Genomic DNA, 55,330 nt, shown 5'->3' with positions numbered 1-55,330 from the left:
GCCTGGGCTGCCGTGCGCTTCATTGCGCCTCCAAGCGTGCCGCGCCGTGCAAGGCATGTGTGGGCGGCGTGCGCTAAGACAGCCATCGACGTGCCTGCCCATCGACTCCCACGACTGACTTCGCTGCGCCCGTTCGACTACCCCGGTTATTTCGCGGTGTGGGTGGGCGCGCTCATCTCCAACATCGGCACCTGGATGGAGACGGTGGCGATGGGCGTGTACGTCACGCAGACCACCGGCCGCGCGGAGTGGACGGGCGCCATCGTCGCGCTGTCGTTCCTGCCCGCGGTGGTGCTGGCGCCGGTGGGCGGTGCGCTGGCGGACCGCTTCGACCGGCGCGCGTACGCGGCGCTGGGCTCGCTGCTGCAGGCGGTGCTCGCGGCCGTGCTGACGGTGCTGGCTTTCCGCGGGCAGCTGTCGGTGTCCGTCATCGGTGTCATCTCGTTCCTCAACGGGTGCGTGAGCACGCTCACCTATCCGGCCTTCTCCGCGCTGCTGGCGGAGCTGGTGCCGCCGGAAGACCTGCACCTGTCCACCAGCCTCAACTCCGCGCAGTTCAACCTGGGCCGCATCCTGGGGCCCACGCTGGCCGCGGTGGTGTTGCAGGCGGGCGGGCCCGCGTGGGCGCTGCTCGCGAACACGCTGTCCTTCTTCGCGGTGCTGGTGGCGCTGTGGCGCGTGGTGCCGCCCGCGCGGGACCCGGCCGCGAAGCGTGAACCGCTCTGGGATGGCATCCGGCGCGGCATCACCGTGGCGCGCGACGACGAGGACATCTCGCTGGTGCTGGTGGCCACCTTCTTCGTGGCCGCGCTGGTGGCGCCCTTCATCGGGCTGGTGCCGGTGTTCGCCATCCGCGAGCTGGGCCAGGGCGCGGCGGCCACGTCGCTGTTGGTGACGTGCCAGGGCGCGGGCGCGGTGACGGCGGCGCTGTGCGTGGGCACGCTCGCGGAGCTCTTCGGGCAGCGCAAGCTGCGCGGCTACTCGGCGACGACCATCGCGGTGCTGTCGGGCGTGTACTGGCTGGCGCCCACGCTCCAGGTGGCGGCGGTGTGCATCTTCTTCCTCGGCGCCAACTACCTCATCCTGATGAGCAGCCTGAGCGCGTCCTGCCAGGGCCGCGTGCCGCGTGAGCTGCAGGCGCGCATGGGCAGCCTCTACAGCATGGTGCTGGGCGCGGGTTATTCGCTGGGCGTCTGGTTCCAGGGCGCGCTGGCGGACCGCATGAACCTGCGCTTCGTGACCATCGGCTCCAGCGCCATCTTCCTCGCGCTGGTGCTCACCACGCGCCTGCTCAAGCCCGCGCGCTTCGAGAACGAGCCCCTGGCCCTGGCCGAAGTGCAGCCGTTCTCCGACAGCGCGCACTGACCCATGGGGTCGTCGTCCGGCCGGGCCGTCTGCGTTTAGACTGGCCGGAAGCCATGTACCTGCACGACTTCCAGTGCCCCAGCTGCCTCTCCTATTTCAATGAAATCACCGAGTCGCCCTATCCCTCCGGGGACAAGTGGTGCTCGGGATGTGGCGTCTCCGCTCCACATGATTCGACGTATCTCCTGGTGTCGCGTGTGCCGGATACACCCCAGGTGCAGCAGCCCTTCGGCTTCACGCCTCCGCAGCAACAGCCGACGCAGCAGGTGCTTGCGCCGGTGAGCCGCTACGACCGGCAGCTCGTGGTGAAGCTCACCAATACGAGCAACTACAAGCCGGTGGACGACGCGGGAACGGCGCTCCACAACAAGGCCCAAAGCAAGGGCCTGCCTTCGGACATCATCGAGCTGGACCCCCAGGCAGGCAGCATCTCGCAGGAGCTCAAGCAGAAGTTCGGAGCGCTGACGAACAAGAGCCGCCTGTACCTCGTCGGTCACGGGCAGGGCACCACCGTCCAGGGCGTGAATGCCTTCAACCTCGCCTACGCGGTCGTCCATACCTGGGGCGCCAAGGCCGCCCTGCGCGTCACCCTGGTGTCCTGCAAGGCGGGAGAGAAGGTGGATACCGAGTCCGTCAACTTCGCCAAGGACTTCCATAATTACCTGTGGAAGCCCTGCCGGCTGGCCACGGAGGTGGCTGCCTATACGCGCTCCGTGAGCGTGGCCACCGCCGAATTCGCGAAACACAAAGGGATGCCCCATCTGGAAGGCCGCAAGGCGTTCTACCTGGACAACGACAACATCGACTGGATGGTGAACGACGCGGATCAGGTGAAGGTCGTCTGGTATTGGAACTCCAACCGCACCCAGCAGCTGTCCAGGAACCGCTCGCAGGACCGCGCCGGCCGCAAGGATTGAGCGTCCATCCGCCTTTCCCCTTCACGAGGAGCCGTCCATGCCGCCAGTCAACCCGCACTTCCCCGTCCCCAACGCCGTGGCCGTGGGGGACTTCCTCCTGGACTCCTGGAGCAACGTCGCTCAGGACAACAACATCCGGTTCCTCCTGGTCCAGGTCACCAATGCCCAGGAGAACCGCTGCATCAAGCACCTGGACTCCTATAACGAGTACCAGCTCTGCATCCTGGCCCTGCTGAATGCCTTCAACACCGGGGCCGCGCCGACGAACGTGGCCAACAACCACCGGTACGAGCACGTGGTGCTGAATGGGACGCGCTACGAGTTCGTCTACCGGGTGGACGGCCAATACATCCCGCCGCCCGACAACGTGAACATCCGGGTGGCCAACCTGTGGGCCATCCACCGCTACGCGCCCGGCAAGAACAAGGCGGGGGCCGGGAGCAAGAACCTGCACCACCAGAAGATGATGGAGCGCTTCTTCCGCGACGGAGGCGGTGGCGGGGGCTCCACCGTGAAGTAGCCCGGGCCCGCCGTCAGTCCTCCTCCAGGTCCCGCTTCAGCTTCGTCAGCAGCTTCACCGCGTGGGTGGCGTAGGAGCTGATCCACCGCGCGTGGATGTCCTGGATGGGCGCCGCGTTGAGGTGGTTCCACCGCGTGCGCCCATCCTTGTGGGACAGCACCAGCTCCGCCTTCTCCAGGACCTTCAGGTGCTGCATCACGGTGCAGCGGTCCAGGGTCTTCTCGAAGTGCTCGCACAGCTCCCCGGTCGTCCGGGGCGCGTCCTTCAACAGGTCCAGGATGGCCCGCCGGCGCGAGTCCGCCAGCGCCTTGAAGAGGACGTCGTCCTGGTCGCTCCTTGACATGTTATATTTCTATAACCTATTTGCGGGCAGGACCAGTTCACGACCAGGGGTGCCACATGGAGCCGAAGTTCCAGGTGCAGTTGAAGATCCGCAAGCCGGTGGCGCAGGTGTTCGAGGCGGTGGTGAACCCCGCGAAGCTGAGCGGCTACTTCGTGAAGACGAGCAGCGGTCCGCTGGCGGCGGGCGCGACGGTGAAGTGGAGCTTCGCGGAGGCGCCGGGCGAGTTCGACGTCATCACGCGCGAGGTGATTCCCAACGAGCGCATCGTCTTCGAGTGGCCCGCGGACGACAGCTACAACACGCGCGTGGAGATGCGCTTCGTGCCGTTGGACGCAAGCAACACGATGGTGAAGATCAGCGAGTCCGGATGGAAGCCGGATGAGAAGGGCATCAAGGCGTCCTACGACAACGCGGGTGGCTGGATGCACATGATGCTCTGCCTCAAGGGCTACCTGGAGTTCGGCATCAACCTTCGGGAGGGCGGGGCGTTCTGAAATCCGCGACGCGGGGGAATGTCCCGGCCAGACTGCCGTTCCCTCGCGTCCCGTTCGCAAAGGAGCCCCATGTCGTCCATCCGCGTGCCCGCCCTGCTCCTGTCCGCCCTGCTGCTCTCCGCGCCCGCCGCGAACGCGCAGGAGTCCAAGCGCGCCCCGGAGGCGCTGGGCCTGGGCATGGAGGGCTACCCCTACCCTGCTCCCGTGCAGTTCCTGTCCGTGAAGCTGGAGGGCCAGGACCTGCGCATGGCGTACATGGACGTGAAGCCCACGGGCAACGCCAACGGGCGCACGGTGGTGCTGCTGCACGGCAAGAACTTCTTCGGCGCGTACTGGAAGGACACGATTCGCGTCCTCACCGGCGCGGGCTACCGGGTCGTGGTGCCGGATCAGATTGGCTTCGGCAAGTCGTCCAAGCCGGCCATCGCGTACAGCTTCCACACGCTGGCGTCGCTGACGAAGCAGGTGCTGGACGAAGTGGGCGTGAAGCAGGCCGTGGTGGTGGGTCACAGCATGGGCGGCATGCTCGCGACGCGCTTCGCGCTGATGTACCCGGAGGTGACGACGCAGCTGGTGCTGGAGAACCCCATTGGCCTGGAGGACTACCGCGAGTCCGTCCCCTGGAAGTCCACCGAGGACCTCTACCAGGAGAACCTGAAGGCCACGGAGGAGGGGCTGCGCAAGTACCAGCGCGGCTACTACGTGAAGTGGAAGCCCGAGTACGACGAATACGTCCAGGTCCTCTACCGCCAGACGCTCAGCGGTGAGTACCCGCGCCTGGCCTGGGTGTCCGCGGCCACGCAGACGATGATCTACGAGCAGCCGGTGGTGCACGAGTTCCCGTTCGTGAAGGTGCCCACGCTGGTGGTGATTGGTCAGGAGGACCGCACGGTGGTGGGCAAGGGCAGCGTGCCGCCCGCGCTCTTGCCGAAGCTGGGGCAGTACCCGGCGCTGGGGAAGAAGACCGCCGCGGCCATCCCGGGCGCCACGCTGGTGGAGATCCCGAACGTGGGCCACATCCCCCACTTCGAGTCGCCGGAGAAGTGGCACTCGGCCTTGCTGGACTTCCTGCGCAAGGTTTCGAAGTAGCCTTCCGCGCCATGCATCGCATCCGCGTGGTGCGCCACGCGTCCGAGCGGGGCGGCTGGGAGATGGCGCTGGCCACGCCGCCACCGGCGCTGGCGCCGCTCATCCGGGACTACTGCGGCTTTCGCGAGGCCATGCCCCAGCCCATGCGCCGGCAGGAGCTGCCCGGCGTGCAGGTGGTGCTCATCCTGGAGTTCGGCCCGCTGCTGAAGCACCTGGACGACGCGGGCCGGGTGACGCGGCATCGCTCCGGCTTCGTCGCGGGGCTGGATGAGCGCTGGAGCACCACCGAGCACAACGGCGAGTCCCACGGGCTCCAGGTGAACCTGACGCCGCTGGGGGCAAGGCGCCTCTTCGGTCTGCCCATGCACGAGCTGGCTCACCGGGTGACGGGCCTGGAGGACCTGTGGGGCGGCGAGGCACGGCGGCTGGTGGAGTCCCTTGCGGAGGCGCGGGACTGGGCGGCGCGCTTCGCCCTCGCGGACGCGTTCCTGCTCCAGCGAGCGGAGCGGGGGCCCGCGGTGGATGCGGGCGTGAAGTGGGCGGTGGAGCGCATCCAGAGGACAGGAGGCCAGGTGGACATCGCCACGCTGGCGAGAGAGCTGGGCCACAGCCACAAGCACCTCATCCACCAGTTCCATGAACAGGTGGGGCTGCCGCCACGCAGGCTTGCGCGCCTGTTGCGCTTCGACCGGGCGGTGGAGCGCATCAAGTCCGGAGGCCCGGTGCGCTGGGCGGAGCTCGCGCTGGAGCTGGGCTATTTCGACCAGGCGCACCTGAACCGGGACTTCCGCCAGTTCACCGGCGGGCCTCCGTCCGCCCTCCTGCGGCGTGCGCTACCTGACGCGGGCGGGTTCGAATCCGGCGCGTAGGTAAAATCCGTCCAAGAAGAACCGTGAGCGGATGGGCAGGATGCGCGGTGAAAGGAAGACACACCATGTCCCTGCCCAGCCTGTATCCCTTCGTCCACTACGCCGACCCCGAAGCGGCCCTGCGTTTCCTGAAGCAGGCCTTCGGCTGCGAGGAGCGGGTCGTCTACCGCAAGCCTGACGGCGCCATCGCCCATGTCGAGCTGACGCTGGGCCACGGCCTGGTCATGTTCGGCGGCGCGGAGGGCGGCCGGCTGAAGATGGCCGCGTCGAAGGACGTGCCCCTGAAGAACCAGGGCATCTACGTGGTGGTGACGGACCCGGATGCGCTGTACGCGCGAGCGAAGGCGGCGGGCGCGAGCATCGTCATGGAGCTGCACGACACGGACTACGGCTCGCGAGACTTCAGCGCGCTGGACCCCGAGGGGAACGTCTGGAGCTTCGGCACGTACCAGCCGCTCGCGGTGGCTCCGCCGAAGGGGTAAGGCGCCTTCGTCGACGGGAGGGGGTGTCCATGCAAGGCTTTCCCCATGAAGCTCTTGCTGGGACCCATCCTGTACGCCCGGGCGCAGGCCACGCCGGACCCGAAGTCCCACGACGTGTGGAGCTTCTTCGTCAACGTGTTCCTGGACAGCACGTCAGCGAAGAAGCCTCCGGCGTTGAGGCTGTGTTTCCGGGATGCGAAGGGCAAGCGGGTCGCCGTCTTCGACGAGGCGAAGCCCGCCGCGGACCTCACCGCCCTGCCCAAGGACACCCGGGGCGTGGTGTGGCGCTGGGAGGTCATCCTGCCGCGCACGGACGTGGCCCAGCGTCTGTCCTATCACTTTGAATCGCCAGACACGCCCGGCGTGCCGGTGACCTTCGAGCGTCCGACGCCGCGAGACAACCGGCCGTGGTCCTCGAAGGTCATCCCGCCGGAGCCGTTGGTGGTGTCCGACGTGGTCGTCCCCGCGAAGGGCGTGTCGCCAAACATCGCGTTCTTCTCCTGCAACGGCGCCAGCCGTGCGAGTGATTGGAGCAATCTGGCGCAGCCCTTTGCATTGTGGGAGCGGATGCTGCAACAGCATCAGAGGGACCCGGTGGATCCGGCGAAGACGCCGGGCTTCCAGCTGCTGATCGGGGGTGGGGATCAGCTCTACGCGGACTCGCTGCACAACACGTTGGATGTGTTGAACGCGTTCATGAAGCTGCCCCGGTCGGAGCGGTTGAAGCTGCCGGTGCCGGACGGACTTTCGGAGAAGCTGTTCGCGGAATACGTCTGGCTCTACCGGGAGCGGTGGGGCGGGAGCCAGGGCATCGCGCCGTTGCTGCGGAGGGTGCCGGGCCTGTTCATGTGGGACGACCACGACATCTTCGACGGATGGGGTTCGCACGAGGATCTCCAGCAGGCGCCCTGGTACCGGGCGCTCTACAGCGCGGCGGCGCGAGCGTTCGAAACCTTCCAGCGGGGTTTCTTGGAGCAGCCGGCGAAGGCACGCGAGCCGGACGACCGGGGCGTGGTGAAGCCCGCGCAGCACTATCTCCAGACGTTCTGTTTCTCCACGGCGGACTGTGACCTGGACGTGGTGTTGCTGGACCTGAGGAGCGGCCGGACCAGCCGGGTGATGGACACCGGGGACGCGCATCCGCAGACCGAGTTCACGGTGATGAGCCGGTCACAGTGGGACGCCTTCGACGCGTGGCGCGAGGAGCACCGCCAGCGGCCGGAGAACGGCAAGAAGGCGCGGCACGTGCTGGTGGTGTCGTCGGTGCCGCTGGTGCACTTGCGCTTCGGTCCGGCGATGGAGCGGATGAGCGGAGGTGGCGTCGAGCTGCGCGACGACCTGTTGGACCAGTGGGAGTCCTCGGTGCACCGGGGCGAGCGCACGCGGTTGTTGATGAACCTGTTCTCGCTGGCGAAGAAGTCCTACTGCGCGGTGACGGTGTTGTCCGGGGACGTGCACGTGGGGGCGAGGGCGCGCGTGCGTTCACGCAATCCGGACCACCTGGTGCCCGCGTTGGGAACGGTGGGGGAGGTGTTCATCGAACAGGTGACGTCCTCGCCCATCGTGCATCCGCCGCCGGGATGGCTCTCGTTCAAGGGGATGCTGGCGTTGTCGGAGGATTCCCGAGAGGACCTGCCAGGGTTCCTGCAGACGGAGCTGTTGCCGGTGGGCAAGGAGCTGTACCTGCGGGACCGCAACTGGCTGTCCATCCGGCTGGAGCGGCCCAAGCACCGCGACACGACCGCGCGTCCGAAGCTGTGGGTGAAGTGGATCGCGGAGAAGGAGAACCTGCCCATGGAGGTGGTGGTGGAGCCACCTCCCTTCCCCGCCGCGGGCTGAGGGTTTCAGCGGACTGGGAGCTCACGGAAGGAGATACCGGCCCAACCGCCCTGCTCCACCGCGTCCTTGAAGCGGTCCGTGCCGATGATCATGGTGCTGAAGTTGTCCAAGCGGAACAGGTCCCTGTCCGTGGGCAACGAAGCACCGTCGAGGATGGGGTCGTCCGGACGTCGGAAGCCTTGTCGTCCGCAGGTGGGACAGGGCGGCTCCAGGTCGGGAGGAAGGCAGTCGCGGTGCAGGAGGCCGCGCGGTTCGATCTGGAGTTCGAGGATGTCCGGAGCCGTCTTCTGTCGGAACCGCAGCTCCGTCTTGCACCCCAGCAGCCCACGAACGCCCGCGGCCTGGAGGCCATCGAGTGCGTCGCGGCGGATGAGCATCAGCGAGGTCCCCTGCCAGGTGAACGGCCCGAACTGACCGGACGCAGTGCCCGTGAGCGGACCGAAGCTTGTGCCGGGAGGAAGAGATGCATTGGGTGGCATCAGCGGGCGCACCAATTCTTGGAGACGGACGAGCTCGTGAAACGGCTCGGGTCGGGGCTCTTCAAATTCCCGATGCTCGGGGATGAGCGAAAGGTCCACGGCGGGGTACTGATCTCCCCATCCACCCCACGTTACACCGCAGCCTGGGCACTCCTTGATGCCGGGCAGGATCCATTTGTGTGCGGCATCGAAGTCTCCGCTGTAACGGGAGGTGGCTGCTTCGTCGTCGCGGAGCCAGAAGAAGGGGGGCATGGACCGTCAGGCCTCAGATGGATGAAGGCTCAGTTGTACCGCTGGATGGGACCACCCAGGAGTTGGAATCGATAGATCAGCTCCCCGGCATGCTTGAAGATTTCCTCTGGGGGAGCGCCTCCGTTCGTATCCCTGAACTCACGCCAGGCCTTGTTCCACAAACCTCCCTTGGGACCATCGCTGTGGATACGCCGGTGGACATGCACGGGAATGGGGATCGTGAACTGGTGGATGTTGATGCCCTTGATCTTGAACCACGCGGCAAGGTCCGGGGCCTGCGGGAAGATGTGGTGCTTCTCGAACTTGCCCGCCGGCAGCTGACGCTGAGGAGGCACGGGCTTGGGGTTCCCGTACCAGGGGAACACCATCACGGGTTCCGCATCACCCGGCAGGCCCATGCTGGCGCCCCAGTTGCGCCGGGGCCCGCTTCCTGGAGCGGGAGCCACGGCCACGGGTGGCGGCCGGGGTGGCAGTCCCCGCGCTAGCACCACCTCCCCGGGCACATCCTCGCACCGGAAGAAGCCGCAGGTCGTGTCCCCACAGACCAGGGTCACACAGGCGTCCGCGCTGGCGTCACCGCACTCCGCCTCGGCTTCATCCCAGCGCTGCTGGAGCGGCGTGCTGGACGCGCACGCCGCCATCCACAGCGCCAGGAACATCAGCATCTTTCGCATGGCGGCAAAACCTACTCATATCCGGCGTCTCTGTTTCCGTCAGGCCGTGGAAGCCGCACGTGCCGGTCAGTCGCTGTTCCTTCACGGGGTCGAGGAGCGCTTTCCCCAGCGGTTGTCTTCACGAAAGACAGTCTGAACTTCAGGAACGCACGGGCAGTTCGCGGAAGGAGATGCCGGTCCATCCGCCCTGCTCCACCGCGTCCTTGAAGCGGTCCGTGCCGATGATCATGGTGCTGAAGTTGTCCAAGCGGAACAGGTCCCTGTCCGTGGGCAACGAAGCACCGTCGAGGATGGGGTCGTCCGGACGTCGGAAGCCTTGTCGTCCGCAGGTGGGACAGGGCGGCTCCAGGTCGGGAGGAAGGCAGTCGCGGTGCAGGAGGCCGCGCGGTTCGATCTGGAGTTCGAGGATGTCCGGAGCCGTCTTCTGTCGGAACCGCAGCTCCGTCTTGCACCCCAGCAGCCCACGAACGCCCGCGGCCTGGAGGCCATCGAGTGCGTCGCGGCGGATGAGCATCAGCGAGGTCCCCTGCCAGGTGAACGGCCCGAACTGACCGGACGCAGTGCCCGTGAGCGGACCGAAGCTTGTGCCGGGAGGAAGAGATGCATTGGGTGGCATCAGCGGGCGCACCAATTCTTGGAGACGGACGAGCTCGTGAAACGGCTCGGGTCGGGGCTCTTCAAATTCCCGATGCTCGGGGATGAGCGAAAGGTCCACGGCGGGGTATTGCCGCCCTGATCCGCTCCACGTCAGGCCGCACCCCGGACAATCTTTGAGGCCAGGAAGTCCCCACCTGTGTGCAGCATCGAAGTCTCCGCTGTAACGGGAGGTGGCTGCCTCGTCGTCGCGCAGCCAGAAGAAGTGGATCATGGACTGTCAGGCCTCGGATGGATGAAGAATCAGTTGTACCGCTGGATGGGGCCACCCAGGAGCTGGAATCGATAGATCAGTTCCCCGGCATGCTTGAAGATTTCTAGAGGAGGAGCGAGGTCGTTCGCGTTCTTGAACTCGCGCCAGGCTTCATTCCACATGCCCCCGCTGGGCCCATCGCTGTGAATGCGTCGGTGGACATGCACGGGAATGGGGATCGTGTACTGGTGGATGTCGATGCCCTTCTCCTTGAACCACCGGGCCAGGTCTTGCGCTTGCGGGAAGATGTGGTGCTTCTCGAACTTGCCCGCTGGCAGCTGCCGCTGAGGAGGCACGGGCTTGGGGTTCCCGTACCAGGGGAACACCATGACGGGTTCCGCATCACCCGGCAGGCCCATGCTGCCGCCCCAGTTGCGCCGAGGGCCGCTTCCCGGTGCGGGAGCCACGGCCACGGGTGGCGGCCGGGGCGGCAGTCCCCGGGCCAGCACCACCTCCCCCGGTACGTCCTCGCACCGGAAGAAGCCGCACACTGTGTCCCCACAGACCAGGGTCACACAGGCGTCCGCGCTGGCGTCACCGCACTCCGCCTCGGCTTCATCCCAGCGCTGCTGGAGCGGCGTGCTGGACGCGCACGCCGCCATCCATAGCGCCAGGATCATCAGCATCTTTCGCATGGCTGAAAAACCTACTCATATCCGGCGTCCCTGTGACCAACGTCAGACTTGAAGACCTGGGCAACGCAACGACCCTCGACTCCCTTCGCGATTCCCAGTGGGAAGCGGAACTCCGTGCTTTTGACGGACTCAATCCCTGCATCCTCCGGAGCATCGACACAGGCGTGGATGTCCCTGGAGGCATCGACACGGGCGACGGTCCCTACGTCATCCAGACGGCCGGTACGGAGACCGCAACGCGGTGCTCAGCGCCAAGGGAGAGCTCCAGGCACGGGCTGTCTTCCTCGCGAACAGCGCCCGTGTCTACGCGGATGGAGGCGTACGGGCCCTGATCTACGCGCCGCAAGGAGCTGGGAGTCCCTGACACCTGACATCGAGAATGAAGGGAATGGAGACGGAGCTGAGTACTTCGACCCCTCGGTACTCGACCGCTACGGCGACCTCCACTTCCGTCAGGCCGTGGAAGCCGCACGTGCCGGTCAGTCGCTGTTCCTTCCCGGGGTCGAAGAGCGCTTTCCCCAGCGACTGTCTTCACGAAGGGCAGCGTAGGGCTTCAGGAACGCACGGGCAGTTCGCGGAAGGAGATGCCGGTCCATCCGCCCTGCTCCACCGCGTCCTTGAAGCGGTCCGTGCCGATGATCATGGTGCTGAAGTTGCCGACGCGGAACAGGTCCCTGTCCGTGGGCAACGAAGCACCGTCGAGGATGGGATCGTCCGGACGGCGGAAGGCCTGCCGCCCGCAGGTGGGACAGGGCTGCGCCAGGTCGGGAGGAAGGCAGTCGCGGTGCAGGAGGCCACGCGGTTCGATTTGAAGCTCGAGGATGTCCGGAGCCGTCTTCTGCCGGAACCGCAGCTCCGTCTTGCAGCCCAGCAGCCCACGAATGCCCGCGGCCTGGAGACCATCGAGTGCGTCGCGGCGGATGATCATCAGCGCATTCCCCAACCACGTGAAGGGACCGAACTGACCGGAGGCGCTTCCTACGAGGGGGCCGAAGTCCGTTCCGGGAGGGAGCTCGGCATGGGACGGGGCCAGTGGACGCACCAGGGCTTGAAGACGCAGGAACTCGTGAAGGGGTTCAGGTCGAGGCTCTTCAAACTCCTGATGCTCGGGGATGATCGAAAGATCCACGGCTGGATACTCGTGTCCCGCCTCAGACCAGGTAGCGCCACACTCCGGGCAGTTCTTGAGACCCGGCAGTCCCCACTTATGTCCTGCGTCGAAGTCCGCGCTATAGCGCGCTGTCGCCACCTTGTCGTTGCGCATCCAGTAGAAGAGGGACATGTGCTGGTGGGTTCGCTCGAAGTTCAGTGGTACTGCTGGATGGGTCCGCCCAGAAGCTGGAAGCGATAAATGAGTTCCCCGGCGTGCCGGAAGATTTCTTGCGGCGAAGCGCCTCGATTCTGTTCCTTGAAGTCGCGCCAGGCTTCATTCCACATGCCTCCGCTGGGCCCATTGCTGTGAATACGACGGTGGACGTGCACGGGAATGGGGATCGTGTACTGGTGGATGTCGACGCCTCGTTCCTTGAACCACCGGGCAAGGTCCGGGGCCTGCGGGAAGATGTGGTGCTTCTCGAACTTGCCCGCCGGCAACTGCCGCTGAGGAGGCACGGGCTTGGGGCTCCCGTACCAGGGGAACACCATCACCGGTTCCACATCACCCGGCAGGCCCATGCTGGCGCCCCAGTTGCGCCGGGGCCCGATTCCCGGAGCGGGAGCCACGGCCACGGGTGGCGGCCGGGGCGGTAATCCCCGCGCCAGCACCACCTCCCCCGGTACGTCCTCGCACCGGAAGAAGCCGCACACTGTGTCCCCACAGACCAGGGTCACACAGGCGTCCGCACTGGCGTCACCGCACTCCGCTTCAGCTTCATCCCAGCGCTGCTGGAGCGGCGTGCTGGACGCGCACGCCGCCATCCACAGCACCAGCGCACAGAACGCCAGGCTTTTCCTCATGGCGGAAAAGCCTAACACCCGCGCTCAGGGCAACGGCCCCTCCACCAATCGCAACACATCCGCGAGCACCCCCGCCGCGGTCACCGCCGCGCCCGCGCCGTACCCACGAATCACCAGCGGCGTGGGGCTGTACCGCTCCGACAGGAAGCTCAACGCGTTCTCGCCGCCCTTCACCGCCGCCAGCGGATGCTCCAGTGGCACCGGCACCAGGCCCACGCGCACGCCCTCCGGTCCCACGCTGCCCACGTAGCGCAGCACCTTGCCTTCCTTCCGGTGCGCGTCCACCCGCCTCTGGAAGATCTCATCCGCCTGAGGCAGCCGCGCCAGGAACTCCGGCAGCGGCCCCTTCGCGTCGAACTCCTCCGGCAACAGCGACGCCAGCGCCACCTCCTCCAACTCCAGCGACCGCCCCAGCTCTCGCGCGAGGATGAGCACCTTGCGCGCCACGTCCGTGCCCTCCAGGTCGTCTCGCGGATCCGGCTCCGTGAAGCCCTTCTCCATCGCCGTGCCCACCGCCTTCGACAGCGGCACCCCGGCCTCCGTCAGCCCCAGGATGAATGACAGCGACCCCGACAGGATGCCCTCCACCCGGTGCACCGTGTCTCCCGTGCGCAGCATGTTCTTCAACGTGTCGATGACCGGCAGCCCCGCCCCCACGTTCGTCTCGTAGAGGAACTTCCGCTGGTGCCGCACCGCCGTCTCCCGCAGCGCCTTCCAGTGCTCCTGCCGCCCCGCATTGGCCTTCTTGTTCGCCGTCACCACGTGCAGCCCGGACGCCATCAACGCCGGATACCCCAACGCCACGTCCTCGCTGCTCGTGCAGTCCACGAAGATGGGCCGGCCCGGCCGCCTCGCCTTCGCCCACGCTCGGAACGTGTCCAGCGTGAAACCAGACTCACTTGCGTCCAGCCGCGCCTTCCATCCGTCCAGCGCCACGCCCTCCGGCGCCACCAGGCTGTGTCTGCTATTCGCAATGGCACACACCCGCAAATCCAACCCGTGTGCCCGCAGCTTCGGCGCTTGCTGATGAATCTGCCGCAGCAGCTCCCCGCCCACCGTGCCCACGCCCGCAACCAACAGCTCCACCACCTCCGTGGTGCCAAAGGCCTTGCGGTGCACGTGTGCCATGGCACGCGGCCCGTCCTCCCGCGAAATCACCGCGGAGATGCTCCGCTCACTGGACCCCTGCGCGATGGCAGCGATGCTGCAATCCACGTCCGCCAGCGCGCTGAAGAACGTCCCCGCCACGCCCACCCGGTGCCGCATCCCGTCTCCCACGATGCTCAACACCGCGAGCCCCGGCTGGTGCTCGATGGGGTCCACCTTCCCCGCCTCGCGCTCCACCTCGAACTCGTCCTCCAGCGCCAGCACCGCCCGCGTGGCCTCCGCCTCCCCCACGCAGAAGCTGATGGAGGACTCGCTGGAGCCCTGGGTGATCAACACCACGGAGATGGACGCCAGCGCCATCGCCTCGAAGACGCGCGCGGCCGTGCCCGGCACACCCTTCAACCCCGCGCCCGCGATGTTGATGAGCGCGATGTCCGGCAGGAACGACAACCCCCGCACCGGGTGCCGCGAAGCCGGCGCCGTGGCCGTCACCCGCGTGCCCGGATGCTCCGGCCGGAAGCTGTTGCACACCCGCACCGGGATGCCTCGCTCCCTCGCGGGCGCAATCGTCTTCGGATGCAGCACCTTCGCGCCGAAGTAGGCCAGCTCCATCGCCTCCTCGAAGCTCACCTCCTCCAGCGCGAACGCCTCCGGCACCAGCCGCGGGTCCGCGCTGAAGATGCCGTCCACGTCCGTCCAGATCTCCAACAGCCGCGCATCCAGCGCCACCGCCGCCAACGCCGCCGAGTAGTCCGACCCTCCCCGCCCCAGTGACATCGTCTTGCCGCGCGCATCCCCCCCAAAGAAGCCCGGCATCAACATCAGCCCCGGCCCGTCCTCACGCAGCGCCGCGAACCGCGCGCGGATCTCCTCCACCCGGGGCGTCGCCTGCAGCGGGTCTCCCGAACACACCAGCACCTGCCTCGGGTCCAGGCTCACGGGCGAAAGCCCCCGTGCATCCAACAGCGCCGCGAGCAGCAGGCACGACGCCCGCTCCCCCAGCCCCGACAGGTGCGCCAGCACCGACGGCGAGCACTCCCGCAGCAACCCCACGCCCTGCAACAGCCCGCGCAGCTCCACTCCCAGCGCCACCAACCCCTCCGCCAGGGGCCGCGTCTGCGCGGGCTTCAGGTCCACGCTCAGCGCCTTCGCGATGGCGGAGTGCGTGTCGTCGAACCGGGCGCAGGCCTCCTGCACGGACTCGCCCTCCTGCGCCACCTTCGCCGCCTCCACCAACAGATTCGTGATGCCCGACACCGCGGACGCCACCACCATCACCCGCTCGGCCTTGCGCGCCTCCTCCACCAGCGCCACCACGCCGCGCATCCGTTCCGCATCTCCGACACTGGTGCCACCGAATTTCATCACGCGCATGACACGGCCTCCTCTCGGAACATCGGAACTCGGTGGCTGGGGCGGCACATCGGAAGCGGCGTCATGCGGGGCCTCGGGGTTGGCGACTGGCAGGTGGGGCAACGAAAAAGCCCCGCGCTCGGGAGGAGCGCGGGGCCGGGTTCGGAAGGGGGACCTTCAGGAGGTCCGCTTCGGAAGTCAGGCGGTCCGCGCTCCGCGAGGAGTCAGGCCGGTGCGAGTGCAAGTCTCGGTCAGCAGGGTCTGGACACGCACGCCCACGGAGGACGTCGTCCCCTCGTGCCGCTGGTTGTTCCCGCTGCGTCCGACCATGGAGTCCCCATCCTAGCCGCTTCCGCGCGCCAAGGTCAGGGGGCAGGCAGCCAGCCCCCCGCTCCAGGGCCCCCACCGTGGTGCTCGCGGCCAGGGCTGCCGACATTGAGCGTGTGTGAGCCGTCCCACCCCCTTCAGGAGCAACCCATGGCCACCCACAAGAAGAGCGACACCGCCCACAAGCCCGGCTTCGCCAAGGACCGCGTGGAGCGGGGGCTGGAGGCGGACGACACCAAGCCCCTGTACGCGGACGACGCCAAGCACTCCACCGAGGAGCAGAAGTTCGCCCTCGACAGCGACGGCCCCGTCGGCGGGCCTCGCAACAATCCCCAGAGCGTCCTCGATGACGTCGATGACGAGGAGCGCGAGGAGAGCGGACGCCTCAAGGCCGAAGCCCGCCAGGAAGAGAACGAGCCCACCCGGGAATGAAAAAACCGGGGCCCCGACACCCACGTCGGGACCCCGGCTTCAACACCTCGAAGTGAAGCGCCCGGCTACTTGGACGCCGGCGTCTCCACCAGCGTGAGCTTGCCCAGGTTGAGCGGCGTCACCTGCTCCTGGATGACCAGCGGGTCGCCCACGAGCACCACCTGCATGCTGGCGGGGTCCAGGTAGGACTCGGCCACGCGCTGCACCTCCGCGGCGCTGGCGTTCTCCAGGCCCTCCACGGTGCGCTTGAACTCATCCATCGGCCGGCGGTGGAAGTAGAGCTGCGCGGCGCTGCCACCCAGGCCCTCCACCGTCTCGAAGGCGCCCGGGAACGCGCGGATGAGGCCTTCTCGCGCGGCGGCCAATTCCTTCTCCGTGATGGGGTTGGACTTGATGCCGGCCAGCTCCTTGATGAACTCGTTGAGCGCCGGACCCGTCACGTCCTGCCGCACGGCCGCGTACGCGGTGAGCGGTCCCACGCCCAGGCGCGTGCCCAGGTGCGCGTTGGCGCCGTAGCTGTAGCCCTTGTCCTCGCGGATGTTCATGTTGAGCCGGCTGCCGAAGAAGCCGCCGAACACCGTGGTCGCCAGCTCCAGCGGGTACTCGTCCGGGTGGCCCGCGGCGAGGCCCGGACGGCCCACCAGCACCACCGTCTGCTCCAGGCCCGGCTTGGGCACCACGCGCACCTGCTGACGCGGCGGCGCGGGCGGCGCGGGCGGCGGCTTGGGCGCCACGGCCCCGCCCTTCCACCCGCCGAAGTACTTCTTCCCCCACTCCACTGCCTGCGGGAGCGTCACGTCGCCGGTCATGATGAGCGCGGCGGCGCGAGGGCCCGTGTTCTTCGTGTAGAAGCTCTTCGCGTCCGCCAGCGTGAGCGCCTCCACCGTCTTCGGCGTACCGCCGGACGTGTGGCCATACGGGTGATCCGCGCCGAACACGGCCTGGTAGTAGGCCTGCTGCGCCAGGAAGTTCGGGTCGCCCATGCGGCGCACCAGCTCACCCAGCTGCTGCTTCTTGCGGCGCTCGAAGGCCTTCGCGTCGAAGGTGGGCCGCAGGACGACGTCCGACAGCAGGCTCATCGCCGCGTCCACGTTGGTGGTGAGCACGCGCGCGCCCACGAAGGCGCCGTCCGGGTCCACCGACATCGCGGGCGACACGCCCAGGTCCGCGAACGCGTTGTCCAGCGCCACCGTGTCGCGCTTGCCCGCGCCCTCCAGCAGCATGCGGTAGGACAGGTCCGCGATGCCCAGCTTCGCGGCGGGCTCCTGCGACACGCCCGCGGCGAAGGCGATGCCCACGAACACCAGCGGCAATTCCTTGCGCGTGCTGACGATGACGGTGAGGCCGTTGTCCAGCTTCGCCTGCTCGAAGGTGGGCAGCACCAGCTCTGGCGGCTTGCCGGGCTTGGGCTGCTGCTCGCGGAACGCCTCCGCGTCCGGAGCCGGTGTCTGGGTTTGCGGCTGCGCGGCCGGCGCCGTTTCAGCCGGCGTCTCCGCGGGCTTCGTGGTGGCGCAGCCGGCGACGGACAGCGTGAGGAGGGCAGTGAGGATTCGGCGGTGCATGACTAGCGGGCCTCCTTGCCCGGAGCGGAAGACGGCGCGGCCTTGCCGGCGGACGGCACCGCGTGGAGCACGACGCGCGCGTCCGGGCGCAGCACGTCGTTGGCGAACTGCTTCACCGCGTCGGGGGTGACGTCCTGGTAGCGCGCCAGGTCCTGCGCGACGTAGCTGGGCTCGCCCACGAACTGGTTGTACGTCTGGAGCGTGTCGGACTTGCTGCCGCTGCCACCCACCGCCTGCAGACCCGCCAGCTGCCGCGTGTCATAGCGGGTGCGCGCGCGGACGATCTCCTCCTGCGTGACGCCGTCCTTGCGGACCTCGTCCAGCACCGCGTCGATCTCCTTCTTCAGCGTGTCCGTGGTGACGCCGGGCCGGGCCACCGCCTCGATGGAGAAGACGGACTGCGCGCCCTGGCTCTGCTGCACGGCGTCCACGCTCTGCGCCAGCTGCTTGTCCAGCACCAGCCGGCGGTACAGGCGGCTCGCGCGGCCCGTGCCCAGCGCGGTGGCGAGCACGTCCGCCGTCGCGTCCCCGGGCTTCAGGTACGGGGCGGTGAGCCAGGACATGGTGAGCAGGGGCAGCGTGGCCACCTTCTCGTCGTGGCGGATGGTCGTCTCGCGAGTGACCTTCACCGGCTGCACGTCCGGACGCTGGGGCTTGGGCGCGGAGGTCAGCGTGCCGAAGTACTTCTCCACCAGCGCCTTGGCCTTCGCGGGGTCGAAGTCGCCCACGATGGCGAGCGTCGCGTTGGAGGGCGCGTACCACTTGCGGAAGAACGCCTTCACGTCATCCACCGTGGCCGCGTCCAGGTCCTTCATGGACCCAATCACGTTGCCGGAGTACGGGTGCGGCGCGGGGAACAGCGCCTGCCACGCCTTCTCCTGTGCTTCACCGTAAGGGGCCGTCTCCACGCCCTGGCGGCGCTCGTTCTTCACGACCTCCTTCTGCGTCTGGAGCTTCTTCTCCGTGAGCGAGTCCAGGAGGAAGCCCATGCGGTCGCTCTCCAACCACAGGGCCGTCTCCAGCAGGTTGCTGGGCACGGTCTCGTAGTAGTTGGTGCGGTCGAAGCTGGTGGTGCCGTTCAGGTCCGTGGCGCCCGCCTGCTCCAAGAGGCCGATGTGCACGTCGTCCGGCACGTGCTTGGAGCCCTGGAACATCATGTGCTCGAAGAGGTGCGCGAACCCGGTGCGGCCCGGCGTCTCGTCGTAGGCGCCCACGTGGTACCAGACGTTGACGGCCACCACGGGCAGCTTGCGGTCCACGGAGAAGATGACCTCCATGCCGTTGGGCAGCGTGTACTTCTCATAGGGGATGGCCAGGTTTTCGCGGCCGGGCTCCAGCGGCTTCGCCTCGGGGGTCTGCGCGAGCGCCGGAAGCCCCACGAACAGGGCCGCTGCGGCGAGGGCCTTCAATCGGGACAAGGTTCCTCCACGGTTCAGGACGGTCTTTCGCGCGCTTAGCACGCGCCTCGGGGCCTGTAAGCCGGAAGGAGACGGGGTGGGCTCCAGGGTGCCGGGTGTTGCTCGCCGTGCGACACTGCGGCCATGAGCCTGGAGGTGCCCCTCTCCCAGCAGGGTCGCTGCGCCGTCCACCCGGACCTGCCCGCGGGCGGCACCTGTTTCCGCTGCGGAAGCTTCATCTGCGCGGACTGCACCACGTCCGTGCCGGGCCTGGGCGTGCGCCTGTACTGCCAGGCCTGTGCGGCGCGTCCGGACGTGAACTACCTGGAGGCGCTGCGCCAGCGCTACCAGGGCAAGCGTGATGGATGGGCGTGGGTGGTGGCGGGCGTGACGCTGCTGCTCTGCGTGGCCACCGCCGCCGCCCTGTCGCAGTGGGGGCTGCGCGCGACGAAGGAGGCATTGTTCACGCTGGTGCTGCTCATTCCCGTGCCGGTGGGCGTGGCCTTCTTCCTGGGCCGGCGCTGGGCACGGCATGCGCTGGTGGCCACGCCGCTGGTGATGGCGGTGGTGGCGGATGCCCTGGCACCGTCCGGGCGCTTCCTCTTCTTCCTGTGCGCCATGCCCGGCCTGATCACCGCGGCACGCATCCACCGGGACGTGCGCAATCAGCTCTTCTTCCGGCTGCCGGTGCCGCCCGCGATGCTGAAGGTGCTGTGGAACGAGCGCTTCAACAACCCGATGGCGCGTCAGGCCTCGCGGTTCGGTTTCAGCGCGCTGTTCATGCCCCTGCTCGCGCCCGTGGCGGTGATTTGCGGCGTGGTGGCGCTGAAACGCGTGGACCCGAAGGCCACGCCGCCCATCGGCCGCCGGGACCAGGCCTTGATGGGACTGGTCCTGGGGCTGGTCAGTCCGCTGCTGTGGGGGGCCGTCCTGCTGCTGTGGCTGTCCGACCGGATCCACTTCTGACCGCGGTGGTCAGAAGGAACGGGTCTGCAGCTTGAGCCGGGTGCGGATGGCGTCGCGCGCCCGGTCCCCGGCGCCCTGGCACTCGCCGCCCACCTCGTCCAGGCTCCGCTTGGGGCCCGGCCGGGGCCAGTCCCCGTTCTGGTAGCACGCGGACAGCGGCAGCTCCTTCAGCCAGGCATTCTGGTCGAACATCACGCGCAGGGAACCGCCCTCCTCCAGCCTGAGGCCAGAGGTGGCCTCGACGGCCATGGCCGTGCCTTCCGGCAGGTCCAGGTCCATGCCCCAGGATGCATCCCCGGCGTGGAGGGTCTGGGCCGTGAAGCCGTTCTTCCCCAACACGAAGTCGATCCGCCGGTAGGTGCCGGGAGGGAGCTCCATCACGGCATTGGAGACATTCCCGGACGGCAGGTTGATGCCGAACGGACCCGCGAGCGTGACCGTGGCCGGGGAACCTTCGGGCTGCACGCACCCGGTGCCCTCCGGGAGTTGGTCGCGCACGTCGTCGCAGCCCAGCCCCCCGGCCAATTCCAGACGGATGTCGGACACCCGGACGCTGGCGTCCTCCAGATGGAAGCGCATTCCGTCGCCAGACGTGATGTCGGGAGGCGTGGGCGGGGACGTCATGGCTCGGACGCCAGAGGCCGGAACCGCCAGGGACGACGCGCCCAGCGGGTTCGCGTTCAGCGAGAAGATGAGCCGGGTATGGGTTCCGGTGTCACAGCCGGACAGCCCCAGGGACATCAAAGACAGACACAGCACGGTGACAGCAAGGCCGGAGGTACGCAACCAGGGGATGGAGGGCATGTCGGAAGTAACTCGTGAGGGGGAGCGCCTCCGGCCGGGCGTCCCGATGCGCGAGCCCCACTGGGCCCGCGAAGTCCCAGCATGCCTCAGGACGGGAGAGGGGGAACAGCCAGGCCCTCTTCCGGACGTCCTGGGGAGAAACACTTCAGGGGTGCAAGGACAGTCCCATCGCACCGCTGGCTTCGATGTTGCCGCGCATCCGTTCCGAGGCGCCCGCACAGGCACCCTGGCCCGCCTCCAGTGTCAGGCTGTTGCCCAGAAGGCTCAGGTCTCCAGACTCCAGACAGCCCGCCACGGGCACCTCATCGAGCCAGCGGTCCACGACCAGCCAGCCCCAAAGGACGGAGCCATCCTCCGCGGAGGCGAAATCCAGCGAGCCTTCTCCTCCCTGGGGTTCGAAGCGGAGGACCGCGTCGGACTGGAAGTCCGCGTCCAGCACGGAGGCCATGCCCTGCCAGGTGAAGCTCGAGCGAGACTGGAAGGTGGGATGGGAGGGCGTCCCGCGTTCCAGCCTGGCCTCGATGCGGGGATAGACGCCCCGAGGGATGCGCAGCCCGGCTGCATCGAGGGACAACCCCTGCCGCAGGTCCCATTCGAGCGGGCCCGCCACGGTCAACCGGCCCGGCTGCTCCTCTGTCGCGTCCTCGCAGGTCATCCGTGGAGACAGCAGACCTTGCTGGTCCGCGCACCGGATGCCCGGTGGCAATTCCAGACGGATGTCGGACAGCCTGGCGAGGACGCTGTCCACGTGGAAGGTGAGGCCGTCCGAGGACTCGAAGGCGTACTCGGGAGGCGGCATGGGGTCGCGCGCCGCGCGCACGCGGTTCGAGTGGAGGCTGAACCGCAACGAGTAGCCGTTCGGATCCTCGCCACACGCGGACAGGCACAGCACGGTGGCAAGGCTGAAAGCGTACGACTTGAGCGAAGGGGCCACGAAGCCGAAGCATGCCCGGCGCCCGGGGAAATGGACAGACACCCGCGACGGCGGCGCATGCCAGCGGACAGGCCGGTGCCCACGCTGAGGGAGGAACCCCACAGGAGAGACACCATGGCAACGCAACGAGTGAGCGACGTAATGACATCCGACGTGGAGGTCGTCCGTCCGTCTGATTCCCTGAGGATGGCCGCGGAGAAGATGCGCCTGCTGAACGTAGGCCCCATCCCCGTGTGTGACGGCGACGAGCTGGTGGGCATCGTCACGGACCGGGACATCGTCATCCGCGCGGTGGCGCAGGGGCTGGACGCCGAGCGCACCCAGGTGGCGCAGGCGATGACCCGGGGCGTGGAGGTCGTCTACGACGACGACGACCTCACCCAGGCGGCCCAGAAGATGAGGGCCTCGCAGATCCGCCGCATCCTGGTGTTGAACCGGGCCAGGCGGCTGGTGGGCATCCTCTCGCTGGGAGACGTCGCGGCGGAGCTCAGCGACCAGGAGAGCGGCAGGACGCTGGAAGAGGTGTCCGCCCCGTCGCAGCCGGCCGCGCCCTGAGGCGGGCTACATGCCGCCGAGCTTCGTCTCCAGCTCCGACAGGTCGCGGTGCACGGCCGCGTCCGTCTCCCGCAGGCCTTCGACCTTGCGCACGGCGGAGATGACGGTGGAGTGGTCCTTGTTGAAGCGCGAGGCGATCTCCGGGAAGGAGCTCTTCGTCAGCTTGCGGCTCAGGTACATGGCCACCTGGCGCGCGTGCGCGAGCGCCTTGTGGCGCCGGTCTTCCTTCAGCGCTTCGACGGTCACCTTGTAGAAGCGGGCGACCTCGCGCTGGATGGCCTCCACGTCCACGGTGCGCTGCGCGGGCAGGATGTCGCGCAGCACCTGGGACGCGAACTCCTCCGTCACCGGCTGCTTGGTGAGGCTGTGCATCGCGGACAGCTTCACGAGCGCGCCTTCCAGTTCGCGCACGTTCTTCTGCACGTGCTTCGCGATGAAGTGCGCCACGGGGTCCGGCAGGTCGAGGCCCTCCTGCTCCGCCTTCTTCTGGAGGATGGCGACGCGCGTCTCGTAGGTGGGCTCGCGGATGTCCGCCATCAGGCCCATGACGAAGCGGCTGCGCAGGCGGTCCTCCATGCCGGGCACTTCCGCGGGCACCATGTCGCTGGTGAGCACGATGGCCTTGTTGAGGCCGAAGAGCGTCTCGAAGGTGTAGAAGAACTCCTTCTGCGTCTCCTCGCGCTTGCCCAGGAACTGGATGTCGTCGATGAGCAGCACGTCGCACTCTTCGCGGAACTTCCGGCGGAAGTCCGTCATGCGGTGCTCGCGCACGCTCTCCACGTACTCGTTCGTGAACTGCTCGCTGGAGAGGTAGACGATGCGCTGGGTGGGGTCCTTCTCCCAGATGTGATTGCCCACCGCCTGGAGCAGGTGTGTCTTGCCCAGGCCCGTGCCGCCGTAGATGTAGAGCGGGTTGTAGTTGTGGCCCGGCCGGTGGGCCACGGCCTGCGCGGCGGCGGCGGGGAGCTGGTTGCTGTCCGCGACGACGTAGGTGTCGAAGGTGAAGCGCGGGTTGAGCCGCGCGGGCCGCATCGAGTTCACCTTGACGGTGGGCGCGGGCGGCAGGTCCGCGGACGACGGCGGGGGACCGACGATGACCTCGTAGGCGACGCGGCCCAGGGACGGCTCCAGCCGGGCCAGGTGCGTCTCCAGCATGGCGCGGTAGTGGTCATCCACCCAGTCGCGGAAGAAGCGGTCCGGCACGCCCAGGACCAGGGCGTTCTCGCGCACCTCCATGGGGCGCATCCGCTCCAGCCAGGTGAGGGCGTAGTGGAGCCCCTCCTGGCGGATGGCTTCCAGCGTGCGGGTCCAGATGACGCCGGCACTGGGAAGCGAAGGCGAAGGGGCTTGGGCGAGGGCGTTCACTTGGAGGCTCAGGGACGGCGCGGAACGAGGGAACCCGCAGGCGTTCGGCGGTGCTAACACCCGCTCTCCGGCTGATCAAGGAACCGGCCTGTAGCACGGATCAGCGGGACCCCCTGGCGGGTGGGGATGATCACTCCCGGTGGATCCGCTTTTCCGCCACCGGCGCGAGCCGTTCCGCCGGGTTGTGCGAGGTGTGCCGTGGAGCCACCTGAACAGCCTTGACGTGATGCACCCAACGTTGCCAGGGACATGACCCCATGGCGATCGATGAGCGCAGGACGCTGTTCGCGACGACGACCCTGGACCGCATGTTCGTGCTCCGCCGGTATGATCCACCGCGCGAGCCCCTCACTTATGAGCTGTCGCTGTACGACGACTACCTGGGCCCCGCGCCCAAGGAGCTGTCGCTCCCCGACGCCCTCCAGAAGAGCTTCGATTCGGAGGCGGAGGCCGTGGCGCAGTTTCGCCAGCACTGGCCCGAGCAGACCGGCCCGTTCGAGGACGTCCGTCTGGGCCACCAGGTGACCTTCGACCTGGCGGAGGCGCTGAGACAGGGGACCCTGAAACCGCTGCGGGCCTCGATGAGCGCGGAGGAGGTGGTGGAGCTGCTGGGCCTCCCCGAGGATGTGGCGCCCACCTCGCAGCCGGGCTGCGTCCGCTGGTTCTATGGTGCCGTGCAGGTCCACCTGGAGGACGGCCGGTTCCGGTACCTGGAAGTCGAAGACGCCTTGGAGTCCTTCACCACGCTGGACTTCACGGGCTGGTTCCTGAAGCCCTCCATGACGAAGCGGCGGCTGGAAGGCGCACTGAAGTCCCGGGGCATCCCCTTCTCCCGGGAGACCCAGGGCCTCTCCGTGCCCGGCGGCTTCCTGTTCGACTTCCACTCGGAGGTGGACCGACTGCACGCGCTCTCCTGGAACCACCCGCTCGCGGTTCCCAGGTAGCGGAGTCACTTGAACGGACCCGCTGTCGTGGCCGGGACGTCCTGCGCTGGACGGATGACGGAGGTCCGTCCGTGGCCCTCCCCTGCTCCCGGACTCATGGGCGGGAACCCTCGAGGCCTGTGAGCGGCGGGATGTGTGAGGCGCATCGTGGAGTGGGGCTGACGCGCAGGAGCGAACTGTTCGCCGGGGCGCTGCTCCTGGGCGCGGGATGTTTTCGACGGGGGACGGTGCCCGTGCGCGAGGCGATGCCTCCGGACACGGCGAAGGCGGGCCGTCGTTACCTGGTGAAGGGCGGCGTGGTGACGCTCATGGAGCGCGGCAACGTGGACACCGTCATCGTGGCCGGGCAGGTCCGCAAGTGGCGGGGGGCGTTGGAGGTGGACCTGGAGGGCCTGCGCCAACGGGTCACCGCGTCGCGGGACTTCCTGTTCGAAACAATTCGGTGCGGTACATGGCGTACAGGCTTTCCGTCTGAATCTTCTGGGCCGTTCCGTCAGCAGAAACCCACGAGAAGGTGACATCGGAGTCGTGACTCTTCCCAGAGTTACTCCGATAGATGAGTACGCGCTTGGTCACGAGCAGGCCCCCAATCCTCATTTGGAGGATCTCCGGAAGAGAGGTGGCATACGCCCGGAGCTCTACGGGGTCGCCGAGGCCCGCCCTCTTCTTGCGCAGCTCGAAGAGTCCCGCTTCATCCATTCGGATAAGCAGGGACGCACCTGTGGGAGTCACCCGATTGTGCCCGAAGCCCTTGGAGCATTCGTACAGGTCCGAAGGCGGTGATGATCAACCCGGGACTGGGTTCTCGACGGCGTGGATCAGGAGGTTTGGGAATAGGGGTGCCGTCCGCCGACCTCCGGAAAACGCTCGTAGGCCCACAGGAGTGCTGCCAGGTGCGCGCGGTTTCCCAGGTCGAGCGGAGCATCCGTGAGCCGGACCACCCACCCGCCAGTGGCCGTGCGCCGGGCACGTGACAGCAACTCGGCGTCACGCGAAGGGTCCGGGAACCCAATGGCCTTCGCGGCCTCGGCCGACCAGTAGTTCAGCCAACCCAGGTGGCGTGGAATCTCTGGAGCGGAAATCGCTTCTGGGAGCTTGAGGGCGGGCAGTCCCAGAGGTGGCTTTTCAGGTCCATGTCGCTTCGGGCCCGTCTGATCCGCGATGACCTGCATCACGGATGACGGCGCCAGGAGCCCCCAATATGCGCGGACACCCTCCGCGACGTGCTCCAGCACCTCCGCTGCCGCCGCGATGCTGGCTGCGTCCTGAGGCAGCTTCGCATGGACCTGGAGTTGAGGCTGTCCGCCCGGACTCGAACTGGCGGATCTGCGCAGTCCGGAAATCGTCACGGGGTGGTCCTCGTCTCCGTTGCAGATGAGCGGAAACTCTCCTCGTGCCGCTGAGGCCGCGAGCCACGCGTCTCGCTGAGATAGCGCGACGGGCTTTCCTTCCTCGGATATCTCCCACGCCAGACGCATGCCGGGCATCGCCCGTTCCATGCCTTCAACGACAGCGAGCGTACGGCCGTCGTCCATCGTCAGAGCCGGCGCATGGACATTCAGGATGAGGCGGTCGCGCGTCGTCATCGTTCGCACCCCGTGACGACGATATCCAACTCGTCGGCAATCTCCTTCAGCGCGGCTTTATGCGCCTCGCTGCTCACGCCCACCACGAAGGCGTAGCCACATGCCCCCGCGATGTCTCGCTCCTCCAGCAGTTCGGCCACCTGGTCCCTGACCACCTGCGCTTGAAGGAAGTCGCTGTACGTGTCGAACTGGTCGGTCTTGATTTCCCACAGCACGCGCACACCGACTTGCAACGCATCGAAGTGCTTGCCGTTCACGAGCACGTCATGGCCGGGGTAGCGATTCGGTGGAATCCTGTCGGCACACCGGTTGTGCGCGTCGTCTCCTCCCCGGTGCTTGACCGGGATGGGTTCGCACCTGGGATGGCGCGTCCGGTCCAAGGCGTCGGGAGGCATCGGGGGCTGCCAGTCCTTCCCAACAGGGTCGGGTTCAAGCCTGGGCTTCCGTTTCGCCACGGTCTCCCGGGGAACGGCCTTCGCTCCACGCATGGCCCCAGCTTCCTCGGGATAGAGCTGGCGGAACTCGTACGCGTCCAGTGCCTCTTTGATGGCGACCGCCACCACGACAACACCTGTGATGATGACTGCGCCCATGACGATTTCAGGAGCGACAAGGACACAAACTCCAAGCCCCAGGGTCGCGGCTCCAGCGGAGGCGACCGTGCAACGTCCCGTCGGATCGTGAAACCGGATCCGGTCATGGTCCAGCGCTCCGAAGCAGCGCTCCACCACCACGGACCAAGGCGAAGAAGCCTCCTGGACGACGCATCGCCCCTCATCACTCCAGGGCAGCTTTGACGCCCTATGGAGGTTGGCGACTCTCAAGGAAGGGGTCGTGCGGGCCTTCAGGGGCGTTGAGGTAGCGCACGCCGAGGATAGGAGCAAAAGCAGGATGCAGGCAGGGAGGCGCATGGCCACGTCCGTTCAACCGGCCAGCCACTCGTGGGTCAACAGCGAAGGACCTGGAACGGGCCCGCCCCGCGCTGGACCCAGGGTCCTTCAGCCAAGCCCTCTTCCTTGCCCCCTCTCCCCTTTTCCTACATGATCGCCAGGTCCACCCGGCGCAGGGCTGCACAGTCGGCGCTGGTGATCCTTGATTGACTTGTCCTGGAAATAGGGTTACGGACGCCCCCTTTCCACTGTACGGGTCGCGCCGGTGATTCAGGCGCTGCCTTCAGCTCTCAGGAGTCGTTGTGTCCAAGCGCACGTACCAGCCGTCGAAGATCCGGCGCAACCGCGCCCACGGGTTCCGTAAGCGGAACGCCACCAAGGGCGGCCGGGATGTCCTCAAGCGCCGCCGCGCCAAGGGCCGTAAGCGCTTGGTGGTGTCGTCGTTCAAGAAGTAACTGGACGCACGGACGATGGCCGAGGGAGCGGCGCCGCGGGTGCCTCAGGCAACCGACGAGCGCTTCCCCAAGGCCTTTCGCCTGCTCCAGCGGCGTGAGTTTCTTGAAGTCCAGGAGGGCGGTCAGAAGATTCCGTCCGACTGCCTCCTGGCCCTCGTTCAACGCAATTCCCGGGCGCACTCCCGCGTAGGTCTCACCGTTTCCAGCAAGGTGGGCAACGCGGTGGTGCGCGCACGCCTGCGCAGAGTGCTCCGCGAGCTGTTCCGCAAGCACCGCGGGCAATGGCCCCCCGGTCTCGACGTAGTCCTGGTCGTTCGCTCCTCGGCGAAGGAAGCCTCCTTCGCGCAAGTTTCCCGTGCGTTCGACGGTGTCACCCGTAAGCTGCAACGGCTCTTTCCGGCACCTCGCGTGCCTCCCAAAGAGCCCGCCCCATGAGTCCACTCGCCTTCGTCATCGCCCTGCCCATCCGCTTCTACCGGCGGTTCCTGGGGCCGCTGCTGCCGAAGGCGTGTCGGTTCCATCCCTCGTGCTCCACCTACGCCATGCAGGCGCTGGAGAAGCACGGCGGGTTGAAGGGCAGCGCCCTCACCGTCTGGCGCCTGCTGCGCTGCCAGCCATTCCACCCCGGTGGATTCGATCCCGTCCCCTGACGGTTTGCTTCCGCCCGCCCTCCGGCGCCGTGCCGCCGGCACAGGGAACTCCATGACGAACGACCCGCTGTCGCCCCAGTCCAACGATTCACAGAAGCGGCTGCTCCTGGCGCTCGCCCTCTCCTTCGCGGCCACCGCCGCCTACACCTTCTTCTTCGCCCCCCAGGGATCACCCCCGGGCGCCGAAGGGACGGATGCGGGCGTCGAAGTCGCCGCCACGCTGGATGCCGGCACCCCAGGCACGGCCGCCGTGCCGCCGCCGGGCGCCACCGGTGAGGACGCGGGCACCCACGCGGAGGCTCCGCTCCCGCCGGCGCGCACCGTGGAGTTCGCCCGCCCGGAGGTGAAGTACACCTTCTCTTCCGAAGGCGCCGGCCTCACCTCCGCCGTGCTCCAGGGCACGAAGATGCGCGAGCAGCAGTCGCTCACCGTCAAGGAGGGCTTCGAGAAGCTCTTCGGCAAGGACATCCCCCCGCCGCCGCAGATGAACGTGGCGCACCCGGTGCCCGGCCAGCCCCTGCCGCTCGCGGTGACGATTGAGGGCGCTGCTCCGCTGGCGGCGAATGCCCGCTACGCCGTGCAGGAGGCCCCCACCGACAACGGCGGCAGCGTCGCGTTCACCGGCCGCCAGGGCCCGTGGGAGGTGACGAAGACGGTGCTGTGGCCGCGCGACGGCTTCGAGTTCACCTACACCCTCCAGGTGCGCAACACCTCCGCCCAGCCGCAGACGGGCGAGCTCAAGCTGCACTACGGCCGCGCCATCGACCCGGAGTTCGAGCACGCGCCGTCCTTCTTCGGCGGCGTGGGCAACCTGAGCCGCGCCTCGTGCCATGTGGGTGAAGAGCTCCACAACCTGTCCCCGGGTGACAAGCCGCCCGAGGAGACGCGCGGCCCCATCTCCTTCTTCGGCATCAACCAGCAGTACTTCCTGTCCGCGCTCTACCCGCTGGACGGCGCCCTCAACGGCCACTGCACGCTGACCGCCACGCCCACCGCGCGCGAGGTGTCCGCGGGCTTCCCGCTCAACGTGGGCCCCGGTCAGGTGGCCACGTTCCGCTTCGGCGGCTACGCGGGCCCCAAGGACCCCGACCTCCTGCGCATCGTGCCCGGCACGGAGCTGCGCGCCGTGTCCGCCCTGTCCGCCACCACCTTCCACCCGACGCTGGAGGACACGGTCGACTTCGGCATCTGGGCGGTGGTCTGCAAGCTCCTGCTCGCCGTCATGAAGTTCTTCCACGGCATCGTGGGCAACTGGGGCGTCGCCATCATCCTGCTCACCGTGGTGGTGAAGCTGGCGCTGCTGCCGCTCACCTACCGCTCCATGGTCAGCATGGAGGCGGTGAAGGTGCTCCAGCCGAAGATGGAGGAGATCCGCAAGAAGTTCGCGGACGACAAAGAGCGCCAGAACATGGAGATCATGAAGCTGTACCAGGAGGCGAAGGTGAACCCCCTGGGCGGCTGTCTGCCGCTGCTCATCCAGATGCCGGTGTGGATCGCCCTGTTCACGTCGCTGCGCAACAGCTTCGAAATCTACGGCGAGCCCTTCTTCGGCCCCATCTGGCGCGACCTCACCTACAAGGATCCGACGTACATCCTGCCGCTGGCGCTGGGCGTGTCGATGATCATCACGCAGAAGATGCAGCCGCAGATGATGGACGCGGCGCAGGCGCGGATGATGACCTGGGTGATGCCCATCATCTTCACCTTCACGCTGCTCCAGTACCCGGCGGGCCTGTCGCTCTACATCTTCACGAACAACGTGCTCTCCATTGGCCAGCAGTGGGGCCTGCGCAAGTGGCTGGACCGCAACAAGAACCAGACGGGCGGCGGGACGCCGGCGGTGGTCTCCGCCGGGGGAGGCAAACGCAAGTGAGCGGGGCTCAGGTCGTGGCGGGTGGCGGGGATTTCCGCCCCCGGGTGGAGAAGCTGCTCACGGACATCCTCGGGCTGATGGGGTTCCCTGCGCGGCTGGACCTGCAGGACGCCACCGACGGCAGCCTGTCCGTGGCGCTCCACTTCGAGTCCGGCGCGCCTCCGGGCGTGGAGCCGGGCAAGCGCAGCCAGGTGCTGGATTCGCTCCAGTTCCTGCTCAACAAGATGCTCCACCGCCCCGGCGTGGAGCGCCGCTGGGTGATGCTGGGCGCGGGCGCGCACCCGGAGCCCCGGCCGCGCCGTGACGCGGCGGCGCAGCAGCAGGCCGCCGCTGCCGCTCCGGTGGCGTCCGTGGCGCAGGTGGCTTCCACGCCCGCGCAGCAGCCGGCCCGGGCCGCGGCGCCCGCTCCGGCCGCGCAGCCGCAGCAGCGCAACGTCCGGGGAGGGCAGCCGGCGCAGCAGGCCGCGAAGCCCGCGCAGGCTCCCGCGAAGAGCGCGGAGGCGGACGAGCGCACGCTGCAGGTCGAAGAGGATCCGGTGTTCCGGGAGGCCGTCCGCAAGCTCGCGGAGAAGTCCGCCAGCCTGGGGCGCTTCTATGCGTTCGCCGCGATGAAGACGGAGGACCGCGCGCGCGTCCTGAAGGCAGTAGAAGGAGTGGGTGGAGTGAAGGTGGCGGCGGAAGGCGAAGGCCGCAACCGGCGCGTGGTGTTCACCCCGGCGAAGCCCGCCCCGATGCCCAAGCGGAGCCTGCTGCCGGACGACGACGAAGACGACGTCGACGCCTGAGCAGGTGTGCCCGCTTCGGGACCACCGGCGGGCGCGAGAGGAGCGAATGGGTAAGTCGAAGGGTTTGAAGGACAAGCTGTACGGCGCGGCGGTGCTGAAGATGAGCTTCCGCCTGCGAGGGGACGAGGAGTCCCCGGCGTTCCGCTTCGTCTACCCGGGCGTGCTGCGCGACCTGGCGGTCGACGACGCCGAGGTGGAGAGGTACATCGAGGAGCACCGCGACGACGTGGAGCGCGCCGCTCGCGGCTCCACTCCGCCGCAAGGCGTCCGGTAGGCGCTCGGGGGCGGGAGCCATGCGTGCGCGCCCGCCCGCCGGTGGCCCCTTCCCCGCCATGACGTCTGACTCCGCCACCATCGTCGCCCTCGCCACCGCGCCCGCCGCGGGGGCGGTGGGCATCCTCCGGCTCTCCGGGCCGGCAGCGCTGGAGGTGGGTCGCAGGCTCGCGCCCGTTGTTCCCGCGTCCCCGGCTCCGCGCCATGCGTACCTGGCGTCGTTCGTGGACGCGGCGGGCGCGGTGCTGGATGAGGGGTTGTTCCTCTACTTCCAGGCGCCCCGGTCCTTCACCGGCGAGGACGTGGTGGAGCTCCAGGCGCATGGCAGTCCGCGCCTCTTGCGGCTGCTGCTCGTGCGGGCGCTGGAGGATGAGCGCGTGCGTCCGGCGCTTCCCGGTGAGTTCACCCGGCGCGCGTTCCTGAATGGCCGCATCGACCTGACCCGCGCGGAGGCGGTCGCGGACCTGGTGGCCGCGGATTCGGAGGCGGCCGTGCGCGCCGCCGCGGCCGGCTTGTCCGGCGCGTTGGCCGAGCGGATCCGCGCCCTGGAGACGCCGCTGCGCGAGCTGCACGCGGACCTGGAAGGCGTCCTCAACTTCCCCGACGAGGCGGAGGGCGCGGACTCGGGAGCCGGCGCTCGCGTCGCCGCGCTGCGCTCCGCCGCGGAGGCGCTGCGCGCGGAGGTGGGCCGTGGACGGCTGGTGCGCCAGGGCGCGCGCGTGGCGCTGTACGGCCCGGTGAACGCGGGCAAGTCCACGCTGTTCAACCGGCTGGTGGGCGAGGCCCGCGCGCTGGTGGATGACGAGCCCGGCACCACCCGCGACGCGCTGGAGGCCCGCGTCGAGTGGGACGGCCTGGGCGTCACGCTCTACGACACCGCCGGCCTGCGCGAGGCTCCCGGACGCGTGGAGGCGCTGGGCATCGCGCGCACGCGGGAGCTGCTCGCGGCCGTGGACCTGGCCGTGCTCGTGCTGCCTCCGGAGACGTCGCGCGAAGAGGCCGCTTCATGGACGCGCGAGGCCGGCGCCACGCCCGTGCTCTCCGTCACCGGCAAGTGCGACGTGATGCTGGGGGCTCGGGGGGAGCACGGCTCCGCCATCCACCCCTCCCCTGCCCCGCCGCGCGTCAGCGGCCTCACGGGCGAAGGGGTGGAGGCGCTCCGGACCTCCGTGCTCACGCGGTTGTGGGGCGGTGGCACGCCCTCCGCGGTGGCGCTCGTCTCCGAGCGTCACGCGGACGCCCTGCGTCGCACCGCCGAGGCGCTGGGCCGCGCCGAAGCCGCGTCACGCGTGTCCACCCTGGAGGTCCTCTCCGGCGAGGTGGGGCTCGCGCTGGAAGCCCTGGGCGAAGTGTCCGGAACGAGCGTTTCCGAAGCGCTTCTAGACACCCTTTTCCAGCGCTTCTGCATCGGGAAGTAGTGCCCGGCGGGTGGCGGTCGGCATGTCAGACCCCTCCCTAGAATGCCTCGCGTTCACCGGCGCTCCCCGAGGATTCATGACGGCACTCCAGCAGCTTCAACCCACCTCCCACTCCCTGCTCTCGGCGCTGCCGTCGGGCTGGGTCGGGGAAATCCTCGATGGCGAGCTGGTGGCCTCGCCCCGCCTCTCCGTGGCGCCCGCTCGCGCGGCCTTCATGATGGGCGTGGAGCTGGGAGAGCGGCTGGATCCGCGCCGTGGCGGCAACGGCCGCTGGTGCTTCCTGCGCGCGCCGGAGCTGCACCTGGGCGAGGACATCCTCGTGCCCGACCTGGCCGCCTGGCGCCGTGAGCGCGTGGCCGCCCCGCCGGAGCCCGGCGCCGCCTTCTTCACCCTGGTGCCGGATTGGGTCTGCGAGGTCCTCACCCCCGCCACCACCGCGCTGGACCGGGCCCGCAAGCTGCCCCTGTATGGGCGGGCCGGCGTGTCCTACGTCTGGCTGGTGGACCCCGTCGCGCGCACGCTGGAGGTCTACCAGCGCCTCAAGCGCGGCTGGCTCCTCACCGCGAGCCACGAGGACGACGCCCTGGTGCGCGCCGAGCCCTTCCCTTCCGTCTCCCTGGAGCTGGGCTCGCTGTGGCTCCCCGACGCGCCGGAGGAGATGCCCCGGCTCGTCGCGGTGCCCTGAAGCCGCGGCTTCAGCTCGCGTGCTTGAGGCGCGCTTCCTCGGAGGCGCGCGACAGCCGCCGCACGGAGCGCAGCAGCAGGTCCGGATCCACCGGCGCCGCCACGAAGCCCCGCGCATGCACGGCCTGCGCGCGGGGCAGGTCCCGCTCCGGCGCCTTGCCCGCCACCAGCACCTGCGCGCGCAGCCGCTGCGCCAGCACCTCCATCGCGGGCAGCGGCGCCACCACCACCTGCGCCTCGGTCGCGGCGCACACGTCCCCCGTGCTCGCCACCTTCACCGTGAAGCCCGCCCCGCTCAGCACCTGCACCAGGCCCGCCGCCGCGTCCGCGCCCCAGCCGTACACGAGCACCTGCTCGCGCACCGTCACGCTCGGCTTCGGCGCCGCCGGCACCGGCGCCCAGGCGAACTCCAGGGGCGCCAGCATGGGCAGGTTCGTGCTGTCCGTGTGCCGCACGGGTTCGCGGACGGGCTCCGGCGTCGGCGTGTCCGTCAGCTCCGCCAGGGACGTGCCCACCACCAGGGGCATGGGCTCGTCCCACTCCGGGAGGGAGAAGCTCTCCATCCCGGGACGGCGTTGCGGCGTCGCCGGCTCACCCCGGTACATCCGCCCGATGGCCCGCCCCAGCGCCGCGTCCGTGGCCAACCGGGGCACCACCCGCGCCTTGCCGGACACGCTCTTCACCACATCCAGCGTGGCCAGGCTCGCCGGCGCGGCCAGGGCCACCACCAGCACCTCCCGCGCCCCCTGCCCTTCCAGCCGCAGCGGCACCACGCGGTGGGCCTCCGCCACCTTGCACGGAATCAGCCTCGCGAGCGACGCGTCCAGCGGCCAGGCGTCCAGGTCCACCGCCTCCACGCCGGACTGGGCCGCCAGCGCGGACAGCACCGCCTCCGCCGTGCAGAAGCGCTGGTCCACCACCACCTGGCCCAACGCCACGCCCCACTTGCGCTGGTACGCCAGCGCCGACTGCAACTGCAATGAATCCACCACACCCCGCGCGAGCAGGATGTCCCCCAGACGCTTCTTCATCGCTCGTTCTCCTCCGGCCCCCCTCGATGCTTCGGCCGGGACGACCTGACCACCATGCCCTCCCCTCTACGTCAGGAGAGTGTAAAATTACATTTAAAACGGAGGAAGCGGGCTCTAGGTAGGTGCTGGTTGCCTGCTCGGACCCAGAAGGCGCCGGATGGCCACTTCTTCCCGCCGGTGCACCGTCCTTCAACGAACCCCGCCTCGATCCTTGAGGGGGGGACGACAAAGCGGACGTTCATTGGCAGACCCGAGGGTGGCCGGATGTCGCAGACGTTCCTAGCCTGTACGCATGGCTGACGCGTGTCTGAGAGAATTCGTGCGGATGCTCCGCGCGCGCCGTGCCGCTCCCGGTGGACTCGCGGGGGTGGACGCGCAGATGGCAGGGCTGCGGTTGGAGCCCTCCAGCCTCAAGCCCTACCTGCACTTCCTACCGGGGCGCTACACGCGCAACCTCGTCCACCGCGACGAGGGAATGGAAATCATCCTCAACTGCTGGTCCCCGGGAGTGGCCTCGCCCATCCATGACCATGACGGTCAGGAGTGCTGGTTCAGCATCCAGCGCGGCGAGTTCCTCCTGGAGAACTACCCGCTGCTGGAGGGTGGCACGCAGCCCGGCCTGGCGCGGCTGGGGACGCCGGTGCGCGTGGGGCCGGTGGGCGCCGGGCACGTGGACTTCCGCGACCCGGGCGCCTCCATCCACCGCGTGAGCATCGCCGGCAACGTCCCGGGCGTGACGCTGCACGTCTACGCCGGCCCGGTGGCCAGCTGCCTCGTGTTCGACCCGCGCCGCCACCGCTGCGCGTCGCACGACCTCCGCTACCACAGCATCTTCGGCCGACCGGTGCGGCCCTCCGAGGGCCGCGTCCCGGTCCCACTGCACGTCTGAGCTACCAGCGCACCTCCGGAAGCGGCGCGTACAGCATGCGCCCCTCCGCGCCCTGCCCGGTGAGGCCCAGCTTCGCGCCCACGCGGTACACGGCCCGCACCTGCTCCAGCACCTGGGACGACACGGCGGCGTGGCTTCCGGTGGTCTCGTCATCGCTGTTGTCCGCCTCGTGGTTGCCCAGCAGCTCCGACAGCACCTGGCCCGTGGGCCGGGGGCGCGGGAAGACGACGAGGCGGACCGGGGCGCCCTTCTCCAGCTTCGCGGCCTCCCTGGCCAGCTCCAGCGCCTTCGGGTAGCCGCCGAGCGCGTCCACCAGCCCGCGCTCCAGCGCGTCCTCGCCCGTCCACACGCGCCCCTTCGCGACCGCCTGGAGCTTCTCCAGCGGCATGTTCCGCGCCTGGGCGGCGCGGCTGGTGAAGTCCAGGTAGATGGTGTCCAGCTCGGTCTCCAGCTGCGCGCGCTGCTCGGGGGTGAACTCCTGGTCGGAGCTGGCGAAGGTGGCGTTCTTCCCGAAGGCGATGGTGTCGAAGTTCACGCCCAGCTTCGCCCACAGCTCCGACGTGACGAACTTGCCGTTGTACACGCCGATGCTCCCCGTCAGCGTGCCCGGCTGGGCGACGATCTTGTCCCCGGCCATGGCCACGAAGTAGCCGCCGCTGGCCGCGTACGTCCCCATGGAGACGATGACGGGCTTGCCCGCCTCACGCGCGCGCTGCACCTCCCGGCGGATGGTGTCGCTGGCGGAGTAGCTGCCGCCCGGGCTGTCCACGCGGAAGAGGATGGCCTTCACGGACGGGTCCTCCACCGCCTTGCGGAAGGCCGCCGCCACCGTGTCGCCGCCCATCACCTGCCCGCCGGAGAGCGGGTTGGACTGGCTCTTGCCGCGCAGCACTTCACCCACGCCGTAGATGAGCGCGATGCTGGTGCCCGTCTGGTGCGGCCGGCCCGCGCGCTCCAGGTACTTGTCCACGTAGAGGAACTGCGCGCCGTCTCCGGCCTGCTGCTTCAGCTCGTCGTGGATCTCGTCGCGGTAGCGCAGCCCGTCCACCAGCTTCGCGTCCACGGCCGCCTGGCCCATGAAGGGCGCGCGGTCGATGAGCGCGCGCACCTCGTCCTCGGACAGCTTGCGGCCCTCGGCCACGCCCTTCACCACCTGCTGGAAGAGGCTGCCGCCGTAGGCCTCCGTGGCCTCGCGCTGGTGCGGGCCGTAGGACTCGTCGGTGAAGCTGTTGACGGCGTTCTTGAACTCGGCGCGCTTGCCGAACTCCGGCTTCACGCCCAACTTCGCGAAGGCGTCGCGCGCGAAGGGAGTCTCCATCACCAGGCCGGTGAGCCCCACGTCGCCGGAGGGCTGGATGTAGACGGAGTCGAAGGCGCTCGCGAGGTAGTAGGCGCCGGTGCCGTTGCCCGCCTCACCGAAGCCGTCCGCGTAGGCCACCGCCCGCTTGCCCGACGCGCGGAAGGCCTTCACCGCGTCCCGCAGCTCCTGAACCTGCGCCGCGCTGCCCGGCTGCCCGATTCGCACCACCAGCGACTTCACCCGGGGGTCCGTGGCGGCCTTCTCCAGGCCCTCCACCACGTCCCTCAGCGACGTGGGCTCCTCGCCGAAGGCGCCCGCCAGGGACGTGTCCAGCGTGTACTCCGGCAGCGGCTCCTTCAGGTCCAGCTCCAGCACCAGGTTGGACGGCACACCCGGCTTGCTCGATGCCGCGAGCATCAGCAGCCCCACCACACCCACCACGAAGAGGATGGACAGCGCTCCAATGAAGGCCAGCGCGCCAATGAAGAAGCGTTTCATCCGAGAGGACTCCTGGTGCCCAAGTACCCGAGGGGCATTCCCCCATCATCAGGCGGCCTACCATCAACGCGCGCGTCCGACGACGCTTGCGTGCGATGCATTGATGGACGGCGGACGGGGAGGCAGGGCCCGCCCGTCCTGGTGGCCGGTGGGCGGGCCGGCACCCGGGCCCGGGCGAGGGCCGCCGCGGTGCACACCGTCCTTCTTGGAGCCAGGGGAACCAGGGGCCTCTGGCCCCGGGAGGCATGGGATGCAGAAGCGACGGTTGGGCAATTCCGACATGGACCTCACCGCGCTGGGGTTTGGCGCGTGGGCCATTGGAGGGGGCGGCTGGGCGTTCGCCTGGGGCGCGCAGGATGACGCGCAGTCCATTGAAGCCATTCAGCGCGCGTTGGATTCGGGCATCAACTGGGTCGACACGGCGGCGGTGTATGGGTTTGGGCACTCCGAGGACGTGGTGTCCCGGGCGCTGAAGGGCCGGGACAAGCGCCCGTATGTCTTCACCAAGTGCGGGATGGTCTGGGATGAGCAGGGCAAGGTCAGCCGCGGGTTGAGAGCGGACTCGGTGCGCAAGGAGTGTGAGGCGTCCCTGCGCCGGCTGAAGGTGGATGCCATTGATTTGTATCAGGTGCACTGGCCGGTGGAGGACGGGGCGGAGCTTGAAGAGGGATGGACGGCGCTGGCGGAGCTGCAACGGCAGGGCAAGGTGCGCTGGCTGGGTGTGTCCAACTTCAATGTCTCGCAGCTGGAGCGGGTGCGGCGCATTGCTCCGGTGACGTCATTGCAGCCGCCTTATTCGATCATCCACAGTGACATCGAGGACGACCTGCTGCCCTACTGCCAGACGCAGGGCATTGGGGTGATTGTGTATTCACCCATGGCGTCCGGGCTTCTAACGGGGGCAATGACACGCGAACGCATCCTGGCGATGCCAGACGACGACTGGCGCCGCGGCAGCGAGGACTTCCAGGAGCCGAAGCTGTCGCATCACCTGTCGTTGGTGGAGCGCATGCGTGAGGTGGGCGCGCGGCATGGGCGTTCCCCGGCGGAGGTGGCCCTTGCCTGGACGCTGCGGGGGCCGGCCGTCACCGGCGCCATCGTGGGGGCGCGCAGCGCGAAGCAGGTGGAGGGCTTCATCCAGGCGGGGGACTTCCGGCTGACGTCCGAGGAGGTCCGCGAGGTGGAGGAGGTCCTGGGGTCCGGATCCGCGATGGCGCCCGGGGGCATCTACGCCTGAGGGATTTGGAGTGGGGGCTCAGTGCTCCCCTGCTCCGCCCACGGACTGCTCCAGGGCATAGATGCGCTGGTGGTTGGAGGCCTGGGCTTCCGCGAGCTGGTGGATGGCGCGGCCTGCCTGCTCAATCATCCGGCCATGGGTGCTCTTGAGCCCACCGACTTCACGTGTCAGGGCCGAAACCTGCGTGGTGAGGCTGTCCATGTTCTCGCGAAGCGATCCGACCTGCTGGTGAAGCAAGCCCATCTGTTCGTAGAGAGTCCCGGTGTGCTTGAAGAGCACGTTCATGTTCGCGGAAAGCCGCGCGGCCTCCTGGTTGACGGCCAGGATCGCCGCATCCGTCCGCGCGTACTGCTCCTTCGCCTCCCCCTGCATCTCGCGGAACTCATGCAGCAACTGCAGCACCATGTCCCCGCCCATTGTCTTCGCCATTCCGTTCCCTCCCTGGTGACGCGCGAGTCTCCTTCCAACCCATCCTGACATCGGATCCGCGCCAGGATACATGACGACCTGTGAGGTTGGAAGCGCTGGACAGGACCTATGACGGTCCATGGGTGTCCCTGGGTGGACGCCTGCCCGGGGGGTTCGGGTTTCTCGGGATGGGAGGACCCGGTGGAGCGGTTAGAAGTCCCGTGCCTACTCCTTCGCACCCCGAGAACCGCATGACGCGTCGTACCCCGCTCGCCCTGCTGGCTGTCCTGCTCGTGGCGGCCCCGCCCGTGTGGGCCCGGGCCCCGGCTCCCCTTCCGAAACCCGCTGCCTCCTCGACCGCGCGCGCTCAGACGAAGCCGGCCGCCCTGGCTCCCGTCGCGAGCGTCGAGGGCATCACCGAATACCGCCTGCCCAATGGCCTGCGCGTCCTGCTCTTCCCGGACCCCACCAAGGCCACCGTCACCGTCAACGTCACCTACCTCGTGGGCAGCAAGCACGAAGGCTACGGCGAGACGGGCATGGCGCACCTGCTCGAACACCTGATGTTCAAGGGCACGCCCACCACCCCCAACGTGCCCCAGGCCCTCACCGAACGCGGCGCGCGCCCCAACGGCACCACCTGGCTGGACCGCACCAACTACTACGAGACCCTGCCCGCGTCGGACGACAACCTGTCCTGGGCGCTCGCCTTCGAGGCGGACCGCATGGTCCACAGCTTCATCGCGAAGAAGGACCTGGACAGCGAGATGACCGTGGTGCGCAACGAGTTCGAGTCCGGCGAGAACGACCCCCGCGGCATCCTCTTCAAGCGCACCATGAGCGCCGCGTACCGCTGGCACAACTACGGCAAGGCCACCATCGGCGCGAAGGCGGACCTGGAGAACGTGCCCATCGACCGGCTCCAGGCCTTCTACCGGCGCTACTACCGCCCCGACAACGCGACGCTCGTCATCGCCGGCCGCTTCCAGCCGGAGAAGGCCCTGTCGCTCGTGCAGTCCACGTTCGGCAAGCTCCAGAAGCCCGCGGATCCGGTGCCCGTCACGTACACCCAGGAGCCTACCCAGGACGGTGAGCGCGAAATCACGCTGCGCCGCGTGGGCGACAACCAGCTGATCTCCAGCGTCTACCACGTGCCCGAGGGCGCCCACCCCGACTTCGCCGCCATCGACGTGCTCACCCAGGTGCTGGGCGACGTGCCGTCCGGCCGCCTCTACAAGGCGCTCGTGGAGACGAAGAAGGCCTCGCGCGCGGGCGCGTTCAACTTCCAGCTGCGCGACCCGGGCGTCATCGGCTTCAGCACGGAGGCCCGCCAGGATCAGCCCCTGCCCCCCGTGCGTGAGGCGCTGATCAAGACCGTGGAGGAGGCCTCCCGCACGCCCTTCACCGACGAGGAGGTGAACCGCGCGAAGACGGCCCTCGCGAAGCAGACGGAGCTCCTGCTCAACAACTCCGAGCGCGCCGCCATCCTCCTGTCCGAGTGGGCCGCCGTGGGCGACTGGCGCCTGCTCTTCCTGCACCGCGACCGCATCGAGGCCGTCACGCCCGCGGACGTCACCCGCGTGGCCGCCGCGTACCTCAAGAGCTCCAACCGCACCCTGGGCACCTTCGTGCCCACGCCCAAGCCGGACCGCTCGGAGCTGCCGCCCGCGGTGGACGTGGCGAAGATGGTGGACGGCTACCAGGGCAAGGCCGCTGTCGCCCAGGGCGAGGCCTTCGACCCCTCCCCCGCCAACATCGAGTCGCGCGTGCAGCGCGGCGAGCTGGCCAACGGCGTGAAGTACGCGCTGCTGCCCAAGAAGACGCGCGGTGAGATGGTCAACCTGGCGCTGGACCTGCGCTGGGGCACCGCGGAGGCCGTGAACGGCAAGCTGCCCGCTGCCTCCTACGCCGGCGGCATGCTGATGCGCGGCACGAAGAAGCACACCCGCCAGCAGCTCTACGACGCGCTCGACAAGCTCAAGGCCCGCGTGGGCATGGACGGCGGCGCGATGGGCGCCAGCGTCTCCATCGAGTGCCCTCGCGCGAGCCTCCCGGAGGTCCTCAAGCTGGTGGCCGAAGTGCTGCGCGAGCCCGCCTTCGACGCGAAGGAGTTCGCGCTCCTCAAGCAGGAGCGGCTGGCCTCGCTGGAGTCGCAGCGCAGCGAGCCGCAGCCCCAGGGCAGCATCGCGTTCTGGCGCGTGCTGAGCTCGCACTACCCCAAGGGCCACCCGTATTACATCTCCTCGCTGGAGGAGCGCCTGGCCGACGCGAAGGCCGTCACGCTGGAGCAGGCGCGCGACTTCCACCGCCAGTTCTACGGCGCCTCGCGCGGGGAGCTCGCGGTGGTGGGTGACTTCGACGCGAAGGAGATCACCTCGCTCGTGGGCACCCTGCTCGACGGCTGGAAGAGCCCGGTCCCCTACGCGCGCGTGCCTCGCACGTTCCAGGCCGTGGCCCCGAAGTCCGTGGTGCTGGAGACGCCGGACAAGGCCAACGCGTACTTCCTCGCGGGCCAGCTGCTCCAGCTGCGCGACGACCATGCGGACTGGCCCGGCGTGATGATGGGCAACTTCATGCTGGGCGGCGGCTTCCTCAACTCGCGGCTGGCCACGCGCGTGCGCCAGCAGGACGGCCTGTCCTATGGCGTGGGCAGCAGCGTGTCCGTCGAGGAGCTGGACTCGGTGGGCTGGTTCCTCACCTACGCCATCTACGCGCCGCAGAACGCCCAGAAGCTGGAGGCCGCCATGCGCGACGAGGTCACTCGCGCCGTGCAGAAGGGCTTCACGCCGCAGGAGCTGGACAAGGCGCGCGCGGGCCTCCTGGAGTACCGCCAGTCCGCTCGCGCGCAGGACAGCAACCTGGCGCAGCAGCTGGTAGACGGCCTGTACCTGGGGCGCACGCTCGCGTTCGACGCGGCCGTGGAGGCGAAGCTCCAGAAGCTGACCCCCGAGGACGTGCGCAAGGCCCTGTCCAATCACGTGGACTTCAGCAAGGCGACCTTCGTGCGCGCGGGTGACTTCGCGAACGCCGCCAAGCAGCAGGCCCCGGCGCCGGCCAAGGCGACCGCGGCTCCGTAAAGCCGTGTCTGTCATTGGGCATGGGCGCTAGAGTCCGCCCATGCCCGTGCAACTGGTGGAAGGCGACCTGCTGGATCAGCCGGTGGACGCCATCGTCAACGCGTGGAACCGGAACATCATCCCCTGGTGGCTGCTGTTGCCGCAGGGGGTGTCCGGGGCCATCAAGCGCCGGGGCGGTACGGCGCCGTTCCGTGAGCTGGCGCGCGTGGGGCCCATGCCGCTGGGCTCGGCGGTGGTGACCAGGCCGGGGCGCCTGCCCTTCAAGGGCATCATCCACGTCGCGGGCATCAACATGCTCTGGCGTGCTTCCGCGCGGTCCATCCAGGACTCGGTGCGAAACGCGCTGGCGCGGGCCACCGAGCACGGCTTCCGCTCCCTGGCGTTCCCCATCATTGGCGCGGGCTCCGGGAGCTTCAACGAGGACCGCGCGCTGGAGCTGATGCGCGAGGCCCTGGGGGACGCCCCCGATTTCGACGTGCGCGTGGTGCGCTTCCGCCGTTAGACGAGCGCACCTCTTCACACGCGAAGCGAGGGTGACATGATCGACCTGTACACGTGGGGCACGCCGAACGGCTTCAAGGTCTCCGTGGCTCTGGAGGAACTGGCGCTGCCATACACCGTGCACGCGCTGGACATCTCCACCGGCGTGCAGAAGCAGCCCGCGTTCCTGGCCATCAACCCGAATGGCCGCATCCCCGCCATCGTGGACCGCTCGGAGGGCGACTTCGCCGTCTTCGAATCCGGCGCCATCCTCATCTACCTGGCTGAGAAGACGGGCAAGCTGATGCCCACGGACGCGAAGGGCCGCTCGCGAGTCATCCAGTGGCTGATGTTCCAGATGGGCGGCGTGGGCCCCATGCAGGGGCAGGCCAACGTCTTCTTCCGCTACTTCCCGGAGAAGCTTCAGCCCGCCATCGACCGGTACCAGAACGAGACGCGCCGCCTGTACACGGTGCTGGAGAGCCGGCTGAAGGACCACGAGTACCTGGCCGGGGACTACAGCATCGCGGACATCGCGAACTGGGCGTGGGTGCGCTCGCACGAGTGGGCGGGCGTGTCCGTGGACGGGCTGCCGGGCGTGCAGCGGTGGCTGGCCTCCATCGAGAACCGGCCCGCGGCGCAGCGCGGACTGGATGTGCCCACTCCGCGCAAGCAGGAGGACGCACGGACCGCCGCGCAGCGCATCGAGGGCGCTCGCGGGCTCATCCAGCGCTGAAGCGCCCTCCCCTCCCCTGCCCCGTCATGGACCCGGACATCCGTCTCGGGCGTGCGCATGATGGGGCCGTTCAAGGCTCCTGAATCGGGAGCCCGGGGAGTGGATGACATGGAAGTGGTGCGGAGCCTGGGCCGGTGGGCCGGACTGTGTCTGGCATTGGGACTGTGGGGCGCGTGCACGCCGAGCGGCGGCACCGTGCGCGCGTCGCGGGACAACGTGGCGCTGGATGGCTGCGCGCCGGCCACGTGCTCGCAGGCGATGGTGGCCTGTGGCCGGACGCCGGACGGGTGTGGCGGCTTCATCGACTGCGGCGACTGTCAGGCCGGCACGTGCACCGAGGGCCGCTGCGTGGCCCCGCCCGTTCCCGCCGAGCCGAAGAAGGAACCCACCGGCCCCATCAGCACCTGCAGCCCCGGGTGCAAACCCAACGAGTCCTGCGTGGACGACCGCTGCGTCTGCCAGCGCTCGACGTGCGCCTCGCTGGGGCTGAAGTGCGGCACCGCGAACGATGGCTGCGGCGGCGTGGTGCAGTGCGGCGCGTGCGTGCCGGCGTGCCGCCCGGACGAGATGGAGTGCTGCGGCGCGTGCATCCCCAAGTCCGACGGGCGCTGCCCGGAGAACGTGCACTGCCCCAGCCGGTCGAATCCCCTCCCCACCCGCTGACGCCGGGCGGTTTCCGGGCCCGGGTGAAGGGCCCGGCACCGGGAATGTCAGACCCCCCCGCTATACCCTTCCCCGTCGCGCACACGGAGGGTCCGCCGGCCTCGCTGGTTCGAGTCCGAGAGCCCCATGCGCCCTCACCGCATGGGCCGCTTTCCGGCCCCCGTGTGTGCGACGCCATGTGAAGGCACGAGGTCCGGGGGACTCGTGCGGGCAAGGTCCCATGGATGCCATCGCCGTCGAAGGGCCAGAGACGCCACCGGTGTGTCAGGCGCGTCCTTGACGGATCCACGATGACTGGTGCGCGCGAGGCGGGCGGCGTTGTTACCCCTCCCACTGCCCGCCTCGCGTGCTCCCAAACTTGGCCGGGCCATGTCTGTGTTTGGGCCACGGCCCAGGCCGGGGAGGAACCAGCCGGGTGGACGGTGTCCCCAGGGTCGGCTTGCCACGGACGCGCCGGGGCGTGATACCCCCCGGGACGCGATGGAACTCCGATACGACATCGTCGTGGTGGGCCTGGGCCACGCGGGCTGCGAGGCGGCGCTCGCGTGCGCTCGAATGGGCCTGTCCACCCTGGGCGTGACGCTCAAGCGCGAGCGCGCCGCCGTGATGAGCTGCAACCCCGCCGTGGGTGGCACCGCCAAGGGCCACCTGGTGCGTGAGCTGGATGCGCTCGGGGGACAGATGGGGCGCGCGGCGGACCTCGCGGGCACGCACGTCAAGGTCCTCAATCCCTCCAAGGGCCCCGCCGTGCAGGCCACTCGCGTCCTCTGCGACCGCGATGCCTACGCCGCAGGCATGCAGTCCTTCCTCTTCACCCAACCCAACCTCGCCGTGCTCGAAGGCGAAGTGGCCGCCGTCGTCGCGGAGGAGGGGAGGGTGAAGGGCGTGGTGCTGGGGGACGGCACGCACGTACTGGCCCGCGCGGTGCTCCTCACCACCGGCACCTTCCTTCGCGCGCTCATGCACGTGGGCGAGCAGAAGGAGGTCGGCGGCCGTCTGGGAGACGAAGCCGCGCGCGGCCTGTCGGAGTCGCTGCACGCGCTCGGCTTCACACTGGGCCGCTTCAAGACGGGCACGCCCGCGCGCCTGTCCCGGGACAGCATCGACTGGGACGCAGTCACGCCGCAGTCGGGGGACGTGGGCGTGCGGCCGTTCTCCTGGCGCACGCAGGTGGAGCAGGGCCTGCCGTTCCCGCGCCGGCCCTCCGTGATGTGCGGCCTCACCGCGACGACGGAGGCGACGCACCGGCTGCTGCGCGACAACCTGCACCGCTCGCCGCTGTTCCAGGGGGACATCGTGGGGCGAGGGCCCCGGTACTGCCCGTCGCTGGAGGACAAGGTGGTGCGCTTCGCCGCTCGCGAACGGCACCAGGTGTTCCTCGAACCGGAGGGGCCCACGTCGCCGCTCGTGTACCCGGCGGGCCTGTCCACCAGCATGCCCGCGGACGTGCAGCTGGAGTTCCTGCGCACCATCCCCGGCCTGTCCCGCGTGGAGGTGGTCCGCTACGGCTACGCGGTGGAGTACGACTACGCGCCGCCCACGCAGCTGCACCCCACGCTGGAGACGAAGGCCGTCGCGGGCCTGTTCTTCGCGGGCCAGCTCAACGGCACCTCCGGCTACGAGGAGGCCGCCTTCCAGGGCCTGTGGGCCGGCATCCAGGCGGCGCTCCAGGTGAAGGGCGAACCGGCGCTCGTCGTGGGTCGTGATGAAGCGCACGGCGCGGTGCTCGTGGATGACCTGGTGACGAAGGGCGTGGATGAACCGTTCCGCATGTTCACCAGCCGCTCCGAACACCGGCTCAAGCTGCGCGAGGGCAACGCGGACCTGCGGCTCGCGCGTCACGGACATCGCGTGGGGCTCCTGCCGAAGGAGGCCCTGGAGCGCGCGGAGGCCCGGGCCCAGGCGGTGACGGCGGAGGTCGCGCGGCTCAAGCGCTCCGGCCTGGCCATGCGGCTCAAGCGCCCGGAGGTGACGTACGCGCAGCTGGCGCAAGAGCGCGAGGACTTCCCGGCCCTCACCCCCGACGTCGCGGAGGAGGTGGAGGTGGAGGTGAAGTACGAGGGCTACATCGCCCAGGCCGCCCGGGCCGCGGCGCGCGAGGCGGAGGCGTCCGACCGCTGGCGCATCCCCGACACGTTCCGCTTCACGGACGTGCGCGGTCTGGGTACGGAGGCTGTGGAGAAGTTGTCCGCGCACCGGCCCGGGACGGTGGGGCAGGCTCGGCGGATTCCGGGCCTGACGCCCGCCGCGGTGTCCCTGCTCCTGGTCGCGCTCAAGCGGGGGCAGGGGCCGTCAAGTGATCAGGAACAGGGCTGTGGATAACGTGTGGATATTTCTGGGGATGAATTTCTCCTGAATGATTCCAAGGACTTGAAGGGCCCTTCGGGGTGGAGGTGTTGTGGATAACGCGCGGTTCGCAGATCAGCTGGCATCCGGATGCAGTGCGTTGGGAATCACCGTGGGACCGGACGTGGGACCCAAGCTCCAGCGGCTGATGGCGGAGCTCCTGAAGTGGAACGCGAAGGTGAACCTCACGGCCATCACCGCGCCGGAGGAGGTGCTGGAGAAGCACTTCCTGGACTCGCTCGCGGTGCTGCCGGAGGTGAAGGGCGCGACGTCGCTCCTGGACCTGGGCGCGGGCGCGGGCTTCCCCGGGCTGCCGCTCAAGCTGGAGCTGCCGGAGATGGGCGTGACGCTGGTGGACACGGTCGGCAAGAAGATCGCGTTCATCAAGGCCGCCGCCGCCAGCCTGGGCCTCGTCGGCGTGCGCGGACTGCACGCTCGGGCGGAAGGGAAGCCGGAGACGGAAGGGATTCCGCGCGCGCAGGTGCTCATCGCGCGAGCGTTCATGGACCTGCCGGACTGGCTGAACCTGGCGCCCGCGTACGTGGAGGAGGGTGGACGCGTAGTGGCGATGCTGGGCAAGCAGCAGACGGACGCGGAGCTCCAAGCGCGCGCGGCCGAGCGCAACCTGCGCGTGGTGTCCGCTCGGGCGTACCGGCTCCCGTTCTCCGGCGCCGAGCGTCAGGTCGCGGTGTTCTCGAAGCAGTAGGGGAGGGGAGGGCGGGTCGGGCTCCGGCTTCAGTGCGAGCCCATGCCCGCCGCCTGCTGCTGGATCTCCCGGAAGTGCTCCAGCACGTGCTCGAGCGCGTGCTCGGAGACGAAGTCGAGCCCCTGCATGGCACCCGCGGCGGCCGAGGCGGCGCGCTCGAACATGGCCTCCTCGTAGCCCTTCACGGCCCGGCTCCAGTCGGCATCCGCCGCGAGCGCGAGCCCCAGCTCCAGACCATCGAGCATCGCCATGTTCACGCCCTCGCCGGAGAAGGGCGGCATGACGTGGGCCGCGTCCCCGAGCAGCGTCACGCCCGGCCGGTGTGTCCACCGATGGCCCACGGGCAGCGCGACGATGGGGCGCGCGACGATGGTGTCGTTGCACGCGTCGATGAACGCGAGCAGGAACGGCGCCCATCCTGGGAGCAGCGCCTTGAGCTGTTCGCGGGCCCGGGCAGGGGAGGACGTGTCCACGAGCCCCTGCTGGAGCTGTGCCTCGGACACCCGGAACATGAAGTACGCGCGCACGTGGCCGTGGCTGCTGCGCTGGGCGATGAGTCCCTGGTTGTTCCCGATGACGGAGATCTTCCCGCGCGGGAGCAGCTTCGCGACCTCTGGATGCCGTGTGTCCACGTCGTCGATTTGCAGCTCGATGAAGAGCACGCCCGTGAAGGCCGGCGTCGCTGAGGACACGAGCGGACGGATCCTCGACCACGCGCCATCCGCGCCCACCACCAGGTCAAACTCGCCAATCGAACCCGCCGGCCCCACGACGCGGTAGCGCCCGTCGGGGAGCGGCTCCACGGAGGACACCTTGCTTCCCCAGCGGATCCGCTCCGCGGGGAGGCTGTCCAGCAGGAGTGAGCGCAGCTGCGTGCGGTCAATCTCTGGCCGGTCGCCGTCGCTCGCCTCGTTGTGTTGGAAGTGGAGCGTCCCCTGGGCGTCATAGATGGCGTCGCCCTGGTCGTCGTACCGGGCGACGGCCTTGAACTCCGCCTCCAGTCCGGCCTCGCGAAGCGCGCGCAGTCCGGAGTCGCCGTGCAGGTCCAGCGAACCTCCCTGGGGACGGGCGAGCGGGTGCTCATCCAACTCGAACACCGTGGCCGCGATGCCCCGTGTCTCCAGGACCCGCGCCAACGTCAGCCCACCCGGACCACCCCCGATGATTCCCACTGTCTTCGTAATGTGCATAGTGTGCTATGTAAATTGGGATGGGGCCTCATGCAACCCAAAGGGACTCCAGGTGGTGGGACACCAATCGAAGCGAAGTGGGTGCGGGTGGAGCAGCCGACGATGGCGGAGCTGCTGGCGCGCATGGAGCGCGATGGCGTGGTCCAGCGCGAACCCAATCCGGCGGACGCGCGCGGAAGCCTGACGTCGCTCACCTGCACGGCGCGACAGCGATGGCCGGAGGGGAAGGCGGCGCTGATGTCCGTGGAACAGGACGTGATGGCGGGCTTCAGCACGAAGGAGAAGGAGCAACGGGTGAGACTGCTTCAACGCGTGGTGGAGAACCTGAAGCGGTGACGCGGATCCGCGTCACGACGTGAGTGGATCCACGGTCGCTTCAGCGGTGCTCGGATCCATCGCACGGAGAAGCATCAGGGCCTCCCGTCTGAGTCGCACCGCGCGAACTTGTCCGACAGTCGGACAGGTTTGGAGCGCCCCGTCGGGAGGGGAGGGCACCTGGACCGTTCGCCTGAACGTCTGGGGTGGTCACGAACGTTCGCGGACGATGCGTGGAACGCGCGGTTCCGATGCCGCACGCGGATGGTTCGCCTAACGTGCCTCCGCGTGACGGACACCTCCCGCAGCTCCGGGCGCGTCGAACTCGCGCACTTCCTTCGCAGCCGCCGTGAGCGTTTGCATCCGGAGGAGGTGGGACTTCCCGCGGGTTCGCGGCGTCGCACGCCGGGCCTTCGCCGCGAGGAACTGGCGCGGCTCGCCGACGTGGGCGTCAGTTGGTACACGTGGCTGGAGCAGGGGAGGGACATCCACGTCTCCGAACCGCTGCTGGAGCGCCTGGTGGTCGCGCTCCGCCTGACGCCGACGGAACGTCTGCACCTCTTCGCGCTGGCGCACGGCCGGCCCGCGCCCCTGCCCGTGCGCTCTCCGGAGTCGGTCAGCGACGCGCTTCAACGGCTGCTCGATGCGCATCCCTTTCCGGCGCTCGTCTCCACCCGGCGGTGGGACATCATCGCGTGGAACGCGGCGGCGACGATCCTCTACGCGGACCTGGGACTTCCGGCCTCCTCGCCGGAGGAGCGCAACGGCTTGTGGGCGCTGTTCATGAATCCGGACCGGCGCGCGCGCATGCCCTCCTGGGAGGAGGCGGTGCGCCGAGCCGTGGCGGGATTCCGGATGGACGCCGCGAGGGCCGCGGACCGGTCGGAGTTCGACGCGCTGGTGGAGAAGCTCCAGGCCGCGAGCCCGGAGTTCGCGCGCCTCTGGCGTGAGCACGACGTGGTGGAGACCCCCTCCATGTTGAAGGTGCTCATCCTCCCGGAGCTGGGACCCATCGAGTTCGAGAACGTCACGCTCACGTACTCGGAACCCGATGGGCGGGAGCTGCGCGTGTCCTTCTATTCACCGCGTCCCGGTCCCAACCTGGAGCGCGCGCGGAAGCTGTTCCTGCGGACGTAGCGCGGATCCGCGAGCCGCGCGTCACGGGTTGAAGCGAACGCCGGTCCACGACTCGCTCGCGGACCACAACCGGTCGGCCCGCTTCGGATCCACGGCCCAGTCCTTCACGCCGCGCCGGATGGTGGCGTCGGCGGGCGCCATCACGGCGATGTCGACGTTCTCGCAGTAGACGCCGCCCTTGCCCGCGAGCTGGGGGCTGGTCGCGCACCAGACCGTGGTCGCTGCGCCCTGTTCCGGCGTCTTCAGCGGTTCGACCTTGTTGGAGTTCTCGATGGAGGCGCGGACCTCCTCCTCGGACATGGACCGGACCAGCTCCGTGAGGATGCCGCCGGGGTGGACGGCGAACGCGCGCACGCCGTGGGCCTCGCCGCGCGCATCCAGTCCGACAGCGAAGAGGATGTTCGCGGTCTTCGACTGACCGTAGGCGACCCACTTGTCGTAGGGGCGCTGCTGGAAGAAGGGGTCCTCGAAGTCGACGTCGGCGAAGAAGTGGCCGCGCGATGACAGGCACACCACGCGCGCGCCGTTCGCCTGCTTCAGCGCGGGCCAGAGCCGGGCGGTGAGCTGGAAGTGGCCCAGGTGGTTGGTGGCGAATTGGGACTCGAACCCGCGCGCGTCGCGGGTGAGCGGCGAGGCCATGATGCCCGCGTTGTTGATGAGCAGGTGCAGCGGCCGGCCGGACGCGATGAAGCGCGATGCGAACGCATCGATGGACGCCGGGTCGATGAGGTCCAACGGCTCCAACTCCACGCGCTCCAATCCAGCGAGCGCGGCGCGGGCCTTGTCGGGAGTCCGCGCGGGGACGATGACGGTGGCACCCGCGGCGTGGAGCGTGCGGGTGGTCTCCAGTCCGATGCCCGCGTAGCCGCCGGTCACGATGGCGACAGTGCCATCGAGCCGGGTGTTGCCCAGCGCCTCGCGTGCGGTGGTGGTCGCGCTGAAGCCGGAGTTCAGGGGCTGCTGTTTCGTGGTCATGGGCACAGGGTGCAGGCCCGAGGTCCGCGCGAAAAGAGCGTCAATTCATCCTATGTCTGGCACCACCCGGATGCGGATCCGGGAAGGGGAGGGCAGCGCATGGACGCGGTGAAGCTGCGGGTCGCGAGGCCGACACGGGACCTGGATGCGGTGGTGCGCTTCTACCGGGACGGGTTGGGCTTCGAGGTGCTCGGAGGATTCGAAGACCATGCCGGGTTCGACGGCGTGATGCTGGGACATGCGGGTGCGCCGTATCACCTGGAGTTCACGGTGGAGCGCGGACACGAAGCGCCGCGAGCTCCGTCCGAAGACCACCTCCTGGTGTTCTACGTGCCGGACCCGGAAGCGTGGGCAGCGCGAGTCCACCGCATGGAGACCGCGGGCTTCGCGCCGGTGCCATCACGCAATCCGTACTGGGACGCGAACGGAAGGACCTTCGAGGATCCGGACGGCTACCGCGTCGTGCTTCAGCAAGCCGCCTGGTCACGCTGAACGGCGAAGCGCGGCGGCGCATGTTCCACGTGGAACGTCCAAGGCGGAGTCGCCCGGATGCGTTCGCGGGTCATGAGGCTCCGCGTTCCACGTGGAACACGTGCGCGAGTTCAGCCGCGTGATGAATCGAAGTTCGGGACCGTCGCCGTGAAACGCGGCATCGGTCTGAGCCACGGAGCTCCATGCGGATGAAACGCATGCCCGAAGTTGTGGCGCGAAAGCGCATGCGGACCGGACTCCCTGCCGCGGCGTTGGGAGGCCTCCTGTTCCACGTGGAACGTCTGAAGCGGAGTCGCTCGGAGGCGTTCGTTGCTCATGAGGCTCCGCGTTCCACGTGGAACATGTTCACGGCGAGAGGCTCGAAGCGGAACGCGGACGCACGTGATGCCCATGTTCCACGTGGAACACGCGCTGCCTGAAGGTCCCGCGGATGGACCCGAAGGTCGATGCGGTTGAGTCCTGGCTGAGCATCACAAGAAGCCGCGTGAAAGCCCGCTCACGAAGGACCGGACTCACGTCGTTGTTCGCGCATGGGCATGCACGTGGGCCCGCGTCGCGCCGCGGCTTCGGGTCCAGGCATCCGCATGCGCGGGGCTTTGAGGTCATGAGCCTCCGCCCACCACCGGATCCGATGCGTGATGGGCTGCGCTGAAAGAGATGAAGCGATGGAGGCACGGGCTGAGTGGCCGACCGGTGTTCCACGTGGAACACGGCCGGCCTCCGGTCCGCGTGTGGAGGCGCTGACGAACAAGCGTTGAAGCGGCACGCGGTTGTTCGTTGTGTCGGTTAACCGTGGCTGACCTGAAGCGCTTGATGGGGAGAAGGGGAGGGGAGCCGGCGCTCATGCGGCTTCGCATGTTCCACGTGGAACACGCTCCAAGAAGGGGCTCCCCTGGTTGCTCGGACTGCGGCCGTCAGCGTGAGGGACAGCGCATCGGACGTGCTGTTGGGTGATGAGGAAGGGAGCGCATGAACGGCTCCGCATCAGGCGCGCATCACGGCGGTGCGCGGACCCTTGGGTGCCGGATCCGGACAGGCATCCATGCGCTGATTCATGGATGGCGGATGCGAAGCGCGGTGGATGAAAGGGAGCCCCAGGCTGGTTGCTCCTTCCCCAACCACGGCTCGAATCGCGCGTGCCGGAAGTGGTTCAGACACTTCCACTTCGCGGCCTCCATGACGTGTTCCACGTGGAACGTCCCGGCATGGATGCGGCGCTTGAAGTGAGCAACGCGCTCAACGAGCAGTAGTGGGTTCAGTGCGTGGAGGAGCGCATGAGGGACGGCGTGTTCCACGTGGAACGTCCCGTTGGATCCACTGCCTTGAGGCGCCGTGTTCATGAACAGCGCGGGACCGGTCGTCGCCTGCACGTGTTCGCGGATGCGTGAGCGTGTTCCACGTGGAACCTCATGGGGGATGCAGTCCCTGCCGGAAGCACGGTCCGCATGAAGCGCTGAAGGTTCTTCCGCAGCGCAGGCGCGTGACGGCTCGCGCGTGTTCCACGTGGAACGGCCCGCGTGGATCCACTGCCCGAGCATGGTCAGACCCCTGCGGCTTCTGGACCGAGCTTCCACCTGCCCGTGTTCGCGGATGCGTGAGCGTGTTCCACGTGGAACGTCCCGCGTGGGAACCAACAGGCCGGGCAGAAGGGGTTCACGTCAGATGCTGGACCGAGGCTCGCCGCATGCGCGCGAGATGGCGTGAGCGTGTTCCACGTGGAACGAGCCGCACGGGCCTGTCGCTTTGAGGTGGCGCCGTTGTCCGTGATGGATGCCGGGCCTTCCTTCGCGCATGTGCTCGCGACCGCATGCGCGTGTTCCACGTGGAACGGGCTGGCCTGTGTTGGGCCGTGGCTTGGAACCGTCGTTGTCCGCGCCAGAAGCCGGACCTCCTTTCGCGCCGTCTGTTCGAAACGGCGTGGCGTGGTCCGCCTGAAGCAGCGGCGCTGGACCGCGGACTCGGGCTGATGGGGTCCACGCGAGATGCCGCGCTCCGCATCGTGTGCTCGCCACCGCGTGAGCGTGTTCCACGTGGAACCTGCCGGCGCAGGCGCGCGGCCTTTGGGTTGGCGCGGTCCGCGAAACGCGAAGGACCGTTCTTCCGCATGGCGGCGCTCGCATCCGCGGGCGGTCGTTCATGCCGAGCGACTCGTCTTCAAGGCACCGCTCGATTCGCGCGGGGTTCGTGAGAAGCGGCAGTCCGGTCCGTTCGCGTCGCGCCGCTCACTCCACGGATGCGGCTACGGAAACGCCTGGCGTGGCGGCTTCGATGGGCGTGGTTCGCGAAAAGCGGAGGGAGCGTTCTTTCGCGGCGTGGTGCTCGCAACGGCATGGCGCGTGTTCCACGTGGAACGGCTGGCGGTCGTGGCTGGGACCACCGCATCCCATGGACTCGTCACCGGATGGGGCTCGGCCGGGAACCCGGTGCCTCGACACATGTCGCGTGACGCGCTCCCCATCAAGCGCGGCTCCAGGTCCGAAGCCGGCGACGTGTGGCCGGTGGTGCCGGTGCCTCCGATGACGGTTCGCTGTGGAGGTCCGTGGGCCGCATCGCCCGGTCGACGCCACGAACCCAGGCATCGCATCCACGGTCCGCGTGCATGCCAGACCGATGATGGACGCCGTGCTTCGCGGCGGTTCGTGCATCCCATGCGGTGCGCCGCACGAACCGCCAACTCACGACCCGAGGCCGACATGGCGGAGCAGTTGGCGCCGATGCGCGTTCCACGTGAAACGACCGTCGCGGCCGGCATGAAGTGGCGGCGGTCTTGGGATGGCGGCACTGCGCATGGCGGCTCGGTTCCGCGAAGGCGCCTGGCGGAACGTCGCATCCGGCTGACGCGTCGAACCGGATGCCATCCGGCGCGCACCGCGAACCGCGTGGCGTTCACGGGTCCCATCCATGAACGTGGCCCGGACGCTCATCAGGCCCGGCACCCACGGCGCTCCATGTGCTCCGCGGAGGTGGACCTCGCGCGGAGGGCATCACCCGGATGGCTGGGGCGTGTCGGCCGCGCATGAGCATCGACCCCGGTTCAGCGGCGAGCTTGAGAAGGCCTCGCGGCCAGGGACTGACCACGACACCTCCGCCCGCGCGAACGCCCACCGTGGTTCAACGGCGCGCTCGCGCTGCGTCCACGCCACCGCGAATCCGGAACCCACGACCCGAAGTCGCCGGACCAGAACGCGGACTCGCGCGGCGACCTCAGCTCAGAACCGGCGCCCACTCCGCCGCGCCCAAACGTGAACTCGAACCGGACGCCGTGCCCGAACGCGTGAACCGAATCGCCGCACCAGTTCGCGCGAAATCCACCCGCCGCACGGACCCACGAAGCCCCGACCCGTTCCACGCGAAACGCCGGACCCGCGAACCGCGTGAAGCCGCCACCACGAACTCGCCGCGCGCGACCCCCTGAAAAACCCAACACCCTTCCGCCCCGCACGGAATCGGCCTCCCGAAAGCAGCCGAGCAGGCACACGCAGCCACCCCCATCCGCGCGAATTCCCACCATCCACGGGCCCCCGAGCGAGGGACCGGGCAGGGCTCCCATCCCACCTTGGATGGGAAATTGATCCGTCCTCGAACCCCGTGCTAGCTGCCTGATCAGGCTCCGATTCGCGCGCACGTCCGCGCGAACCGCGGGCGGGGCTCTGGCGTCAGCCGGGGCGAGAGAGGATGGGCCACGTGGGTCGTATCATCTGCATCTCCAACCAGAAGGGCGGCGTGGGTAAGACCACCACCGCCATCAACCTCGCAGCGAGCCTCGCCTCCGCGGAGCGCCGCACCCTGCTGGTGGACATGGACCCCCAGGGCAACGCCGGCAGCGGCCTGGGCCTCAAGCGCGAGAACCTCACCGGCACCGTCTACGACGCACTCCTCGGCGGCCGTCCCGCTTCGGAACTGATCCACCCCACCGAGCTGCGCTTCCTCCAGGTCATCCCCGCCACGCCCGACCTCACCGGCGCGGAAGTCGAACTCGTCAACCAGGAGCGCCGCGAGTTCCGCCTTCGCGAAGCCCTGCTGCCGCTCAAGGACAAGTACGACTACATCATCATCGACTGTCCGCCCTCGCTCGGCCTGCTCACGCTCAACGCGCTGGTGACCGCGGACTCCGTCCTCATCCCGCTCCAGTGCGAGTACTACGCGCTGGAAGGTCTGTCCCAGCTCACGCACACCATCGACCTGGTCAAGCAGGGGCTCAACCCCTCGCTGAAGATGGAGGGCATCCTCCTGACCATGTTCGACGCGCGCGCCAACATCGCCCACCAGGTCGTGGACGAGGTGCGCGGCTACTTCAAGGACCAGGTCTTCCAGGCCGTCGTGCCGCGCAACGTGCGCCTGTCCGAGTGCCCGTCCTTCGGCAAGCCGATCATCCTGTACGACATCAAGTCCAAGGGCTGCGAGAGCTACCTGGCCCTGGGCCGCGAGCTGATGCGCCGGGACTCCCCCAAGCCGTCCAAGCGCCGGGTCGCCTGACCGGCCGCCTCCTTAATAGAGCGATGTGAATGGTGGGACCGGGTGCCCGGTTCGCCGTGAAGCACTCAAGGCCCATGCGCGCCGGCCCCTCGCCGGCGCGGGAGTTCCCAACCGCCGTGCAGAAGAACGCAGACACCCAGAAGCGCGCCCTGGGCCGGGGCCTGTCCGCCCTCATCCCCCAGGCCGCCCCCGC

Annotated in this window: 53 protein-coding genes; 33 read left to right on the top strand and 20 right to left on the bottom strand. The window is 68.8% G+C overall.

What is annotated here, in order from left to right; genetic code table 11:
- The first annotated feature begins 90 nt into the window (after window positions 1–90).
- Genes D7Y21_RS10390 through D7Y21_RS10380 form a run of 3 tightly spaced genes read left to right on the top strand, consistent with a single transcriptional unit; the run spans window position 91 to window position 2,802 of the window.
- Complete coding sequence (locus tag D7Y21_RS10390; RefSeq protein WP_120564691.1) at window positions 91–1,365, top strand: MFS transporter; 1,275 nt, start codon at window positions 91–93, stop codon at window positions 1,363–1,365.
- 53 nt (window positions 1,366–1,418) lie between these two features.
- Window positions 1,419–2,282 (top strand): C80 family cysteine peptidase, encoded by an 864-nt coding sequence (locus tag D7Y21_RS10385; RefSeq protein ID WP_121712889.1) that lies wholly within the window; start codon window positions 1,419–1,421, stop codon window positions 2,280–2,282.
- A gap of 37 nt (window positions 2,283–2,319) precedes the next feature.
- Entirely contained in the window at window positions 2,320–2,802 is a 483-nt protein-coding gene (locus D7Y21_RS10380) for a hypothetical protein (RefSeq protein WP_120564689.1), read from the top strand.
- A gap of 13 nt (window positions 2,803–2,815) precedes the next feature.
- Here D7Y21_RS10380 and D7Y21_RS10375 read toward each other — a convergent pair whose 3' ends face one another.
- On the bottom strand, window positions 2,816–3,145 hold the full coding sequence (locus D7Y21_RS10375; RefSeq protein WP_121712887.1) for a metalloregulator ArsR/SmtB family transcription factor: 330 nt from the start codon (window positions 3,143–3,145) through the stop codon (window positions 2,816–2,818).
- 56 nt (window positions 3,146–3,201) lie between these two features.
- Here D7Y21_RS10375 and D7Y21_RS10370 point away from each other — a divergent pair, with 56 nt between their 5' ends.
- The 5 genes from D7Y21_RS10370 to D7Y21_RS10350 all read left to right on the top strand — a co-directional run bounded on the left by D7Y21_RS10370 (window position 3,202) and on the right by D7Y21_RS10350 (window position 7,918).
- Window positions 3,202–3,639 (top strand): SRPBCC domain-containing protein, encoded by a 438-nt coding sequence (locus tag D7Y21_RS10370; RefSeq protein ID WP_120564687.1) that lies wholly within the window; start codon window positions 3,202–3,204, stop codon window positions 3,637–3,639.
- A 69-nt stretch (window positions 3,640–3,708) separates the two neighbouring features.
- Entirely contained in the window at window positions 3,709–4,728 is a 1,020-nt protein-coding gene (locus tag D7Y21_RS10365) for an alpha/beta fold hydrolase (protein ID WP_120564686.1), read from the top strand.
- Window positions 4,729–4,739: 11 nt separating this feature from the next.
- Window positions 4,740–5,597: a helix-turn-helix domain-containing protein gene (locus D7Y21_RS10360; RefSeq protein ID WP_121712885.1), complete on the top strand. Its 858-nt coding sequence runs from the start codon at window positions 4,740–4,742 to the stop codon at window positions 5,595–5,597.
- Between the two features lie 65 nt (window positions 5,598–5,662).
- Window positions 5,663–6,079, top strand: coding sequence for a VOC family protein (locus D7Y21_RS10355; RefSeq protein ID WP_121712883.1), 417 nt, complete (start codon window positions 5,663–5,665; stop codon window positions 6,077–6,079).
- 45 nt (window positions 6,080–6,124) lie between these two features.
- Window positions 6,125–7,918, top strand: a complete 1,794-nt coding sequence (locus D7Y21_RS10350; protein ID WP_121712881.1) for an alkaline phosphatase D family protein — start codon at window positions 6,125–6,127, stop codon at window positions 7,916–7,918.
- A 5-nt stretch (window positions 7,919–7,923) separates the two neighbouring features.
- Here D7Y21_RS10350 and D7Y21_RS10345 read toward each other — a convergent pair whose 3' ends face one another.
- From D7Y21_RS10345 to thrA, 7 genes are all read right to left on the bottom strand, one after another.
- Window positions 7,924–8,649 carry a double-CXXCG motif protein gene (locus D7Y21_RS10345; RefSeq protein ID WP_121712879.1) on the bottom strand — a complete coding sequence of 242 codons (726 nt, stop codon included), beginning with the start codon at window positions 8,647–8,649 and terminating at the stop codon, window positions 7,924–7,926.
- Window positions 8,650–8,678: 29 nt separating this feature from the next.
- Complete coding sequence (locus tag D7Y21_RS10340) at window positions 8,679–9,323, bottom strand: TIGR02269 family lipoprotein (protein WP_121712877.1); 645 nt, start codon at window positions 9,321–9,323, stop codon at window positions 8,679–8,681.
- 139 nt (window positions 9,324–9,462) lie between these two features.
- Window positions 9,463–10,191, bottom strand: a complete 729-nt coding sequence (locus D7Y21_RS10335; RefSeq protein ID WP_121712875.1) for a double-CXXCG motif protein — start codon at window positions 10,189–10,191, stop codon at window positions 9,463–9,465.
- A 29-nt stretch (window positions 10,192–10,220) separates the two neighbouring features.
- A complete protein-coding gene (locus tag D7Y21_RS10330; protein WP_121712873.1) occupies window positions 10,221–10,865 on the bottom strand; it encodes a TIGR02269 family lipoprotein in 645 nt (214 codons plus the stop codon).
- A 553-nt stretch (window positions 10,866–11,418) separates the two neighbouring features.
- Entirely contained in the window at window positions 11,419–12,147 is a 729-nt protein-coding gene (locus D7Y21_RS10325; RefSeq protein WP_120564678.1) for a double-CXXCG motif protein, read from the bottom strand.
- Window positions 12,148–12,170: 23 nt separating this feature from the next.
- Window positions 12,171–12,821, bottom strand: a complete 651-nt coding sequence (locus D7Y21_RS10320; protein ID WP_121712871.1) for a TIGR02269 family lipoprotein — start codon at window positions 12,819–12,821, stop codon at window positions 12,171–12,173.
- 24 nt (window positions 12,822–12,845) lie between these two features.
- Window positions 12,846–15,302, bottom strand: a complete 2,457-nt coding sequence (gene thrA, locus D7Y21_RS10315; protein ID WP_121712869.1) for a bifunctional aspartate kinase/homoserine dehydrogenase I — start codon at window positions 15,300–15,302, stop codon at window positions 12,846–12,848.
- Between the two features lie 456 nt (window positions 15,303–15,758).
- Between thrA and D7Y21_RS10310 the strand changes: the two genes are divergently transcribed.
- Complete coding sequence (locus tag D7Y21_RS10310) at window positions 15,759–16,040, top strand: hypothetical protein (RefSeq protein WP_120564675.1); 282 nt, start codon at window positions 15,759–15,761, stop codon at window positions 16,038–16,040.
- A gap of 65 nt (window positions 16,041–16,105) precedes the next feature.
- On the opposite strand, the gene D7Y21_RS10305 is transcribed toward D7Y21_RS10310, so the two are convergent.
- Window positions 16,106–17,602, bottom strand: a complete 1,497-nt coding sequence (locus D7Y21_RS10305) for a pitrilysin family protein (RefSeq protein ID WP_121712867.1) — start codon at window positions 17,600–17,602, stop codon at window positions 16,106–16,108.
- 2 nt (window positions 17,603–17,604) lie between these two features.
- On the bottom strand, window positions 17,605–19,011 hold the full coding sequence (locus tag D7Y21_RS10300) for a pitrilysin family protein (protein ID WP_120564673.1): 1,407 nt from the start codon (window positions 19,009–19,011) through the stop codon (window positions 17,605–17,607).
- Between the two features lie 132 nt (window positions 19,012–19,143).
- On the opposite strand from D7Y21_RS10300, the gene D7Y21_RS10295 reads away from it, so the two are divergent.
- On the top strand, window positions 19,144–19,965 hold the full coding sequence (locus D7Y21_RS10295) for a hypothetical protein (protein WP_121712865.1): 822 nt from the start codon (window positions 19,144–19,146) through the stop codon (window positions 19,963–19,965).
- 9 nt (window positions 19,966–19,974) lie between these two features.
- On the opposite strand, the gene D7Y21_RS10290 is transcribed toward D7Y21_RS10295, so the two are convergent.
- Both D7Y21_RS10290 and D7Y21_RS10285 read right to left on the bottom strand, forming a co-directional pair.
- Window positions 19,975–20,769, bottom strand: a complete 795-nt coding sequence (locus D7Y21_RS10290; RefSeq protein ID WP_147469248.1) for a hypothetical protein — start codon at window positions 20,767–20,769, stop codon at window positions 19,975–19,977.
- Between the two features lie 145 nt (window positions 20,770–20,914).
- Window positions 20,915–21,703 carry a hypothetical protein gene (locus D7Y21_RS10285; RefSeq protein ID WP_121712862.1) on the bottom strand — a complete coding sequence of 263 codons (789 nt, stop codon included), beginning with the start codon at window positions 21,701–21,703 and terminating at the stop codon, window positions 20,915–20,917.
- 114 nt (window positions 21,704–21,817) lie between these two features.
- On the opposite strand from D7Y21_RS10285, the gene D7Y21_RS10280 reads away from it, so the two are divergent.
- Window positions 21,818–22,258, top strand: a complete 441-nt coding sequence (locus D7Y21_RS10280) for a CBS domain-containing protein (RefSeq protein WP_121712860.1) — start codon at window positions 21,818–21,820, stop codon at window positions 22,256–22,258.
- A gap of 6 nt (window positions 22,259–22,264) precedes the next feature.
- On the opposite strand, the gene dnaA is transcribed toward D7Y21_RS10280, so the two are convergent.
- Window positions 22,265–23,623, bottom strand: coding sequence for a chromosomal replication initiator protein DnaA (gene dnaA, locus D7Y21_RS10275; RefSeq protein ID WP_120564668.1), 1,359 nt, complete (start codon window positions 23,621–23,623; stop codon window positions 22,265–22,267).
- A gap of 257 nt (window positions 23,624–23,880) precedes the next feature.
- Here dnaA and D7Y21_RS10270 point away from each other — a divergent pair, with 257 nt between their 5' ends.
- On the top strand, window positions 23,881–24,567 hold the full coding sequence (locus tag D7Y21_RS10270; protein ID WP_121712858.1) for a hypothetical protein: 687 nt from the start codon (window positions 23,881–23,883) through the stop codon (window positions 24,565–24,567).
- Between the two features lie 131 nt (window positions 24,568–24,698).
- Entirely contained in the window at window positions 24,699–25,085 is a 387-nt protein-coding gene (locus D7Y21_RS10265) for a hypothetical protein (protein ID WP_147443257.1), read from the top strand.
- Between the two features lie 300 nt (window positions 25,086–25,385).
- On the opposite strand, the gene D7Y21_RS10260 is transcribed toward D7Y21_RS10265, so the two are convergent.
- Both D7Y21_RS10260 and D7Y21_RS10255 read right to left on the bottom strand, forming a co-directional pair.
- The gene (locus D7Y21_RS10260) at window positions 25,386–26,153 is read right to left on the bottom strand and encodes a DUF5953 family protein (RefSeq protein WP_121712856.1); all 768 of its coding nucleotides are present in this window, start codon (window positions 26,151–26,153) and stop codon (window positions 25,386–25,388) included.
- Window positions 26,150–26,746, bottom strand: coding sequence for a DUF6310 domain-containing protein (locus tag D7Y21_RS10255; protein ID WP_370038402.1), 597 nt, complete (start codon window positions 26,744–26,746; stop codon window positions 26,150–26,152). The genes D7Y21_RS10260 and D7Y21_RS10255 overlap by 4 nt, the downstream gene beginning before the upstream one ends.
- Before the next feature lie 599 nt (window positions 26,747–27,345).
- On the opposite strand from D7Y21_RS10255, the gene rpmH reads away from it, so the two are divergent.
- The 8 genes from rpmH to D7Y21_RS10215 all read left to right on the top strand — a co-directional run bounded on the left by rpmH (window position 27,346) and on the right by D7Y21_RS10215 (window position 33,182).
- A complete protein-coding gene (gene rpmH, locus D7Y21_RS10250) occupies window positions 27,346–27,498 on the top strand; it encodes a 50S ribosomal protein L34 (RefSeq protein ID WP_120526629.1) in 153 nt (50 codons plus the stop codon).
- Window positions 27,499–27,513: 15 nt separating this feature from the next.
- The gene (rnpA, locus tag D7Y21_RS10245; protein ID WP_014400871.1) at window positions 27,514–27,933 is read left to right on the top strand and encodes a ribonuclease P protein component; all 420 of its coding nucleotides are present in this window, start codon (window positions 27,514–27,516) and stop codon (window positions 27,931–27,933) included.
- Window positions 27,930–28,148 (top strand): membrane protein insertion efficiency factor YidD, encoded by a 219-nt coding sequence (gene yidD, locus D7Y21_RS10240; protein WP_014400870.1) that lies wholly within the window; start codon window positions 27,930–27,932, stop codon window positions 28,146–28,148. The genes rnpA and yidD overlap by 4 nt, the downstream gene beginning before the upstream one ends.
- A gap of 52 nt (window positions 28,149–28,200) precedes the next feature.
- Entirely contained in the window at window positions 28,201–30,021 is a 1,821-nt protein-coding gene (yidC, locus tag D7Y21_RS10235) for a membrane protein insertase YidC (RefSeq protein ID WP_121712852.1), read from the top strand.
- Window positions 30,018–30,806 carry a hypothetical protein gene (locus tag D7Y21_RS10230; protein ID WP_121712850.1) on the top strand — a complete coding sequence of 263 codons (789 nt, stop codon included), beginning with the start codon at window positions 30,018–30,020 and terminating at the stop codon, window positions 30,804–30,806. The genes yidC and D7Y21_RS10230 overlap by 4 nt, the downstream gene beginning before the upstream one ends.
- A gap of 46 nt (window positions 30,807–30,852) precedes the next feature.
- Complete coding sequence (locus D7Y21_RS10225; RefSeq protein ID WP_121712848.1) at window positions 30,853–31,080, top strand: hypothetical protein; 228 nt, start codon at window positions 30,853–30,855, stop codon at window positions 31,078–31,080.
- Window positions 31,081–31,138: 58 nt separating this feature from the next.
- Window positions 31,139–32,497, top strand: coding sequence for a tRNA uridine-5-carboxymethylaminomethyl(34) synthesis GTPase MnmE (mnmE, locus tag D7Y21_RS10220; protein ID WP_121712901.1), 1,359 nt, complete (start codon window positions 31,139–31,141; stop codon window positions 32,495–32,497).
- Between the two features lie 76 nt (window positions 32,498–32,573).
- On the top strand, window positions 32,574–33,182 hold the full coding sequence (locus tag D7Y21_RS10215; protein WP_121712846.1) for a Uma2 family endonuclease: 609 nt from the start codon (window positions 32,574–32,576) through the stop codon (window positions 33,180–33,182).
- 10 nt (window positions 33,183–33,192) lie between these two features.
- Here D7Y21_RS10215 and D7Y21_RS10210 read toward each other — a convergent pair whose 3' ends face one another.
- The gene (locus tag D7Y21_RS10210) at window positions 33,193–34,212 is read right to left on the bottom strand and encodes a general secretion pathway protein GspE (RefSeq protein WP_121712844.1); all 1,020 of its coding nucleotides are present in this window, start codon (window positions 34,210–34,212) and stop codon (window positions 33,193–33,195) included.
- 325 nt (window positions 34,213–34,537) lie between these two features.
- On the opposite strand from D7Y21_RS10210, the gene D7Y21_RS10205 reads away from it, so the two are divergent.
- A complete protein-coding gene (locus D7Y21_RS10205; RefSeq protein WP_233612047.1) occupies window positions 34,538–35,101 on the top strand; it encodes a cysteine dioxygenase family protein in 564 nt (187 codons plus the stop codon).
- Window position 35,102: 1 nt separating this feature from the next.
- On the opposite strand, the gene sppA is transcribed toward D7Y21_RS10205, so the two are convergent.
- Window positions 35,103–36,899 carry a signal peptide peptidase SppA gene (sppA, locus tag D7Y21_RS10200; protein ID WP_121712840.1) on the bottom strand — a complete coding sequence of 599 codons (1,797 nt, stop codon included), beginning with the start codon at window positions 36,897–36,899 and terminating at the stop codon, window positions 35,103–35,105.
- Window positions 36,900–37,149: 250 nt separating this feature from the next.
- On the opposite strand from sppA, the gene D7Y21_RS10195 reads away from it, so the two are divergent.
- Window positions 37,150–38,136, top strand: coding sequence for an aldo/keto reductase (locus D7Y21_RS10195; protein ID WP_121712838.1), 987 nt, complete (start codon window positions 37,150–37,152; stop codon window positions 38,134–38,136).
- 18 nt (window positions 38,137–38,154) lie between these two features.
- Here the strand turns inward: D7Y21_RS10195 and D7Y21_RS10190 are convergent, their stop codons facing one another.
- Window positions 38,155–38,565, bottom strand: coding sequence for a hypothetical protein (locus D7Y21_RS10190; RefSeq protein WP_121712836.1), 411 nt, complete (start codon window positions 38,563–38,565; stop codon window positions 38,155–38,157).
- 230 nt (window positions 38,566–38,795) lie between these two features.
- Between D7Y21_RS10190 and D7Y21_RS10185 the strand changes: the two genes are divergently transcribed.
- From D7Y21_RS10185 to rsmG, 6 genes are all read left to right on the top strand, one after another.
- Window positions 38,796–41,621 carry a pitrilysin family protein gene (locus tag D7Y21_RS10185; protein ID WP_199735392.1) on the top strand — a complete coding sequence of 942 codons (2,826 nt, stop codon included), beginning with the start codon at window positions 38,796–38,798 and terminating at the stop codon, window positions 41,619–41,621.
- 40 nt (window positions 41,622–41,661) lie between these two features.
- On the top strand, window positions 41,662–42,123 hold the full coding sequence (locus D7Y21_RS10180) for a macro domain-containing protein (protein WP_121712832.1): 462 nt from the start codon (window positions 41,662–41,664) through the stop codon (window positions 42,121–42,123).
- Between the two features lie 36 nt (window positions 42,124–42,159).
- Entirely contained in the window at window positions 42,160–42,837 is a 678-nt protein-coding gene (locus tag D7Y21_RS10175) for a glutathione S-transferase family protein (protein WP_120564652.1), read from the top strand.
- Between the two features lie 108 nt (window positions 42,838–42,945).
- On the top strand, window positions 42,946–43,500 hold the full coding sequence (locus D7Y21_RS10170; protein ID WP_147469247.1) for a hypothetical protein: 555 nt from the start codon (window positions 42,946–42,948) through the stop codon (window positions 43,498–43,500).
- A gap of 480 nt (window positions 43,501–43,980) precedes the next feature.
- Window positions 43,981–45,822, top strand: a complete 1,842-nt coding sequence (gene mnmG, locus D7Y21_RS10165; protein ID WP_121712828.1) for a tRNA uridine-5-carboxymethylaminomethyl(34) synthesis enzyme MnmG — start codon at window positions 43,981–43,983, stop codon at window positions 45,820–45,822.
- A 76-nt stretch (window positions 45,823–45,898) separates the two neighbouring features.
- Window positions 45,899–46,552 carry a 16S rRNA (guanine(527)-N(7))-methyltransferase RsmG gene (gene rsmG, locus D7Y21_RS10160; protein ID WP_121712826.1) on the top strand — a complete coding sequence of 218 codons (654 nt, stop codon included), beginning with the start codon at window positions 45,899–45,901 and terminating at the stop codon, window positions 46,550–46,552.
- A gap of 29 nt (window positions 46,553–46,581) precedes the next feature.
- Here rsmG and D7Y21_RS10155 read toward each other — a convergent pair whose 3' ends face one another.
- Window positions 46,582–47,742 carry an NAD(P)/FAD-dependent oxidoreductase gene (locus D7Y21_RS10155; RefSeq protein ID WP_121712824.1) on the bottom strand — a complete coding sequence of 387 codons (1,161 nt, stop codon included), beginning with the start codon at window positions 47,740–47,742 and terminating at the stop codon, window positions 46,582–46,584.
- 30 nt (window positions 47,743–47,772) lie between these two features.
- Here D7Y21_RS10155 and D7Y21_RS10150 point away from each other — a divergent pair, with 30 nt between their 5' ends.
- Together D7Y21_RS10150 and D7Y21_RS10145 are read left to right on the top strand one after the other, a co-directional pair.
- Window positions 47,773–48,078 (top strand): MarR family winged helix-turn-helix transcriptional regulator, encoded by a 306-nt coding sequence (locus D7Y21_RS10150; RefSeq protein ID WP_147469246.1) that lies wholly within the window; start codon window positions 47,773–47,775, stop codon window positions 48,076–48,078.
- 267 nt (window positions 48,079–48,345) lie between these two features.
- Window positions 48,346–49,194: a helix-turn-helix transcriptional regulator gene (locus D7Y21_RS10145; protein WP_233612044.1), complete on the top strand. Its 849-nt coding sequence runs from the start codon at window positions 48,346–48,348 to the stop codon at window positions 49,192–49,194.
- Between the two features lie 21 nt (window positions 49,195–49,215).
- Here D7Y21_RS10145 and D7Y21_RS10140 read toward each other — a convergent pair whose 3' ends face one another.
- Window positions 49,216–50,169 (bottom strand): oxidoreductase, encoded by a 954-nt coding sequence (locus tag D7Y21_RS10140; protein WP_121712900.1) that lies wholly within the window; start codon window positions 50,167–50,169, stop codon window positions 49,216–49,218.
- Window positions 50,170–50,268: 99 nt separating this feature from the next.
- Between D7Y21_RS10140 and D7Y21_RS10135 the strand changes: the two genes are divergently transcribed.
- Window positions 50,269–50,661, top strand: a complete 393-nt coding sequence (locus D7Y21_RS10135) for a VOC family protein (protein WP_120564645.1) — start codon at window positions 50,269–50,271, stop codon at window positions 50,659–50,661.
- Window positions 50,662–54,345: 3,684 nt separating this feature from the next.
- Complete coding sequence (locus tag D7Y21_RS10125; protein WP_120564782.1) at window positions 54,346–55,137, top strand: ParA family protein; 792 nt, start codon at window positions 54,346–54,348, stop codon at window positions 55,135–55,137.
- Window positions 55,138–55,330: the final 193 nt, after the last annotated feature.

This window comes from Corallococcus sp. AB045, from assembly GCF_003668895.1.
Classification (GTDB): domain Bacteria; phylum Myxococcota; class Myxococcia; order Myxococcales; family Myxococcaceae; genus Corallococcus; species Corallococcus coralloides.
Note: the sequence above shows the minus strand (reverse complement) of the source record. Positions and strands in the feature narration are given on the sequence as shown.

What these genes read in the sequence shown, in the direction of transcription:
- D7Y21_RS10290 (WP_147469248.1), bottom strand. Translation starts at nt 20,769, where the DNA reads ATGCCCTCCATCCCCTGGTTGCGTACCTCCGGCCTTGCTGTCACCGTG.
- D7Y21_RS10175 (WP_120564652.1), top strand. Translation starts at nt 42,160, where the DNA reads ATGATCGACCTGTACACGTGGGGCACGCCGAACGGCTTCAAGGTCTCC.
- D7Y21_RS10255 (WP_370038402.1), bottom strand. Translation starts at nt 26,746, where the DNA reads ATGGGCGCAGTCATCATCACAGGTGTTGTCGTGGTGGCGGTCGCCATC.
- D7Y21_RS10270 (WP_121712858.1), top strand. Translation starts at nt 23,881, where the DNA reads ATGGCGATCGATGAGCGCAGGACGCTGTTCGCGACGACGACCCTGGAC.
- mnmG (WP_121712828.1), top strand. Translation starts at nt 43,981, where the DNA reads ATGGAACTCCGATACGACATCGTCGTGGTGGGCCTGGGCCACGCGGGC.
- D7Y21_RS10320 (WP_121712871.1), bottom strand. Translation starts at nt 12,821, where the DNA reads ATGAGGAAAAGCCTGGCGTTCTGTGCGCTGGTGCTGTGGATGGCGGCG.
- D7Y21_RS10155 (WP_121712824.1), bottom strand. Translation starts at nt 47,742, where the DNA reads ATGCACATTACGAAGACAGTGGGAATCATCGGGGGTGGTCCGGGTGGG.
- yidD (WP_014400870.1), top strand. Translation starts at nt 27,930, where the DNA reads ATGAGTCCACTCGCCTTCGTCATCGCCCTGCCCATCCGCTTCTACCGG.
- D7Y21_RS10370 (WP_120564687.1), top strand. Translation starts at nt 3,202, where the DNA reads ATGGAGCCGAAGTTCCAGGTGCAGTTGAAGATCCGCAAGCCGGTGGCG.
- D7Y21_RS10375 (WP_121712887.1), bottom strand. Translation starts at nt 3,145, where the DNA reads ATGTCAAGGAGCGACCAGGACGACGTCCTCTTCAAGGCGCTGGCGGAC.
- D7Y21_RS10265 (WP_147443257.1), top strand. Translation starts at nt 24,699, where the DNA reads ATGTGTGAGGCGCATCGTGGAGTGGGGCTGACGCGCAGGAGCGAACTG.
- D7Y21_RS10295 (WP_121712865.1), top strand. Translation starts at nt 19,144, where the DNA reads ATGAGCCTGGAGGTGCCCCTCTCCCAGCAGGGTCGCTGCGCCGTCCAC.
- D7Y21_RS10185 (WP_199735392.1), top strand. Translation starts at nt 38,796, where the DNA reads ATGACGCGTCGTACCCCGCTCGCCCTGCTGGCTGTCCTGCTCGTGGCG.
- D7Y21_RS10140 (WP_121712900.1), bottom strand. Translation starts at nt 50,169, where the DNA reads ATGACCACGAAACAGCAGCCCCTGAACTCCGGCTTCAGCGCGACCACC.
- D7Y21_RS10360 (WP_121712885.1), top strand. Translation starts at nt 4,740, where the DNA reads ATGCATCGCATCCGCGTGGTGCGCCACGCGTCCGAGCGGGGCGGCTGG.
- D7Y21_RS10170 (WP_147469247.1), top strand. Translation starts at nt 42,946, where the DNA reads ATGGAAGTGGTGCGGAGCCTGGGCCGGTGGGCCGGACTGTGTCTGGCA.
- D7Y21_RS10210 (WP_121712844.1), bottom strand. Translation starts at nt 34,212, where the DNA reads ATGAAGAAGCGTCTGGGGGACATCCTGCTCGCGCGGGGTGTGGTGGAT.
- mnmE (WP_121712901.1), top strand. Translation starts at nt 31,139, where the DNA reads ATGACGTCTGACTCCGCCACCATCGTCGCCCTCGCCACCGCGCCCGCC.
- D7Y21_RS10335 (WP_121712875.1), bottom strand. Translation starts at nt 10,191, where the DNA reads ATGATCCACTTCTTCTGGCTGCGCGACGACGAGGCAGCCACCTCCCGT.
- D7Y21_RS10260 (WP_121712856.1), bottom strand. Translation starts at nt 26,153, where the DNA reads ATGACGACGCGCGACCGCCTCATCCTGAATGTCCATGCGCCGGCTCTG.
- D7Y21_RS10350 (WP_121712881.1), top strand. Translation starts at nt 6,125, where the DNA reads ATGAAGCTCTTGCTGGGACCCATCCTGTACGCCCGGGCGCAGGCCACG.
- D7Y21_RS10305 (WP_121712867.1), bottom strand. Translation starts at nt 17,602, where the DNA reads ATGCACCGCCGAATCCTCACTGCCCTCCTCACGCTGTCCGTCGCCGGC.
- D7Y21_RS10190 (WP_121712836.1), bottom strand. Translation starts at nt 38,565, where the DNA reads ATGGCGAAGACAATGGGCGGGGACATGGTGCTGCAGTTGCTGCATGAG.
- D7Y21_RS10180 (WP_121712832.1), top strand. Translation starts at nt 41,662, where the DNA reads ATGCCCGTGCAACTGGTGGAAGGCGACCTGCTGGATCAGCCGGTGGAC.
- D7Y21_RS10340 (WP_121712877.1), bottom strand. Translation starts at nt 9,323, where the DNA reads ATGCGAAAGATGCTGATGTTCCTGGCGCTGTGGATGGCGGCGTGCGCG.
- thrA (WP_121712869.1), bottom strand. Translation starts at nt 15,302, where the DNA reads ATGCGCGTGATGAAATTCGGTGGCACCAGTGTCGGAGATGCGGAACGG.
- D7Y21_RS10380 (WP_120564689.1), top strand. Translation starts at nt 2,320, where the DNA reads ATGCCGCCAGTCAACCCGCACTTCCCCGTCCCCAACGCCGTGGCCGTG.
- D7Y21_RS10325 (WP_120564678.1), bottom strand. Translation starts at nt 12,147, where the DNA reads ATGTCCCTCTTCTACTGGATGCGCAACGACAAGGTGGCGACAGCGCGC.
- D7Y21_RS10215 (WP_121712846.1), top strand. Translation starts at nt 32,574, where the DNA reads ATGACGGCACTCCAGCAGCTTCAACCCACCTCCCACTCCCTGCTCTCG.
- rnpA (WP_014400871.1), top strand. Translation starts at nt 27,514, where the DNA reads ATGGCCGAGGGAGCGGCGCCGCGGGTGCCTCAGGCAACCGACGAGCGC.
- sppA (WP_121712840.1), bottom strand. Translation starts at nt 36,899, where the DNA reads ATGAAACGCTTCTTCATTGGCGCGCTGGCCTTCATTGGAGCGCTGTCC.
- D7Y21_RS10345 (WP_121712879.1), bottom strand. Translation starts at nt 8,649, where the DNA reads ATGCCCCCCTTCTTCTGGCTCCGCGACGACGAAGCAGCCACCTCCCGT.
- D7Y21_RS10150 (WP_147469246.1), top strand. Translation starts at nt 47,773, where the DNA reads ATGCAACCCAAAGGGACTCCAGGTGGTGGGACACCAATCGAAGCGAAG.
- D7Y21_RS10195 (WP_121712838.1), top strand. Translation starts at nt 37,150, where the DNA reads ATGCAGAAGCGACGGTTGGGCAATTCCGACATGGACCTCACCGCGCTG.
- D7Y21_RS10385 (WP_121712889.1), top strand. Translation starts at nt 1,419, where the DNA reads ATGTACCTGCACGACTTCCAGTGCCCCAGCTGCCTCTCCTATTTCAAT.
- D7Y21_RS10225 (WP_121712848.1), top strand. Translation starts at nt 30,853, where the DNA reads ATGGGTAAGTCGAAGGGTTTGAAGGACAAGCTGTACGGCGCGGCGGTG.
- D7Y21_RS10355 (WP_121712883.1), top strand. Translation starts at nt 5,663, where the DNA reads ATGTCCCTGCCCAGCCTGTATCCCTTCGTCCACTACGCCGACCCCGAA.
- D7Y21_RS10205 (WP_233612047.1), top strand. Translation starts at nt 34,538, where the DNA reads ATGCTCCGCGCGCGCCGTGCCGCTCCCGGTGGACTCGCGGGGGTGGAC.
- D7Y21_RS10330 (WP_121712873.1), bottom strand. Translation starts at nt 10,865, where the DNA reads ATGCGAAAGATGCTGATGATCCTGGCGCTATGGATGGCGGCGTGCGCG.
- D7Y21_RS10280 (WP_121712860.1), top strand. Translation starts at nt 21,818, where the DNA reads ATGGCAACGCAACGAGTGAGCGACGTAATGACATCCGACGTGGAGGTC.
- D7Y21_RS10365 (WP_120564686.1), top strand. Translation starts at nt 3,709, where the DNA reads ATGTCGTCCATCCGCGTGCCCGCCCTGCTCCTGTCCGCCCTGCTGCTC.
- D7Y21_RS10310 (WP_120564675.1), top strand. Translation starts at nt 15,759, where the DNA reads ATGGCCACCCACAAGAAGAGCGACACCGCCCACAAGCCCGGCTTCGCC.
- yidC (WP_121712852.1), top strand. Translation starts at nt 28,201, where the DNA reads ATGACGAACGACCCGCTGTCGCCCCAGTCCAACGATTCACAGAAGCGG.
- D7Y21_RS10135 (WP_120564645.1), top strand. Translation starts at nt 50,269, where the DNA reads ATGGACGCGGTGAAGCTGCGGGTCGCGAGGCCGACACGGGACCTGGAT.